Below are 57,671 nucleotides of genomic sequence, written 5' to 3' on the forward strand. Positions count from 1 at the left end.
GTCCATATTCACTCGGTGAACCTTTACCGCTTCCAGTGGCGATTAATCCAGTGAAAATAATTCAATAGCTGCTGGCGTCTCTTAACAAACTAAATTAAATCATAATAAAAAGCGTACACCACTTCGGTGTACGCTTTTTATTATGACAGATCAAAGGGTGTCTGTTGCACTGTGATAGCTTCTGTGGGACAAGCCTCCCTAGCATCAATTAAATCATCTTCAAATAGCGTTGGAATATTAGCTTGACCTGAATTATTATCTAACGCATTATAAGCAAGTCCTTCATCATCATAATCGTAAATATCAGGTGCCAAAGCTCCACATGAGCCGCACGCGATACATAAACTTTTATCTACTTTCGTGTAATAACACATGTTGTTCCCTCCAAGTTAGCCATCCGTATTCATTCTTATTCTAAAGATTAATGTTAAAAGAGACAACCCTAAGATGGAACTAACGCTCGAATTTTTTTCATATAGCTGATATGATGATAGAAAGGAAGTGACACGATGTTTCGCTATCTCATGATTTATTTACTAAAAACCATTAACAGTAATCGGTCTCCTGCGGCGATTTATCATATCTTAACGGGTAAAAAATCATCTCAAACCATTCAGGATCTTCACTTGTTTCAATTACATACGTATTATCGGTTATTACCAAATTTATCACGCCAAGCTTTTGACTATGATGTTGATCAGATGGTTAATGAAGGTTTGATGGAGTGGCTTAACGCTAAAGATTACCGTCTCACAGACAAAGCGTGGGATTATTTATCGACTTACAAAGATACTTGTGATGAAGCTCATAACTTCGAACGGCCAATTGATCATCAGTCAAAAGAAATCTTTACTAAGCGGTTTTATTTAACGATACAAACGTTTACCCAGCGCGTTATGGATGACACTGGTTTTATTCCCTTGATAGACGATATAACGATTCAAGCATTTGTGAAACAATATTACCATCTGCATAAGCACGCTTTACGTGATTGGCTGGAGCAATGTTACGAACAACTTTACGATGTGTTAAAAACTATCCCGATATTAGGCGCCACATTTATTTGGATCGTTTATCAACGGCTAATCATAATGGCCAGTCGCTGCAGCAACTTGTCGATCGGTACCATGTGACAGAAGCCGATATTTTACTGACACTGGCTTTAATTGAACGCACGTTATTTATTCGTAGTCAACAACACCAGACCCTTCTATCTGATTTATTGCCTGCTGACAATCAACCAAAGATATACGAACGCTTGATGACACGTTCAGCACGGAAAACGCATCAACTCGTAATCAAAGGCTACAAAATTGAGGATTTAATTCAACTACGTCAGCTAAAACGTGGCACTATTGAAGATCACCTCGTAGAAATCTGTATGTTGGATGATCATTTTAAACTCGATGATTACGTCGAAGAAGAGAAGATTGCGATCATTGAATCTTATCTATCAAAACGTCATACACAAAAACTTGCCGAACTTAAACGCACGTTACCTGAAGAAATGACTTATTTAGACTTGCGGTTAGTGTTTGCTCATTATCAAAAGAGGTTACATCAATGAATGCATTAGAAACGTTACAACATTACTTTAATTACCACGCATTTCAAACCGGTCAAAGAGCGGTCATCGATGATTTAAATGAAGGGCATGATGTACTACTAACGCTCCCAACGGGAGCGGGTAAATCAATATGTTATCAAGTACCCGCTTTAATGAATGACGGGTTAACCCTTGTCGTAACTCCGCTTTTATCATTGATGGAAGACCAAGTAAGACATTTAAAAGCGCACGGAATTAAGCGCGTTGCCGCACTTAATAGTTTTAATACAACGACCGAACGTCAACACGTTTTAAAAAATTTGAAGTTGTTAAAGATTCTCTATATTTCGCCAGACTTTTACAGCAAGACTGGATTTTAAAGCGATTAAAACAATTGTCTGTCCGATTTTTTGTTGTCGATGAAGCCCATTGTATTTCACAATGGGGACATGAATTTCGTCCGGATTATATGAAATTAGAAAGTGTGTTGCAATCGTTAAAACACCCGACACTACTACTTGTAACAGCCACACTAACAGCGGATGTTAAACGGGATATCTATCAACACTTTTCTTCCAGACAAATCAAAGAACATCTTCATATGATTGATCGAGATAATATTAGTTTTATTGTGGAAAAATGCTCCTCTAATTATGAAAAAGATCGTTATATTGTTGACTGTTTATCCACTTACCACGTCCCAACCATTATTTATTTTTCAAGTAAAAAGGAAACGGAACGTGTGAGTCATTATTTAAAAGAACACGTGCCAACCCATCGTATCGCATATTATCATGGTGATTTAGAAAATAATGAACGGATGCTTATCCAACAACAATTTTTATCAGGTGAGCTTGATGTTATTTGTGCGACAAGCGCTTTTGGTATGGGGGTCAATAAAAAAGATGTCCGATTAGTGATGCATTATCATTTGCCAACGCAAATTGAAAGTTTTGTTCAAGAAGTCGGACGTGCAGGACGCGATCACTTACATAGTGTCAGTATTTCGCTAGTGACGGAACACGACCGATTAATTACCGAACGATTAATTGAAGGCGAAATGATAGAAGAGAATGTCCTGTTACAACTCTTCCGCCTGTTAGACCAACAAACGCATCTGGATTTGGCCCTTTTTTCAGATACCCACCAATTAAATGAGATTCATCGGCGCTATTTACAAAACTACCTTGAAAACCATGACATTATCACCGATAATAAGACTATCAATCATCACAAACTTACCGATCAGTTTAAAGATACATGGGTAAGAACAGTAACAGAAAGGCAACAATTTAAACGCAAAAAATTATTTGAGTTGTTGCTGGCGCTAAGTGATGATCGTTGTATTCGGCGATCAATTTATCAACCGTTTCAGCATGACATAAACAAAGACCGATTCGGTTGTTGCTCGGTATGTGGATTTCGATTGGCCCAATTTGAGCCGATACAATTACAAACGTCAATAGAAAACTTAACGTGGGAAGATAAGTTAAACAGGCGGATTCGTCCGTATACAGAAGTGTAAGATTGGAAGGGTGAATAAGATGGATGATCAACATGAAGATCAGGCAAAAGAATTAAGACAACGCTTCGAACAAAGTAAAACCGAAATAGATGAAAAACGCTTTTATACTGAAGATGAAGAAGCTCAAGATCGCAGCGTTCAAGAGGGAATTGATGTACTTGGGTTACCACCAAGAAGTCGCCTCCATGAAGAAAAAAAGCAGAAAGTAAGACTAAAAATCAGTTATGCGATGATTCGCTTAATGGTGATTATCTTTATTCTTCTTGTCGTATTGCTGCTGACGTATCCATATTGGAAAGATACATTTTTTAACACCTCTCACGAAGAAGTCGTTGGTGCACAAACGTTCGATCAATCAACTGTAAAAGACGACGCTCGTTTTCGTTTATCAAAAGAAATTGAGCGACAGGTAGAAGGACCGGCAGGAGAATTTGTCACGTATGAAGGGCGTTTATATATGACCTTAAAAGATGAAACGTTGGTTCAGATTGTTGACCGGTTTTATCAAACACCGGTCATACTTGACACAATTAAAGACATCAATCATATAACGTCAACAACTGAGGTGTTACCAGAAGGCACCCGTCTCTTTTTACCCCATGTAAAAAAATAAGCATCTAAGGAGGCGTCTTTAAGGCGTCTTCTTTCATGTCTAAATACCTAGTTTATTCAAGCTGTTAAGAAATGATCATAACTTTTTATCGTAACTTATGATATAATATTAACGGTTCAACGGAAGGAGTTGTTTTATTTGGAAGACGTATTAGTTATACATACAGGCGGAACAATCGCCATGATGGATGATGTTACATTAGGGACTATTGTCACAAAAGAGCATCCGTTAAAACAATATCGCAATGACTTAAATCAGTTGGCGACGATTGAGGAAGATTATTTATTTGATTTACCTTCTCCTCATATAACGCCAAAAGAGATGTTGCAGTTAGGTCAACATATTGAATCGCGTTTAAAAGAACGGGCGTTTTCAGGTATTGTTGTGACACATGGTACCGATACTTTGGAAGAAACAGCTTACTTTCTTGATTTATATTTACAAACATCCACACCTGTTGTTATTACAGGCGCGATGCGTTCAAGTAATGAAGTCGGAGCGGATGGATTATATAATTTAATTGGAGCAGTAAGGGTTGCGAGTGCTAAAGAGTCAATCAATAAAGGTGTACTTGTCGTCATGAATGATGAGATCCATAGCAGTGCATATTGCATTAAAACATCATCAAGTTCAGTTGCGACGTTTCAAAGTCCGCAATTTGGTCCGATTGGGATTATTACAAAACAAGAAGTTTACTTTTATCATAAATGGATGGAAAGAGAAAAAATTGCTTTTCAGACTGTAAATACTTATGTGCCATTGATTAAAGCGTTCGCAGGCATGGATGAAAGATTTATTGCGTCTTTGACAGCTCAAGAAATGGATGGCCTAGTGATTGAGGGATTTGGTCAAGGGAATTTACCGCCACAAACCGTTCGAACATTAGAGACGTTAATTGAGCAACAGATACCTGTTGTTATTGTGTCTAGAAGCTTTAAAGGCGTCGTTCAACCGACGTACGGTTATCCAGGAGGCGGCCGTGATTTAAAAGATAAAGGCTTTATCTTTGCTAAGCGTTTATCGGGGCCAAAAGCTAGAATAAAATTAATGGCCTTGCTAGAAGCGGGGTATAAATATCAACGTATCGAGGAAATTTTAGAACGTTAATGTATATTGGGGTGAAATGGATGGTGAAGATTGGAACCAATTTAACGCTTGAATTGAATGGTTTAGATGATGAAGTTAAACGCTTTAAATGTCGAGTTGTTGAACAGAAACAACACAAGCTCTACATTGATTATCCAATCAATGTAGAAACAAATCGAACGGATATTTTTCCAGTTGGCACAACTTTTCAAGTCTTTTATGTTGATGACCAGCAAATGGCGTATCGCTTTGAGGGAGAAATTACTGGACGTGTAAAACGAAACGTGCCTATGTTAGAATTAGTATATGATCCGAAAAAGATGAAAAAAATTCAACGGCGTGAATACGTACGGATTAATTCCAGTATGGATGTGGCGTTAAAAGAAACACAGACGAATAAAAAAATAGTGACACTCACCGCTGATATTAGTGGAGGGGGCATGGCTGTCCATGTGCCTCAAGCTTTGTCTTATCAACCAGGTACGACATTTGATGGCTTACTTGTCTTTAAAGTGAACCATGGTGGTTATCAATATGTTTTCGTTCAAATGGCATTGATTCGTATGAAAGAAGAAGCCGAACGTCACAATGTGATGTCGTTAAAATTTGTGTCAATTGATGAGAAAGATAGAGAAAAAATTATTCAGTTTTGTTTTGAGGAACAACTACGTCAACGACGTGGGGATTAAGAAAAAGGGGTTTTACACATGGAGAAAATTAATATTGCTATTGATGGACCAGCTGCAGCTGGAAAAAGTACGGTCGCTAAAAAGGTGGCAGAAGCGTTACATTACACTTATATTGACACCGGGGCAATGTACCGCGCAGCAACATACCTAGCCCTTAAAAATCATGCGAATTTAGATGATGAGCGAGAAATATTAGCTTTGCTTAAACAAGCGCCAATTTCATTGTCGTATACAGATGATGCTCAACACATTTTCTTAGGTGAGGTGGATGTAACTGATGCTATTCGGACAGATGACGTCTCAAACAACGTCTCACTCGTAGCGACTCATAAAGGTGTCCGAAGAGAAATGGTAAAAATTCAGCGTGAGCTGATTAAACAAGCAGGAGTGGTAATGGACGGCCGTGATATCGGGACACACGTTATTCCAGACGCTGCAGTGAAAATCTTTATGATTGCTTCAGTAGATGAGCGGGCGGAACGTCGATACAAAGAGAATTTGGCTAAAGGTTATGAAGCAGACTTAGAAGCGATTAAAGCGGATATTAGACAACGTGATAAAATCGATCAAGAGCGCGAAGTATCACCACTCGTAAAGGCATCGGATGCGATTGAACTTGATACGACTTCACAGTCGATTGATGAAGTGAAGAATGAGATTTTAGCCATCGTCAAAGAGAAGGTGAACTAAATGTCCTTTTATTATTTTGTGAAAAGTCTTGTATGGTACGCGTTAAAACCTTTATATCGAATGGAAGTCAAAGGTGAGGAGAACATTCCAATGACAGGACCTGTCATTGTCTGTGCCAACCACATTTCAAACCTAGACCCACCGCTTGTTGGCGGTTCAATCAAGCGGGACATGTACTTTATCGCTAAAGAAGAGTTATTTGAGAAAAAGTGGCTGAGCAAACTATTGTCCAGTATACATGTCTTTCCTATTAAACGTGGCATGAGTGATCGCGGGGCATTAAGAAAAGCGTTAGGTCTGTTGAAGAACGATCAAGGTTTAGTCATTTTCCCAGAAGGTACAAGAAGTAAAACCGGTCAATTAGGGAAAGGACTCAGTGGTGTCGGATTTTTTGCCTTAAGATCACAAGCAACGGTCGTCCCTTGTGCGATCATCGGTCCTTATCAAGTAGGGAAAAAAGTAAAAATTGTTTACGGGAAACCGATTGACATGGCCACTTTCCGTCAGGAGAAACAAGATGTGAAAGCTGTGACAGAGCACATTATGCAAACGATTAAACAATTAATTGAGAATAATCAGTAAAATTAGGAGATATCACTTGACAAATCGGCTGAAATGTTAGAACTTAGTACAAGGATAGTTATATTTTTGTTGGAAATGAAGGAGGACTTTTTGATGGATGAAATGACAAATGAGTTAGAAAATTTCAAAACATTTGAAGTAGGTGAAATTGTTACGGGTAAAGTTGTAGCAATTGAAGATAAGGAAGTGCTGGTTGCTTTCGGTTCTAAGGATGATGGCCGTGTGCCACTTAAAGAACTATCGAGTCTACCTATCGAATCACCTCGTGAACTCGTAAATATGGATGATGAATTAACATTAAAAATTATTAAAATTGATGATGAAGGTAGCGCTATTTTATCTAAGCGTGCCGTTGATAGTGAAAAAGCTTGGGATGACCTAGAAGCAAAACTTGCATCTGGCGAAGTATTTGAAGCACCAGTTAAAGATGTCGTTAAAGGCGGTTTAGTAGTGGATGTAGGTGTACGTGGTTTTATTCCAGCGTCACTTGTTGAAACGCATTTTGTAGATGATTTTGAGGCTTATAAAGGTCAAACACTGACACTAAAAGTAGAAGAAATCGATCGTGAAAAAAATCGCGTTATTCTCTCACACCGTGCCGTTGTTGAAGCAGAACAACAAGAACAAAAAGATCAAGTATTAGAGGCGATCGAAGAAGGTCAAGTATTAGAAGGTAAAGTAGCCCGCCTGACTGACTTTGGTGCGTTCGTAGACCTTGGTGGTATTGATGGTCTTGTACACATTTCACAACTTGCGCACGAACATGTTGAAAAAGCAAGTGATATCGTCAGTGAAGGTGATACAATCAAAGTAAAAGTCTTGTCAATTGATAAAGACCAAGAACGCATTTCATTGTCACGTAAACAAACGTTACCAGGACCTTGGGAAAAGGTAGCAGAAGAAATTAAAGCAGGTGACGTTGTTGAAGGTACCGTAAAGCGCCTCGTAAACTTCGGTGCCTTTGTAGAAGTATTACCACAAGTCGAAGGTCTTGTGCATATTTCTCAAATTTCACGTGAACATATCGGCACACCTCAAGAAAAGCTTGAAGAAGGTCAAACAGTAACAGTCAAAGTGCTTGAGGTCAATCCAGATGACAAACGTCTTTCACTTAGCATTAAAGAGCTTGAAGATGAACAAGTAGACCAAGAAGTTAAAGCTTATGAAAGAGAAGATGATGATCAAGGGTTTTCATTCAGTGACATGATTGGTGACAAGCTCGATCAGTTTAAAAACGACTAAGCGGATCGTTAACTAGTGAAGAAGGCAGACGAGTTTCTCGTTTGTCTTCTTTTTTGTTTAGTTAAGTGCAAGATGTGGAATGATATAAGGTAAGTAGTAGTAATAAGGGTAGGAGACCTGTAAGATAAGGGAAGGTCTATTCTTATTATGTACGATAAAATCAATGAAAAAGATTGTTTAATTGTTTGATATTTGCTAAACTTAAACAGTTAGTTTTTTATTGACAACAAGCTTTTTAGTGATGATGTCGGAACAGTAGCATCACTGGAAAATGCCGTTATCATGCATCGTTTGAAGATGAGGACCGCTTATCTTCATGTGGACGTTTTGCATGGTGACACTATAAGAAACAGAACAAATCACAAAACTTCAAATATAGAAAGGATGAACCTTTCATGAGAAAATCAACCGTAGCTATTGTCGGTCGACCGAACGTTGGTAAATCGACTATATTTAATCGATTAGTTGGTGAAAGAATTTCAATTGTAGAAGATGTACCAGGTGTGACACGTGACCGAATTTACTCTCAAGCAGAGTGGCTGACAACGTCATTTAATTTAATTGACACAGGAGGGATTGAACTAGGCGACGAGCCCCTCCTTGTCCAGATGCGCGAACAAGCGGATGTCGCGATTCAGGAAGCGGACGTGATTATCTTTATTGTTAATGGACGCGAAGGTATTACAGCGGCCGATGAAGAAGTCGCGAAAATTTTGTACAAGTCTAATAAGCCGGTTGTATTAGCCGTCAATAAAGTAGATAACCCAGAAATGCGAGAAAGTGTTTATGAGTTTTACAGCTTAGGATTTGGAGAGCCCTACCCGATTTCAGGAACGCACGGGTTAGGGTTAGGGGACATGCTGGATGCGGTGATTGGTCATTTCCCTACCCTTGAGACAGAGGAAAAAGATCTCGATACGATTTATTTTAGCCTTATTGGTCGACCTAATGTCGGTAAATCATCACTTGTGAATGCGATTTTAAACGAAGAACGTGTCATCGTCAGTAATATCGCGGGCACGACTCGTGACGCAATCGATACGCCGTTTAAACGCGATGATCAAGATTATGTCATCATTGATACAGCTGGTATGAGAAAACGCGGGAAGATCTATGAATCAACCGAGCGCTACAGCATTTTACGTGCTTTAAAAGCCATCGAACGTTCAGACGTTGTCTTGACACTTATTGATGCTGAAGAAGGCATCATTGAACAAGATAAAAAAATTGCGGGTTATGCTCATCAAGCTGGTAAGGCGATTGTCATTGTCGTGAATAAATGGGATACCGTTGAGTCAGATGAAAAAGCAATGAAAGCATTTGAGGAAAAAGTTCGTGTTCACTTCCCATTCTTAGATTATGCACCTATCGTCTTTTTATCAGCACTAACGAAGAAAAGAACACACAAATTAATTCCTGAAGTGAAAAAAGTCAGTGAAAATCATGCGATTCGCGTTGAAACGAACGTCTTGAATGATGTGATTATGGATGCCGTTGCGATGAATCCAACGCCAACAATGAATGGTAAACGATTAAAAATACTTTATGCGACACAAGTAGCGGTGAAACCACCTGCTTTCGTTGTTTTTGTCAACGATCCCGAACTGATGCACTTCTCCTATGAACGTTTTTTAGAGAATCGTATTCGTGATGCCTTTGGTTTTGAAGGAACACCTATAAAAATATTTGCCCGCAGACGTAGCTGAGGAGGATAATGATGGAAAAAGTAACGGTTTTAGGTGCTGGTAGTTGGGGTACAGCGCTTGCGCTCGTACTCAACGATAATGGTCATGATGTTTGGTTATGGACGCACTTAGAGGAACATGCTAAAGAAATCAATGAAACCCACCATAACAAAGCTTATTTGAATAACGTAGAAATTCCGGAAACAATCACGGTCACAAGTCATTTGACTGAAGCTGTGAAAGATACGACTGCGCTCGTATTTGTCTTACCGACCAAAGCAATTCGTCCGGTTTGTCAACAAGTGAAACAAGTGTTAGACCATCACGTCACCATTATTCATGGAACAAAAGGGATTGAACCAGAGACGTTTAAACGCGTCTCAGAGATGATGGAAGAAGAATTGACTAAAGCATACTTCGATGAGGTTGTTGTCCTCTCAGGGCCATCTCATGCAGAGGAAGTAAGCATTAAACAACCGACCACGGTGAGTGCTTCTTCATTATCAGAAAAAAGCGCGACGCATGCGCAACACTTATTTATGAACGATCGTTTTCGTGTGTATACGAATAAAGATGTTGTCGGCGTTGAACTTGGAGGCTCACTTAAAAACATCATTGCCTTAGGGGCTGGTATTTCAGATGGTTTAGGATATGGTGATAACGCTAAGGCTGCCTTAGTCACGCGAGGACTTGCAGAAATTGCACGTCTTGGAACAGCGATGGGAGCCGATCCTCTGACCTTTATCGGTCTAACCGGTATTGGTGACTTAATTGTGACTTCAACAAGTCAACATAGCCGTAACTGGCGAGCAGGGAACCTTTTAGCCAAAGGTGGTTCACTCGATGACATTTTACAAGAGATGGGGATGGTCGTTGAAGGTGTAAGAACCGCTAAAGCGGCCTATCAGTTAGCGAAAGAAAAGGGTATTGATATGCCAATTACCTCTGGTATCTATCAGATTTTATTTGAGAATGTCGATCCTCAAGCAATGGTTGATCAATTAATGACGCGTCAAAGACGTCCAGAAACAGATGAAATTCATGAGATGTTAAAAGCGCATTATTTAAAACAAGAACAATAATCTTATGACTAAATAAATACGTTTAATTTTTTACACATATACACCTTCTCTTGCATATAGTAAGTATTATGCAAGGGAGGTGTATTTTTTGGATCAAAAACAAATTGAACAGTTTATGGGCTACATTGAACGTCATACGTCTTTATCTGCGGATGATATTTTAAAGGTCGTACAGTCAGTTGATCATGCTGATTTCAGCGATGAGACGACGGTGCACGGACTGGTAGAGACTTTAGAACGTCTCACGCATAAAGAATTATCACCTCAGAAGAAACAAGAGGTCATCCGCATTATAACTTCTAATCAGCAACAATCGGGATTGTTGTCACTATTAAAGTTCTTCCACTAACAAATTCATGATTCGATGCATAAACCTCCCCCTACTCATCATACGCTTTAATATGAGCAGCTTGTCTTGAGATAGGGGAGGATTTAAATGGATAATGAGGCAGTCTTAAAAGATATTTCACTGAGAACAGATGGCGATATTTATTTAGGTGTTGTGGGTGCAGTCAGAACGGGTAAATCAACGTTTATTAAGCGATTTATGGAACGGGTGGTTTTACCACACATTAGCGATTTCTCAGAACGCGAACGAACAAAAGACGAACTACCACAAAGTGCTAAAGGTCGAACAATTATGACAACTGAACCAAAATTTGTCCCGAATCAAGCGGTGCAATTATCGGTCGATGAGGGGTTTGATGTCAGAATTCGCTTAGTGGATTGTGTCGGTTATATTATTGATGAAGCCCAAGGTTTTGAGGATGAACATGGCCCGCGGATGATTCACACCCCGTGGTTTGATGAAGCCATACCTTTTAAAGATGCGGCTGAAATTGGTACAAGAAAGGTAATTCAAGACCATTCAACGATCGGTGTCGTTTTATCAACGGATGGTAGTTTTGGTGAAATTCCAAGAAGCCACTATGTTGAAGCAGAAGAAAAAGTGGTCAGTGAGTTAAAAGAAGTCGGTAAACCGTTCATTATGGTGTTAAATACAACCAAACCAACGAGCGAAGATACCTTATACTTACGTGATACGTTAAAAGAAAATTATGATATTCCGGTTATTCCTTTAAATGTTGAGGAAAGCACAGAAGAAGAATTATACGCGATTTTACGCGAAGCGTTATTTGAATTCCCAGTATTGGAACTAAATGTGCAATTACCAGAATGGGTGTTGACCTTACATGATACGCACTGGTTACGGCAACATTTTAACCAAGCGATTAGTGAGACATTAAAAGAAATCAAACGATTACGAGATGTTGAAGAAATGATTCAAGCCTTTCGGACGTATGATTATATTAGTGAAGCCCATATAAATACAATGGAAATGGGGCAGGGCATTGCTCGATTGATTTAGATACGACCGATGACATTTATGACCGCGTCTTAACGGAAATGATTGGCGAAGAAATTGAATCCAAAGCTCAATTTATAAAATTAATGCACCGTTTAACCTTAGCAGAAAAAGAGTATCGCGAAGTAGAAGGGGCACTACAGATGGTCAAGCAAACCGGTTATGGTGTCAGTAGTCCACAATTAGAAGATATGACGTTAGACGAACCGGAAATTATTAAACAAGGTCAGCGCTACGGTGTGAAACTTCATGCGAAAGCTCCATCGATTCATATGATTAAAGTTGATGTAACCTCGGAATTTGCGCCGATTATTGGGACGGAAAGTCAAGGTGAAGAATTGATTCGCTATTTGATGCGAGACTATGAATCCGATCCATTATCGATATGGGACCGTGAAGTTTTTGGTCGCTCACTTAGTGCGATTGTAAGAGACGGCATTCAAGCGAAACTCGCGTTAATGCCAGAGAATGCAAGAGAAAAACTCCAACTGTCACTGACAAAGATCGTCAATGAAGGGCATGGCGGTTTGATTGCGATTGTTTTATAATTGAAGCGTACGGCTTTGCCGTACGTTTTTTAAAATGCATGTTTAAAACGAAAACAGTAGGGAAAACTGAGGATGAGCTTCTGTCATTGAGTCGTAACAAGTGCCATTATTGCTAGTAAAAAGGCTGAAATTAAGTGTTTTAAGGTAAAAAATGGGTGATAATTAACGAGAATGGGTTATTTTTCATTCTTTCTTTCGATTTTTGTTGAATTTATGGTAAAAGTCGTATATTATAAGGCTTGTCACCGATTTATTTGTGACAGAAGTATAGAATTGCAGAAACTTGTGAACGAATGGATTAAACACCATTTAAATTCTCATGCTTCATGAATTTAAATGCGGGAGGAGGTGAATATCATGAACAAGACAGATCTAATTAATGCTGTAGCTGAAAAAAGCGAACTTTCTAAAAAAGACGCAACTAAAGCTGTTGATGCAGTTTTTGAATCAATCATGGATTCACTTAAAGATGGTGAAAAAGTACAATTAATTGGTTTTGGTAACTTTGAAGTGCGTGATCGTGCAGCTCGTAAAGGCCGCAACCCACAAACTGGTGCTGAGATTGAAATCCCAGCAAGCAAAGTACCTGCTTTTAAACCAGGTAAAGCCCTTAAAGATATCGTAAAATAATGTTACATAGGGCTACTTAGAGGATGCAGCTTTCTGCATCCTCTTTTTACATCTAAAATGAAAGGGTGACCAACATGCAACCAGATTACATGATCATTAAAGCATTAGAAAATGGTGTTCAAGTCATCGGTTTGACCCGAGGGCAATCAACGAAATTTCATCACTCAGAGAAGTTAGATGAAGGAGAAGTACTTGTTGTACAATTTACCGAACATACATCAGCAATTAAGGTCAAAGGACATGCCGAAATTAAGTCGGGTTATGGAGATATTACAAGTGGACGAACAGTTCAAACGTGATCTCCATCGATTAGTGGCACATAAAATGAATGGGATGTTGTCGACAGATGAAACAGGTCTGATTGATACGTGTCTTTTGTCTATAGAAGGAGCGACCGTAGACCAAGAAGTTGTGATACATTGCCTGATACCAACACTCTATCTCATGCGTAGTCTTACCTGTCATCAGGTAACAGATGGCGTGTTAAGGGAAAATGTCCTTCAAGGAGATTATTATAGTAGTCTCTTTTACCGCTATATGGTTCAGCACCATTCACTCAGGACGTTAAAACGGGTATTAAAGGTGCTTCAATCGACTTACCTAGCCAATGTGTCTAATCAACAGAATAGACCGGCACCGCTTCAATATTTTCACTTATTATGGCAAGGTGATGACACACCAGAAGGACACCGATCACATCATCCAGTTTCGTTGTCAGACGTTAAAACGCTCGATACATATAAGCAGCAAGTCAAAATAGAAATGGTGTCTCTTTTTACAATGTTTGATTCCACACACAATGATGCGCTCAGTGCTTTAATGACTTCAGGTGGGAAACAAACCCGTCTTACCTTGTTTTATCACGCTTTAACTAAAGATTCGTCACGACAGCGGGATTTATTATCTATCGGGATCGCGATTGAAGGCATACATCTGGCCAGTTTAATTCATGATGACATTATTGACCAAGCAGATATGAGACGTCATCAACAAACGTTACATGAAAAGTTCACTCCTTATACGGCTTTACATATGGGAAATGCCATTTTCACTCAAAGTTTGCTTGCACTTGCCGATATAGAGGATAGAGAAGTTCACCGCGTGTTTAGTCGACTGTTTTATCAAATGGTCCACGGAGAAATACAACAACAATCTAACCGCTACAACTGCCACGTATCAACGTATCGCTACTTGAAAGTCATCCGAGATAAAACCGCGCTCTTTGTTGAAAGCATTTTGTACTTGGCAGGTTATTTATCAGGCTATACAAATGACACATTAAGGCATTTTCGTCGAAGTGGTTATTATATCGGAATGGCTTATCAACTAAAAGATGATATATTCGACTATACATCAACAGCAGCCACACTTGGTAAACCAGTCGCGAGTGATCAGAAAAATGGTTATTATACATTGGCTAGTGCTGTAAATGGGCCAAGACAAACAACACAGTTGGCCCACCGGTTTATTGAACGCGCACTGATTGAACTGCGGCAGTTACCGACCGACATAGATCAACGTGAACTGATCTATTATACAACCATCCTTTATAAACGCACGCGGTAATGAGAGAAAAGAGGAAGAGATATGTCAGACTATAAAGCATTTGTTGAAGCAATTTATAAACAGACAGGGATCGATTTAAAGCTTTATAAAGAAGTACAAATGAAACGACGGTTAACGTCTTTACGAGACAAAAGAGGTTTTACAACGTTTATGGACTATCATGCGGTATTAAAGAAAGATGACGCTCTGTTGCATGAATTTCTCGATAAAATGACGATCAATGTATCGGAATTTTTCCGTAATAAAGCACGGTGGGATGTGTTAGATAAAAAAATATTACCCACCTGATAAAACCGAATCACACACTTAAAATCTGGAGTGCGGCTTGTTCATCGGGAGATGAACCGTATACGCTGGCGATGTTGCTTAGCCAACACATGGATTTAAAACATGTTGACATTCTTGCGACGGATTTAGATGAAAAAATTTTAGCGCGGGCAAGAGAAGGTATTTATACCGAACGCGCCCTAAAAGAAGTGCCAGAATCGTTAAAAAAACGTTATTTTAGCTTTGATCAAAATGTTTACCGGATTGATCCTGCACTGAAAAAGGCGATCACGTTCAAAAAACATAACTTACTAGAAGACCCGTATCCGAAAAATTATGATTTAATCGTCTGTCGCAATGTGATGATTTATTTCACCGAAGAAGCGAAACATGCCATCTATCATAAATTCTCTGATGCATTAAAAGATCAAGGTGTTTTCTTTGTCGGTAGTACGGAACAGATTTTTAGTCCAGAACGCTATCAATTCAAAGTGATTGATACTTTTTCTATCAAAAAGTCAATAGTATGCCGAAGTAATCGATGGAGTAGTGTGCTACTCCATTTTTGTTACATCTGTTTAAAAGTGCGAAAAAAAAGAATAATCTATCAATTTATCACACACAACAGTCTAAAGGTATGTTATATTAATTTAAAAATAACTTTTGGGGGAGACGGATTATGAGATACTTAACTGCAGGAGAATCCCACGGTAAACAATTGACGACGATTGTAGAAGGTTTACCAGCTGGGATGCCACTCACAACAGAAAATATAAATGAATCACTACTAAGACGACAAAAAGGCTATGGCCGTGGTAAACGGATGCAAATAGAAAAAGATCTTGTTGATATTTGTGGTGGGGTACGCCACGGTTATACACTTGGTTCACCGATTGCGATGGTCGTAAAAAATGACGACTTTAAACATTGGGAAGATATTATGGGGGAAGATCCGATAGATCTTGATCAAGCGATTAGACGTACCGTGACACGTCCGCGTCCAGGTCATGCCGATTTAAATGGGGCAATTAAATACGGTCACCGTGATATGCGTAATATACTAGAACGCTCATCTGCTCGTGAAACAGGCGCCCGCGTTGCGGCAGGAGCGGTCGCTAAAACCTTGCTGAATCATCTCGGAGTGAAAATTGTCGGTTATGTGCATGAAATTGCCGGTATTACAGCGAAAGATCAACCGAGCTTAACAATCGATGAAAAAATCGAAAAATCAGAAGCATCCGATGTCCGTGTATTAGACCGTGATGTCGAACAACCAATACGTGATGCGATTGACCAGGCGAAAAAAGATGGCGATTCCATTGGGGGTATTTGTGAAGTTATCGTTGAAGGATTACCAGCCGGTATTGGTTCTTATGTACATTACGACCGTAAGCTGGATGCTCGGTTAGCTTTTGCGGTACAATCGATTAATGCCTTTAAAGGTGTGGAATTCGGTATTGGCTTTGAAGCGAGTCGTCGACCTGGCTCAAAGGTGCACGATGAAATCATTTGGTCAGAAGCGACTGGATTTAGTCGACGGACGAATAATTTAGGTGGTTTTGAAGGCGGTATGACCTCAGGAATGCCAATTGTTGTCCGCGGTGTCATGAAACCTATTCCAACGTTATATAAACCACTCCAATCGGTTGATATCGAATCAAAAGAAGTTTTCAACGCCAGTATCGAACGGTCAGATTCTTGTGCGGTTCCAGCGGCAGCTGTTGTGATGGAGCATGTCGTTGCTTTTGAGATCGCTAAAGCTATTTTGGAACAGTTCCCACATGATCAATTCAAGAAATTAAAAACAGCTTTTGATGACTACCGCGAAGAAGTGCGGTGTTTCTAATGGAACAATTATCGATTAAAACGAGTACACACGATTACCCTGTCGTGATTGATCAAGGACTTCGGTTTAAACTGAAGTCCTTCATCAATAAAGACTATCCATCCGTTTATATTATGACCGATTCTAATGTTGCACCGCTTTATTTAGATGACGTATACAATACACTTAAAGATCAATTCCATGTAACCTATTCCATTATCCCGGCCGGAGAAGAATCAAAAAGCAGTCGGGTTTATTTCGATTTAATGACACAGTTGATTGAAGCAGGGGTCGATCGTGATGGTCTCATCATTGCTTTAGGTGGTGGGATGATTGGCGATTTGGCTGGATTTGTGGCCGCGACCTATTTGCGAGGCGTTGATTTCATTCAAATGCCAACGACCATCCTAGCTCATGACTCAAGTGTCGGCGGCAAAGTAGCGATTAATCATCCACTTGGTAAAAATCTCATCGGCGCTTTTTACCCGCCTGTGGCGGTTATTTATGATGTCGAAACACTGCAAACAATTCCGTTTCGAGAAATTCGCTCAGGGTATGCGGAGATCGCTAAACATAGTATGATTCACACCCCACCATTTTGGGATCAAATTAAATCAGTGACATTAGATGAATCTTTATCTGAGACGACACTTATTCGTGATTTAATCCACGGGATTAATGTGAAAGCGAACATTGTTGAAATGGATGAACGTGAGGCGAATATTCGTCAGTTTCTTAACTTTGGTCATACGCTTGGTCATGCGATTGAATCAGAACTTGGTTATGGTAAGATGACCCACGGAGAAGCTGTGGCGATCGGTATGTTATTTGCGATGGAACTGAGTGAACAACATTTTTCTGTGTCGCTACCTGTTGATGCCTTTTATGACTGGATGAAGCGTAATAATTATCCGTTGAATTTACCACGTCTTAGTGTGAATCGATTGATGGAACGAATGAAACGTGATAAAAAAACGAAGAATGCGACGATTAAAATGGTGTTATTAAAAGCGTTAGGTGAACCTATACTCGTTGATATGGAAGACGTTTCCCTACGTCAACAGTTAGAATCCTTTTTAGAGAAGATGGTGATAAGATGATGAGAGGCATTCGCGGAGCAACGACAGTGAGTCAAAATAATTCGACCGAAATTTATGAAAAAACATCGGCTTTACTTGAAGCTTTAATTGAAAAAAATGCTATTGACCGGAAGATGTGGCCCATGTGTTCGTCTCTGTAACAGATGATATTGATCAAGCTTTCCCGGCACGTCCCATTAGAGAAAAAGAAGGTTGGATGTTTGTGCCGGTGATGTGTATGAAAGAAATCAATGTGCCTAACGGCCTGCCACTTTGTATCAGGTTGATGTTATCAGTCAACACGGAGCAACCACAACAAGAAATCATCCATGTCTATCAAGAACAAGCTGTGACATTAAGACCGGACTTAGTAGAAAATGCGGAGGGGAAATAATGAAACATAAACAAATCTTTAATCACATGTCACCCTATAAACCAGGGAAACAAATAGAAGAAGTCAAAAAAGAATTAGGTTTAGATCGGATCGTTAAATTAGCATCCAATGAAAATCCATTCGGTTACTCAAAAAAAGTTGATCAAGTTGTGAAAGACTCAGCGAATCACTTTGAGATTTATCCGGATGGTTATGCGACAGTGTTGCGTGAGGTCATCAGTTCAGATTTACAAGTTGATTTAGACCAACTCGTGTTTGGTTGTGGTTCTGATGAAGTGATTGATATTATTTGTCGTGTTTATTTAGAAAAAGGCACCAATACGATTATGGCAACACCAACGTTCCCACAATATAAGCATAATGCTCTGATTCAAGGAGCTGACATAAAAGAAATCCCACTATTAAACGGTTACCACGATTTACAAGGGATGTTAGATGCGATAGATACCGATACACGCATCATCTGGCTCTGTTCGCCCAACAACCCGACGGGTTGTATCATTAATCAACCATCGCTCGAACGCTTTTTAGAAGCTGTACCAGAAGATGTGCTTGTCGTGATGGATGAAGCGTACTATGAATACATTGACCGCGATGATGCGCCTGATAGTTTAAGCTACTTAAATCAGTACCCTAACTTTATTGTGCTTCGTACGTTTTCTAAAGCCTATGGTCTAGCAGGTTTGCGGGTAGGTTTTGGTGTGTGTGACTTAAGTGTCGCCAACGTTTTAAACATTGCTCGTGGACCATTTAATACGACCAAGCTAGCACAATTTGCGGCAACGGAAGCTTATCGAGATCAAGACTTTATTCAGCATACTGTCGGTGAAACGAATAAAAACAAGCAGACGTTTATAGCCTTTTTAGATGAGATGGAGCTGGATTACTTTGATAGTGAAACGAATTTTGTCTTAGTGAAGTTACCTGTCTCAGGTGATGCGCTCTTTGATTACTTACTCAGTAAAGGGTTCATTATTCGGTCCGGTGAAGCGTTAGGTATGCCAAATAGTGTGCGAATTACGATAGGAGAAAAAGCGGATATGGATACTATGCAAGCACATATTCGTACTTTCTTAGCTGAACATGAAAAGGAAGATATGTAATGGCGCGGGTATTAGTAGCGGGTCTTGGTTTAATTGGTGGGTCGTTGGCGCTAAATTTAACGTCACATACCAATCATACGTTATTAGGTTATGACCATGATCAGAAAACCTTGCAGTATGCGAAAGAAAAGGGTCTCGTGCACGAAACTACACCCTGTTTAAAGAGGCCGTTCAAGCGGCCGATGTGGTCATTTTATCGTGTCCTGTATCCGTCACGTGTCAATTAATTGATGACTTAAATCAGATTCCTTTAACAAAGCCTGTACTAGTGACAGATGTTAGTTCAGTTAAACAGTCCGTGTTAAAACAAGCGGAACAATTAACGAACCCACAGATTCATTTCGTTGGCGGACACCCGATGGCCGGCTCGCATAAACGGGGGGTCGAGGCAGCGAAGGAACATTTATTTGAAAATGCGATTTACGTGCTAACAAAAACAACGAGTGCAACAGCTGACGATATAACGTATCTTGAAGAGCTACTCAGCTCAACAAAAGCAAAGTTTATCGAATTAGACGGGGAAGAACACGATGAAATGACATCGGTTATTTCTCACTTCCCGCATTTGATTGCTTCAAGTTTGGTTCACCAAGCGGAGAAGTGGCAAGAGAAGCATCCGAGTATTCCGACACTCGCAGCAGGCGGGTTTCGAGATATTACCCGTATTGCTTCAAGTAATCCGAAAATGTGGCAAGATATTTTGTTTCAAAATAAAAACGTCATGAAACGGTTATTAAAAGATTGGATTGAAGAAATGAAACAGCTGCATCGCATGTTAGCATCAGATGAATCAGAAGCGATGTATCATTACCTTGATCAAGCTAAAAGATACCGCGATGGACTTGATCGTAAAGGACGCGGAGCTTTAATGTCTTTCTACGATGTCTATGTCGATATTTTTGACCAGCCAGGTGCGTTAAAGACCGTGGTTACTTTATTAGCTGAAGCTGATATCAGTATTAAAAATATTGAAATCCTAGAAGTAAGAGAAGGCATCACCGGTGTCCTAAGGTTAAGTTTTGTTTCAAAAGAGGATCAGTTAACGAGTCATCGCCTACTCATTAAGCATGGCTATGAAACGATGTTAGAAGACTAAAGGAGGGGTAATTTTGAGTGAGATCACATTACAACCAACGACAACACCACTGAAGGGTAAATGTTTTGTGCCTGGAGATAAATCGATTTCCCACCGCGCCGTTTTTTTCGGGGCACTTGCACAAGGTAAGACGGAGATTACGAATTTTTTAACGGGTGATGATTGTTTAACGACGATTAAAGCTTTTGAATCGATGGGTGTACAGATTACCCAACATGATGAGCATGTAGAAATTGATAGTGAAGGTTACAAACACTTTAAGGAACCAACGCAGCCAATTGATTTAGGTAATTCCGGTACAACCGCTCGGTTGTTGTTAGGGGTTTTAAGTGGGTTACCTTTTCATACAACCTTATTTGGTGATCAATCGTTAACGAAGCGACCGATGGACCGAGTGACGATTCCATTGCGTGAAATGGGCGCAAACATTGATGGCCGGGAAGAAGGTAAGTATTTACCACTTGCGGTGCGTGGACAGGCGTTATCGGCGATTACTTTTAAGCCTGAAGTAAAAAGTGCTCAAGTCAAGTCGGGTGTCCTTCTTGCGGGACTGTTAGCAAATGGGACAACGACGGTCGTTGAGTCAACAAAAACGCGCGATCATACAGAGAATATGTTACAAGCATTTGGGGCCGAGGTGACAGTGGATGGCTTAGCTATTCATATTGAAGGTAAACAAACGCTAAAAGGGACAACGATTCAAGTGCCACGCGACATTTCTTCCGCGGCCTTTTTTATTGTGGCTGCTTTAATTGTCAAAGGGAGCAAAATTACAGTAAAAGATGTTGGATTAAATCCGACACGGACAGGCATTCTTGATGCAATTAAGTTAATGGGGGCCACGCTTGATATTAAAGAAACGACAAACATCGGCGGTGAGATTATTGGAGATGTGACGGTGTCCTACCAGACGCCTAAGGGAGCGGTTATCGAAGGGGATATTATCCCGCGAATGATTGATGAAATTCCTATTCTCGCTCTCTTAGCCTCACAGGCCGAAGGTCAAACGGTGATCAAAGATGCAGAAGAACTTCGGTTTAAAGAAACAGACCGGATTGATAGTGTCGTCCATACGTTGCGTCTATTTGGCTGTCACGTTCAGCCGACACCAGACGGCATGATCATTGAAGGTAGCCAAACACTGACGGGTGCGACGGCTGATTCTCATGGTGACCACCGGATTGGCATGATGATTGCGATTGCTTCACTTATTGCGACTGGTGAGACAACTCTGACAGATAAGGAAGCCATTAACGTGTCTTATCCTTCTTTCTTTGACCATTTAACTGCGCTAACAAACGACAAGTAAAATAGAGTCACGCCAAGCTAGTCATCTAACTAGCTTGGCGTTTTTATTGAACTTCGCTCCGATTTTTTGTATGATAGTACTATTCGATTTTTTATCCTATTTAAACAGGAGAAAATAAAGGGGCGTTGACAAGTGGAAGAGATCTATCAAGCGATTCAACTTATTGAACAAAATCAAAACGAAGAAGCCTTACACATTCTTTCAGATTTTTTACCGGAAGCAAATGACGATGAGCAATTCGTCATTAGTGATTTATATATTCAACTCGGATTATTACCAGAAGCGAAGGATATTTTAGAGCGACTTTACACAAAATATCCAGAAGAGACGGAAATTAAACTGGTCTTGAGTGAAATTTATATTGATTTAGAAGATGATGAAGCAGCGTTAACATTGCTTAATCAAATTGATGCGAACGATCCGCATTACTTAGAGAGTTTACTCACACAAGCAGATCTCTATCAAACACAAGGGTTATTTGAAGTGGCTGAACATAAACTCTTAACGGCCAAACAATTGGCACCCAATGAAATTTTGATTGATTTTGCTCGGGCAGAGCTTGCCTTTTCTAATGGGGAGTATCAAAAAGCCATTCCGCCTTATCAAAAAGTTAAACAAGAGAAAGACACAATCGCAGAAGTCGCGATCGATAGCCGATTAGCTGAGTGTTATGCGCAAGTTGGAGAGTTCGAATCAGCTTTAGAACATTATAACCAATTCGATCATGAAGATGAGGAAACGTTATTCAGATACGGTTTTGTCGCTAGTCAAGCGCATCGAAATGATATTGCAATCAAAGCCTGGGAAACGTTGATAGATTTAGAACCAGAATATCCATCGGTCTATCCACAATTAGCTGACATTTATGAAGAAGAAGGATTGATAAAAGAAGCGTATGCCATTGCTAAGCGTGGTCTGGACTTTTTACCGCTGAATAAAGAGTTATTGCTTACAACAGCTGGGTTAGCTCGTCGAAATGGCGAAAAAGAAAACAGTTATCAATATGCTAGAGAATCGGTAGCCGTTGATGTTGGTTATAAAGAAGCGGTGTTATTTTTAATTGAAAATTACCGAGAAGATGGCGATGATGAAGCGATTATTGAACTGATCACGCATATATTAGACCAAGGTGAAGAAGATGGTTATTATCTTTGGGAGCTTGCGAAAGCATATGAAGAAACAGAAAACTTTGACCATGCGCTTGAAGCGTATCAAAAAGCCTATCCGGATTTCAAAGATGATCTTGATTTCTTAAAAGCGTACGGGTTCTTCCTCGTTGAGGAAGGCAAACATGCTGAGGCAAAAATCCTATTTGAACGATATTTATCATTTGATGTGACAGATTATGAAATTGAAAATTATTTGGAACGACTAAGTGATTCATCGTTGTAAGACGATGGAAAAAAACCTTTAATAAAGAAGGTGATAAAGTGACTGTTTCAATGCAGGAGAAAAAAGCGTGTCTTCACTGGTTTTTAAATAGACATCAAGTGAAACAACGCGATTGTATTTATTTGTTGCATTATTTAATGCGTGAAGAACATCTGTTAAACCACGTGCATTTTGTTTATGATGTCCAGTATGCACCGCGTGGTATATTAATATCAGCCGAAGGGGCAAAAAAACCGGCGTTTAAATTTTATAAAAATCATCTTGTCACAACCGAGGTCGATAAAGCGTTTCATGATATGCGGTTAAATAAGGATGAACCACTCTACATTGAACTAAGCTTTCTTGGCGTGAAAAGAAGTTTGGATTATCACCGAGTGTTGGAAGAAAATCCGTATATACCGGATGACTATTATTTGAATGAATCAGATAAACAAACCATCGATGCATTACTTAATCAGACGTTATCTGTCGGTTATGAAGTATGGCTAAGAAAAGAAATTGATCGCTGCTTGGATGAAGGAGATTTGGAACAGTTTCACGTGTTGTCTGAGCAATTAACCCATTATTTAACGGAAGAACAACATACTCTAATGGATTCCCATCCGTTAAATAAAAAGTGAGGAATAAACTGTGGTAACCTATTTTTACACTTTGTTAAAGCAACGTTTGTTTTTAATTGTACTACTGATCATCAACTTTTTCGGGACGATTTATGGCTATATTTGGTACGGTCCGCAACTCGCACAAACACCGGCGCGCTTTTTATTGTTTGTGCCTGACTCCCCGACGGCAAGTTTGTTTTTTACCATTTTTCTGTGGGCGCTGCTACTAAAAAAATCATGGCCACTTGTTGAAGCATTAGCGGTTGTGACCTTGTTTAAATACGGTGTTTGGGCGGTTGTGATGAATGTATTGATGCTTTTGACAACCGGTGATTTATCACCTGCGGGCTACATGTTAATCTTTTCTCATGGTGCTATGGCCGTTCAAGGTCTCTTATACTTACCGTTTTATCAGTTTAAGACAAAACATTTAATCATCGTCTTAATTTGGACATTGCATAATGACTTTATTGATTATGTTTACGGCATGATGCCCTCTTACCGCTCGCTATCAGACTTTACGCCAGCGATTGCTTATTTTACGTTTTGGCTCAGTTTAGTGAGTGTCTTTCTCGTTTATTATTTGATGAAGCACAAAAAAATAAACCACTTGCGTCGAGTCGTTAGGCGCTAAACAAAAGACAACGGTTTTCTTCATTGAAAATGGTTGTCTTTTTTTGTACAATGATGATAGCTTTGTCATTAAATTTGCTGTTTTCTGAAAAATTAGCTAGACTAGAGAGGAGAACGAGATATGTCAGACCGTGATCAACATGTTACATACGATGTCCAAAAGATGCAGACACGAGTGGACCGTTTTATTCGACAATTTGAAGAAGGTTATTTTAGTCCAGAAGTGATGATGTTGCGCTTTACTGAAGAACTTGGCGAATTAGCGAGAGAAGTCAATCATATGTATGGACCTAAGAAGAAAAAAGCATCTGAGGCGGCCAATACAGTGGAAGATGAACTCGGTGATATCTTTTTCGTCCTGTTATCCTTTGCCAATAGTCTTGATATTGATGCAGCAAAAGCGTTTGATCAAGCCATGACTAAAATTGAAACACGCGATAAAAACCGATTTACAAAAAAGAAGGAGTGATTCATGTGGCAAAAATTAACGTTGTCGTCGCTGGAGCGAGCGGTAAAATGGGCAGTGAAGCCTTAAGAATGATAAAAAAACATCAAGATCTTTGCCTTGTTGGGTGTGTAGATTTACACCATAAAGGTATGAAAGTAAAAGAAATTGAAGGGTTACCAGACTTTGATGCGATCTTTTATGATGATATCAATCAATGTTTAGATGAAGTTGAAGCAGATGTACTGATTGATTTAACGTCGCCAAAGGTAGGGTTTAAACACGCAAAAGCTGCGCTATTACATGACGTGAGACCGGTTGTTGGTACGACAGGGTTTACAGCAGAAGAACTTGAGGAACTGACCCAACTAAGTAAAGAACGAGAAGTCGGTGCTGTCATTGCGCCTAACTTTGCGATGGGTGCGGTGTTAATGATGCAGTTTGCTAAACAAGCAGCAAAGTACTTTCCAGATGTTGAAATCATTGAAAAGCACCATGATCAAAAACTTGATGCCCCGTCTGGGACGGCCGTAAAAACAGCCGAGCTTATTCAGGATACGCGGAAACAAAAGTCACAAGGCCACCCAGATGAACATGAGACCATTGATGGTGCGCGTGGGGCGGATTTTGATGGCATGCGGATTCATAGTGTGAGACTACCAGGACTAGTCGCTCATCAAGAAGTTATTTTCGGTGGACCAGGTGAGAACTTCACGCTTAAACACGACTCATTCCACCGCGAATCATTTATGTCTGGGATTAAATTTGCGATTGATCGCGTTGTTAAGTTAGATTATTTAGTATACGGGCTTGAACATTTAATGATGGACTAATGTTAGGGGGATAAGACAGATGAAAATTGCATTGATTGCACACGATGAAAAGAAAGATGACATGATTAATTTTGCGATCTCTTATAAACATATCCTTAAGGAGCATGCTTTATTTGCGACAGGAACAACAGGACAGCGAATTGCTGAAGCTACTGGCTTAGATGTGCACCGGTTTAATTCAGGGCCACTTGGTGGTGACCAACAAATCGGAGCGAAAATTTCAGAGAATGAAATGGATTTAGTAATATTCTTTAAAGATCCATTAACGGCTCAACCACATGAGCCAGATATTAGCGCCTTAATGCGATTATGTGATGTTTATCAAATTCCTCTCGTCACTAATCTTGCGGGTGCTGAAGTGATGATTCGTGCGCTAGAAGCAGGGTTTTTTCATTGGCGCGATGTCATTGATGCGTAAGGCAGGTAACTAAAACGATCATCATGTAAGTCATTATTAATATATTTAAAACACTCATCTTAACAGATGGGTGTTTTTAATGTTAACAAGGATATTTATGCTGTTAACATTCAAAAATTCGAAAGGTTATGTTAAAATCATGGTAACGACTGAAAGAGAAGGGGTTAACAAATGGATGTTTTCAAACCAGCCGAGCCGATTTTAACACGCTTAATTGAAGCAGGTTATGAGGCTTATATCGTTGGAGGTTCTGTGCGCGATTACTTATTAGGACGACCGATTAATGATATTGATATTGCGACAAGTGCACGACCTGAAGATGTCTCAGCGCTCTTTAGTCAGGTTATACCAGTAGGTATTGAACATGGTACCGTGATCGTTCGTCATGATCACACATCATTTGAAGTCACAACGCTACGTGAAGAAACGACGTATAGTGATCGACGTCATCCTGATAAGGTTAACTTTGTCACGGATGTCACAAAAGATCTAGCTCGTCGTGACTTTACTATGAATGCGATTGCTCTTACGCAAATGGATGCGCTTATTGATCCCTTTGGTGGGCAAGTGGATATTAATCATAAACGGATTCGGGCAGTTGGTAATCCTGCTGCACGCTTTAATGAAGATCCCTTAAGAATGTTGCGAGCGATTCGCTTTAGTAGCCAACTTGGCTTTGCGATTGAACAGAAAACTAAAACAGCGCTCACAGAGTCGCTTGCCTTGATTGATCATGTCTCTATTGAACGGATTCACGTCGAATTGGATAAGTTTTTTCAAGGAGTATATTTACATGAGGCGCTGATGCTTGAGGAAACAGAACAGTTACTCTTGCGTTTACCCTTTTTCAAAGAGTTTACAACAGTGATGGATGATTTAAAGCGTGTGAAAAGAGCCTTTCACAGTCTCATAGATGCGCTGGTCTATATCGGTTTTCGTCATCAAAATACCGCGTTAAAGTCTGTTTATGAGGCTTACCGGTTATCCAATGTTCAAAAGCGGGAGGCTAACATGCTTTATACATCGCTTACGTGTTATCAAAGTCAGCAACCCTTACCGTTGATCGCCTATCATTTAACTCCTCAGCTGTATCATCGCTTTACCGATTTAGCTGATCGTCTCTTCGATGAGACGCTATCATTAGAGGACTTAACAAAAATACATCAACAGTTACCCATTCATTCAAAACAAGACATAGCCCTCTCAGGCAATGATGTGATGCAATTATTTCCTGAGCGTAAACGCGGCAGATGGATTGGTCATATACTTGACCAACTTGAAGAGAAGATTATTACCGGTGAACTACCAAATCAACGAGAACAACTAAAGGAGTGGGTCATATGGTCCTATCCAATCGAGAAAAAATCATTCAATTATTAGCACAAAATATGCATACGTATGTGTCAGGACAATGGTTATCTGACCAACTCGGTATTTCAAGGACAGCGGTCTGGAAGCAGATGAAACATTTAGAGGAAGATGGTTATCATTTTAAAGCTGTTCCAAATAAAGCTACCGATTAATTGATATGCCGGATAAGGTAAGTGAAAACACGTTATTTTGGGGGCTAGATACCGATGTGCTCGGTCAGATGTTAGAATACCACGACCAATTAACATCGACACAAGATTTAGCGCACACCCGGCTAGAGAAAATAAGCCGGATGGCTATCTAGTTGTCGCTGATTCACAAACGAAGGGACGAGGAAGGCTACACCGGCGTTCAGTTCGGAAAATAAAAACGGGGCATGGTTTAGTTTTATTTTAAGGCCAGAGCTATCGCCCGTTGAAGCCCAAAAAATCACCTTACTAACAGCGGTGAGCTTGGTGCGCACGATTAAACAAAAAACAACACTTGAACCCAAAATTAAATGGCCGAATGATATCTTAATAAATGGTAAAAAACTTGCCGGTATTTTAACGGAGATGCAAGCAGAACAAGACCAAATTCATTATATGGTGATTGGTGTAGGTGTAAATATTAATCAACGGCTGGATGAGTTTCCAGAAGACCTCCGTGATACGGTGACATCACTCATGATTGAAACGGATGAACGCTTTAAGCGGCGTTATTTTATTCAAGACTTCTTAAAACATTTTGAAACCTTATACCGCACCCTATTAACGGACGGGTTTGATTCGATTAAAGATGAATGGGAACAGCACGCTTTCAGGCGAGGTGAGACATTAACTTACCGATTGGGTGACAAAGAAAAAAGTGGCGTCTTTGTTGGCATTCATGAGACCGGGGCGTTGCTTATTAAAAATGGAGATCAAACCGATCGATTGTATTCAGCAGACATTCACTGGTTTGAAGGAGGTCACACATGAAAACGATTCTTGATTTTTATCAGATGAAACAAAACCGAGAGAAGGCTGTGATGATTACCGCTTATGATTATCCGTCAGCAAAAATGGTTGAACAATCAGGCGCAGACTTAATTTTAGTGGGGGATTCATTAGGCATGGTGATGCTAGGGTATGACTCAACAACCGATGTTACGCTTAGTGATATGGTTCATCATGCGAAAGCGGTTAGACGCGGGGCAAAAGAGACCTTTATTGTCGTGGATATGCCCTTTATGAGTTACCATATTTCAGTTGAAGACGGATTAATGAATGCCAAAAAACTGTTTCAAGCATCACAAGCACAAGCGTTAAAATTAGAAGGTGCAAGTGAGATGGTGTTAACGTTAACGAAACGTTTAACTGAAGCAGGGATTCCGGTCGTGAGTCATCTCGGACTGACCCCGCAATCAGTCCATGTGATGGGCGGCTTTAAAGTTCAAGGAAAAGACAAGCAATCAGCCGAAAAGTTGATAGAAGACGCAAAAAAGGTCGAACAACACGGCGCTGTCATGTGTGTATTAGAAGGTATTCCAGCCCCGCTAGCTGATAAAATTACGTCAGCGTTAACAATTCCGACGATCGGTATTGGCGCAAGTTTAAGCTGTGATGGTCAAGTTCTTGTTTATCATGACTTGTTGCAGTATGGGACGAGTCGCTTAGCGAGATTTGTGAAACCTTACGCAGATTTAAATCTGACCATTAATCAAGCGCTTAGTACCTTTGTGAGAGAGGTTAAACAGACACAGTTTCCTGAGGAAAAACATACCTATCAGTTAAATGAAGGTGTGTCGTTAGAGGAGGAATGAGTCCGATGGAAATGATCTACACGATTGATGACTTGAAGCGCTATGTGAAAGGAAAACAAGACGCTAATCAGACGATTGGCTTTGTGCCAACGATGGGGTATTTACATGAGGGGCATACGACATTAATTGACTATGCGAGAGAAGAAAATGACGTGGTTGTGGTTAGCGTGTTTGTTAATCCCCTCCAGTTTAATGACCCACATGATTTAGAGGCGTACCCTCGGAGTGAGGCCCATGACACAAACATCTGCGCCGCACAGGATGTCGATGTTTTATTTATGCCACATGCACGTGAGATGTACCATTGGAAATAGGGGTGACGATGACTTTAACGAAACGCATGGGGGTCCTCTGTGACCGCACGAGACCCGGACACTTCGGTGGTGTACTGACGGTGTTAACTAAATTATTTCATCTCGTTGAGCCAACCCGTGTCTATTTCGGTTTAAAAGATGCCCAACAAGTGGCTGTCGTTGATTTATTAATTCAAGACTTTAATTTTAATATCATCTTACGACAGATCCCAACCGTCAGGGAACCTGATGGATTAGCGAAAAGTAGCCGTAATGTTCATCTCAGTGCTGACGAACGTCTTGAAGCCCCGCTGATTTATCAAGCGCTTAGTGAGGCAAGGACAATGATCACTAACGGTGAACGGAATCAACAGATCATTCTGTCACATGTTCAGGCTGTTATCAATCAAAGTCGTCACGCTGAGATTGATTATATTGAACTGTTGAGTTATCCTCAATTAGAAGCCTTAACATCATTAAAAGGACAGGTGATTCTCGCCTGTGCGGTTAAGTTTGAAAAAGCGAGATTAATTGATAACGTCATTATTGACATGAAGCTTGATGCTTAAAAACAATCAAGCTAACAATCAATGAATGCATGACACAAAAAAAACATGACATCCACATCAAAGAAGGGATCGATCATTATGTTTCGTACGCTAATGAAAGGTAAGTTACACCGCGCCCGTGTCACGGAAGCTAACTTAAATTATGTGGGTAGCATCACGATTGATCAAGCGCTTATGGAAGCGATTGATTTGCTACCCCATGAGAAAGTCCAAATAGTCAACAATAATAATGGTGCACGCCTTGAAACGTATGTCATTCCTGGTAAGAGACACAGTGGTGTCATTTGTTTAAACGGGGCTGCAAGTCGATTGGTTCAACCAGGGGATATTGTGATTATCGTTAGTTATGCGCTCGTATCAGAAGAAGACTTAACGACATTTACACCTAAAGTTGCCATTTTAAATGAAGACAATACGATTAAAGAGATGATTGACCAAGAAGCCCCACGCACCATTATTGAGTAAACATGAGTGTCACGTGAAAACTATGATTGAAGGTGAGCGAGATGACGACATTTGCGGTTGTCGATTTAGAAACAACAGGAAACCAAAAACAAGATCGAATCATTGAAATCGGGATTGTCATCTATCGCGATCAACAGATTGTCAAAACGTATCAAACCCTTATTAATCCGCATAGACATATTTCTCGGTTTATCGAACATTTAACGGGTATTAATAATGCGATGGTGATGGATCAACCGACATTCGAAGAAGTAGCGAATGATATTCATCATTTATTTGATGAAGCTTATTTTGTTGCGCATAATGTGCCGTTTGACTTAGGTTTTTTAAATCAAGAATTTGCCCGTGTTGGTCTTGAAAAACTTAACGTCAAAACATTGGATACGGTCGAACTAAGTCGCATGATGTTGCCAAAAGCTCCAGGATTTAAGTTGAATCAACTGGCTCAATTTTTAGCACTGACCCATGATGATCCCCATCGAGCCCTATCAGATGCCTATGTGACAACCGAATTATTAAAGGTGTTATTAAGTGAGTTAACGCAATTACCAAAGACGACCTTAAAGAAATTGTTGCCGTTAGCTGAGAAGTTGAAAAGTGATGTGATTCCAATCATTCATGACAGCCTTAATAAACCGCAAGCGGATCTAATTAAAGAGACAGAGGATCCATATGATTATCATTATGGTTTAGCGATTAAACGTGTCACTGACATCAAACCGAATCGATCTGAACCGATAACGCAATCGTTTGGTGACTGGCTAGATACATTTGAGACGGCGTTTAATGTACCACTTCGTCTCGGTCAACGCGAAATGAGTGAAGCGATTTATCATGCCTTTGTGACGCAATCATCGGCGTTGATAGAAGCGGGAACAGGAATAGGTAAAACGATGAGTTATCTCCTTGCGGCTATCTACTTTGCTAAAACATCAAAGGAGAAAGTGTTTATAAGTACCTATTTAAAGCAGCTTCAAAAACAGGTGCTACATGAAGAAGTACCCAAAATATTGGCTCATCTCTCTGAAACGTGTCAGATTGAAGTGTTAAAAGGGAAAAATCAATATGTAAGTTTAAAACGTTTTAGTGAGTGGATTGTGAAAACGGATAATGACCACTATGACTTTACTTTAACAAAAGCGATTGTCCTTATTTGGTTAACGAAAACAGAAACGGGTGATGTTGATGAAATTCAATTACCTCGGAGTGGGTATCAATTGTTTCATCAATTTTCTCACCGCTTTGATACAGATGAAATACAAGCCTTTAGTTATTATGAACATAAACTAGCCCAAATCGAAGTAGCAGATATCGTTATCGTTAACCATGCGCTTATGCATCAATTGATTCTGCAAGATAACATGCCTCTCAATCGACTGATTATTGATGAGGCGCATCACTTACCAGAAGTGATTGAGCAAGAAGAAGGTTAATGTTTCACTCTCAAGCGATTCATGCCTTTTTAAATCAAGTGGTGCATCGTTTAAAGACATTTGATGTGTTAGATAGCAAGATGAAAGCCGCTATTGAAGATATAAAATATGATTATCAATGTTTCATTGATTACGCCCGTCAGTTTATGACCCATCACATGACAGCGGAACGATCAAAGAAGATGGTTACGATTGACCCGTCAGCTGCTGCGTTTGCAACGATGAAGGTAATGTATGAACGGTTTAAATTGTTGCTTGACGACCTACTTAAAGACGTTTATCGTACCCCACATCCGTTGATTCGGGAAGAGCTCACACCGATTGTTTCAGCCTTTTTGGCACCGTACAACCAATTTTTTATCGAGGATTCCACAGATGCTGTGTATTGGTTAGAAATGGATTTGACTCATCAGCAACAGCCGATCAGGTTTTATAAAAAACCAGTCGATATTAGTGAGACTGTGAATCGCTATTACTTTACTAAAGAGCGATCAGTCATTTTAACGAGTGCGACATTAACGGTGAATCATCGCTTTGATTATTTACAAGACCAATTAGGGATTGAAAAACCAATCAATACGTATCGCTTTCCAGCACTATATCCGACTGAGGACAACGTTCAAGTCCTTGTCCCAAATGATTTTCCGCGTCTTGATAATCGTGAAACGACCGCTTATATTGAGGCGTTAAGTGAACTTGTTTTTTCTTTAGCCGATCTAACTAAAGGACGTATGTTGATTTTATTTAATTCTTATCACATGTTAAAAGAGACGTATGCGTTATTAGAAGAACTGTTTCAAGATGATTACGTCTTAATTGCTCAAGGAATCTCAAGCGGGAGTCATGAAAAATTAAAGAAACATTTCCAACAAACAGACCAAGCTATATTGCTCGGAACCCATGCCTTTTGGGAAGGGTTAGATATCCCGGGTGATGATTTGAAATGCGTTGTCATTGCTCGATTACCGTTTCAATCACCGAGCCAGCCAGTCATTGAAGCAAAATTGAAGCGAATAGAAAGCAACGGTCAATCAGGTTTTTATTGCTATTCATTACCTGATGCGGTTATTCGCTTTAAACAAGGTTTTGGAAGATTAATTCGTCATGAAACAGATATAGGTATCGTTGTCGTGACAGATGATCGCCTGGTAACGAAAAGTTATGGTCGAACATTTATTGAATCGCTACCGTCAGTACCTGTCTTTCATCGACGTACGACAGAATTGTTAGACATGGCTCAAACATTCTTGAGTGACAAGTAAAGAGGTAAAAAACATGGAGAAATCTTAAAAAAGCCTCGATAAGCATTATGTTTCCTTAGAAAACCTGCTATAATATAACAAGGTTTATCATTACTTGTCATAAACACAAAATAACTAAAGGTTGGGATACAATGCGTAATGAAAAAATAGAAACATTATCAACGGTTAAGTTACAGAACAACCCAGAACTCTATAAAATAGTTGATAGTTTGAACCGGACATTAAAGGATGATGATTTGATGTTTGGTTTAGCACTAGATGAGGATGACGATGAGACAGCAATCTTCACAATTTATCGAACTTAATTACTTTAAAATTGTTGTCAGTATTTTATTACTTATAGGTTTATTCAGCGTTGGTTATAGCATTCATCTGTACGGTGTCATTCGCGATCATGAAGACCAAGGGTTTGAACAATCGATCGCACGTGTAAAAGAAGCTTATGACCCATCAACGATTGAAGAGGTGACTCGTTATCACGGGGAAGTCTTTTATCATGTGATTCACACACGTGATGAAGAAAGTGTCACCTATTACTTTGTGAATCAAACAGATGAAACGGCCGCGATTACCACTTACACAGTGGCATCTAATGACCCACTTCAGCCAATGATAGCAACATTTAAGTCTGAAAGACCGACCAACAAAGTGATTCGTGTGAACGTAGGTTTAAGACAGCAAGTACCGATTGTTGAAATCGTTTCAACCACAACATCTGGTACAGTTCGTTATGATTATTACCGATTAACCGATGGTACATATGAAAGTGGCTTAACCTTAAATAATGTGAACTAAGGAAAGGTGATTATATGCAATTAGCAAAACGTGTACAAACACTGACGCCCTCCACAACTTTAGCAATTACCGCAAAAGCGAAGGCACTAAAAGACAGTGGACATGATGTGATTGGTTTAGGCGCAGGTGAACCTGACTTTAATACGCCCGAATATATTATCGAAGCCGCAGAGCGTGCCATGCGCAGTGGTTTAACGCGTTACACGCCATCGGGTGGTATTTTGCCACTTAGAGAAGCGATTGCACGTAAAATGTTAAAAGATCAAGCATTGATTATGACGCCGATCAAGTCGTTGTGACAACTGGTGCCAAACATGCGTTGTATACCTTATTTCAAGTGTTGTTAAATCCTGGTGACGAAGTCATCGTACCTGCTCCTTATTGGGTCAGTTATCCGGAACAAATTAAGCTTGCTGAAGGTGAACCTGTGTTTGTTTTAGGTAAAGAGGCGAATCAGTTTAAATTAACGCCCGAACAATTAGAACAAGCCATCACCGAAAAAACACGAGCGGTTATTATTAATTCCCCGAGTAACCCAACAGGAATGATGTATACAAGAGACGAATTAATGGCCCTAGGCAAAGTCTGTATCAAACATAATATTATCATTGTATCAGATGAAATATATGAGAAGTTGATCTATACAGACCAGCCACATGTTTCCATTGCCTCATTATCAGAACAACTAAAAAAACAAACCGTGATCATCAATGGTGTGTCAAAATCACATGCGATGACGGGGTGGCGAATTGGTTATGCGGTCGGGCGGAAAACAATCATTAAGGCGATGACAAATCTGTGTAGTCATTCAACATCTAATCCGACAACAATTAGTCAATATGCTGCGTTAGCTGCCTATACTCATGAAGAAGAAGAGATTACTCAAATGGTTGCCTCATTTAACGAAAGATTAGCGTACACATACGATTTATTAACACGTGTGCCTGGTATGACTTGTGTTAAACCGCACGGAGCGTTTTATTTGTTCCCGAATGTAGAAAAAGCGATTGACATGTGTGGTTTTAGTGATGTCGAAGAATTTTCAACAGCTCTGCTAGAAGAAGAACAAGTGGCTGTGATTCCGGGTACTGGTTTTGGCGCACCGAAAAATATCCGAATATCGTACGTGATTAAGAAAAGTCAATTAGAAGATGCGATGATCCGCATGACCCGCTTTATTGAGCGGCATGCAAAAATATAAGAGAGAGATTTTGGAGGGAAGTTTGTTGAAAACAACCATTAGTAAAGTAAATGAACATTTAAATGAAGAAGTAAAAATGGGCGCTTGGCTTAGTAACAAGCGTTCAAGTGGTAAGATTGCTTTCTTACAATTACGCGATGGCACAGGGTTTATTCAGGGTGTTGTCGTTAAAGCAGCGGTATCAGAAGAAGTCTTTAACTTAGCGAAATCTTTGACACAAGAATCATCGGTTTATGTGACAGGAACAATTGTAGAAGATACGCGCTCGCCTTTTGGTTATGAAATGCAAGTCACTGACCTTGAACTCATTCATGAATCCGTTGATTTCCCTATCACGCCAAAAGAACACGGGACCGAGTTTTTAATGGACCACCGTCACCTTTGGTTACGTTCAAAACGACAACATGCGGTGATGAAGATTCGCAATGAAATTATTCGCGCGACTTACGAATTCTATAATAAAGAAGGTTTCATTAAGATTGATCCACCTATCTTAACAGGTTCTGCAGCGGAAGGGACAACGGAACTCTTCCATACCCAATACTTTGATGAAGAAGCCTACCTATCTCAAAGTGGTCAACTTTATATGGAAGCAGCCGCAATGGCCTTTGGGAAAGTTTTTTCATTCGGACCAACGTTCCGTGCAGAAAAATCAAAAACACGTCGTCACTTGATTGAATTCTGGATGATTGAACCTGAAATGGCCTTTATGGAACATGAAGAAAGTTTACAAGTACAAGAACAATACGTGAGTTACTTAGCGCAATCTGTTGTTGAAAACTGTGCGCTGGAGCTTGATATTTTAGAGCGCGATGTTGACAAATTAAAACAAATACAAGCGCCATTCCCACGTATTACGTATGATGAAGCCGTTGAATTATTAAAAGATAAAGGCTTTGATGATATTGAGTGGGGAGAAGACTTTGGCTCACCTCATGAAACAGCGATTGCCGAAAGTTTTGATAAACCTGTCTTTATTACGCATTATCCAAAAGATATTAAAGCTTTCTATATGAAGCCAGACCCAACCAACGAAGCGGTTGTGCTTTGTGCCGATTTAATCGCACCGGAAGGCTATGGTGAAATTATCGGAGGCTCACAACGGATTGATGATTTAGACTTAATGAAACAACGTTATGAGGAACATAACTTATCAGGTGATGCTTACCAGTGGTATTTAGAATTGCGTCAATACGGTTCAGTGCCACACGCTGGTTTTGGTTTAGGATTAGAGCGAACCGTTGCTTGGTTTAGTGGGGTTGAGCACGTACGTGAGACGATTCCATTCCCACGTTTATTAAACCGTCTGTATCCATAAGCTTATATGTGACCATAAATAAAAACCCTCGGATCTTGTCCGGGGGTTTTCACCATCATGTGAATGGGGGAAGAATGTTGAAACAACACTATGAACGATTTATGCGCGATCAACTCACGTTCTCGAAAAAACTCTTAACCGATTACCGTCAGATTGGTATGGATGAAACGGAAGTGATGGTTGTGCTGCAGCTGATCCGTTTCCAGGCTGAGAATACGATGTTTCCGACACCGTCTGAAATGGCTGAGGTGACAAATTACGATGATCAAGTCGTCAGTCGCAGTTTGCGCCAGCTCATGCAAAAGCATCTTATGACAATTGAAGAAACTGAAAATGGTGCTGGTATTGTTGATGAATACTACTCATTAGAGCCACTGTGGCAGACACTATACACAAAAGATGATAAGAAAAGTACGCAGCCAACGGATCAAAGTGTCGAAGTGTTTAAGCAGTTTGAGCGTGAGTTCGGTCGTGTGTTATCGCCAATTGAAATTGAAACCATTAATATTTGGTTAGATGAAGACCAGTATGATGTCCGTCTCATTCAACAAGCGTTAAGAGAGGCTGTCTTGTTAAGTAAACTTAACTTTAAGTATGTTGATCGTATTTTACAAGAGTGGCAGAAAAAAGGGATTAAAACGGTAGAGGCTGCTAAAAAAGCCGGCAAGAAATTTCACCAACAGTCGAATCAGCGCACAGAAAAGGCAAGAAAACGCACCGATCCATCTGTTTACTATAATTGGCTAGATGAATCAGACGATTAATGGAGGTGGCAAGTCGTGTTAACGAATAAACAAATACGGTTCGTCCTTGATACGATGGCTGAGATGTATCCTGATGCTTGGTGTGAATTAAAGCATGAGAATCCGTTTGAACTCGTCATTGCGGTCGCCCTATCAGCCAGTGTACGGACCAACTCGTCAATAAAGTGACGGATGCTCTCTTTAAAAAATATAAAACGCCTGAAGATTATTTAGCCGTGCCATTAGAAGAATTAGAACAAGACATAAAATCGATTGGCTTGTACCGGAACAAAGCAAAAAATATTCAAAAATTATCACAAAGAATTAAAGAAAATTTTAACGGTGAGGTGCCACGGACGCATGAAGAACTAGAATCTCTTGCAGGTGTTGGACGAAAAACAGCGAATGTCGTTATGTCAGTGGCTTTTGGCGAACCAGCGATTGCAGTTGATACACACGTGGAACGTGTGTCTAAACGCTTAGGGATTGCCCGTTGGAAAGACTCGCCGTTAGAAGTAGAAAAAACACTGATGAAGAAAGTACCTAAAGACGAGTGGAGTGACACGCACCACCGGATGATTTTTTTCGGGCGTTACCACTGTAAGGCGAGACATCCTCAATGTGACACGTGTCCGTTACTCGACCTTTGCCGGGAAGGACAGAAACGTTTACGTAAAAAGGAGAGAGAACATGCCAACAAATCGTCATGAGTTATTCAGTCGTTTTGATCAACAAAAACCTCATATCCAACAGTTATTTGATGCGCGTCAATTTAAAGAGGCGATTCAACCGATGAGAGAGGCGATTCAATCATTTAAAGTGTTATTGTATGAGTTGAATCAAACGGATGATTTAACGAAAGATATGGATAGCCTTTCAATCAAGCCGATCAACATTAAAGAACGGTTTGAGTATGTTGAAGGAAATCTAAAACAATACCATGCGTATTTACAACTCATCACGCTCTATGAAGAAGTAGAAAAGTTGTATGCTAAAGAAGCAATCAAACAAGCGATGAGACATCAACAGATACACCACTAATATAAAAACATCCCCAGTTATCTCTTAGTATAAAAAGATATCTGGGGATGTTTTATGTTAGTAATAAAGAGGATTAAGCCGCATCATCTTGTTGTTCAGCGTTTGTTTCCTCATCCGATTGATCGGTGTCATCGTCTGTTGGTTGGTCCTCATCTGGCTGGTCTGGTGTGTCTTCATCATCATCATTGCCACCATTCCCGTCGCCATTCCCGTTACCATTGTTATCATTACCATCAGGGGCTTCACCATCTGGTAAGTCGATCTCTGGTAGGTCGGGTTCTTCTTCTTTTTCTTTTGGCGTCATGATTTCAACGGTTTTTGTTTCACTCGTTAAGGTGACTTTTTCTGGATTAAAGGCCGTCACATTAATGGTGTACATGGTTTCAGGTTCCACCTCTTCAATCGTGAAGGTTGTCGCATCGGTATTGACAGGTTCACCTGATTGATAGTTGACCTCGAAGGCAACATCTACATCCGCCTCCATATTATGTTCCCACGTTACGGTGATGCTGTTTGTTTCCTCATCATAAGTGGCTTTTAAGTTCTCAACTGGATTTAATTGCTCATAAGCATCAGATACAGCCGAAGGCTCTGTCCCACGTTTGAATAGCTCAGTAATGACTTGGTCATTTGGTGTGAATTCACTCGGTAATTGAGCAGGATTTGTGCCCGCTTCAACTTTGACAGGTATGACACTGTCAGGACGAGTGAAATCGGTCACCTCTACGTTTTTAGATAACTCTGTCATCGCATACTTAAACAGCAGTTGTGAGTTGTATACATCCGGGACAGGTTTTGTTGAACTGTCAGCATAGCCTGTCCATACACCAATCGCATACTGGGTACTCAAACCAACAAACCATTTATCAACATTATTATCGGTTGTCCCGGTTTTACCGGCTACTGGAACACCTGAAACATTGGCTCTTGTTCCTGTACCTGAGCGTACAACATTTTTCATCATGTCTGTGACCATATAAGCCGTTGCTTCTGACATGGCCACAGTCGTTTCAGGTTCCACTTCAATGCGTCGGCCATCGGGATATTCAATCGCAACAACGCTATATGGTTCGGTATATAATCCACCGTTTCCAAAAGCCGCATAAGCTGCCGCCATATCAAGCGTAGAAGCTTCAAATGTTGACCCGCCAATCGCATCACGGACGTTTAATCCGCCATCAGGAATGGTTAAGCCAAGCTTTTGTCCGAATTCGCTGACTTGACTTCTTCCGATTTCATCAAAAAGATGGGCTGCGACGACGTTGGAAGATTGTTCTAAAGCGGTTCGTAATGTGACTTGACCACGGTAACGTCCCACATTATTAATCGGCTTTGAGCCGGTTACTTCATAAGGACCGTTATCCGGCATTTGTTCATACGTTGAGTAGTTTAAATACTCAATCGCTGGGCCATAAGAGAAAATCGGTTTAATTGATGAACCCGGTTGTCGTTTCGCTTGGATGGCCATGTTGAAGCCACCTGCTTCACGATTTCTGCCACCACCGATCGCTCGAATCGCACCTGAGGTTGTTTCAACGACAGAAAGACCGGACTGTAGTTCACTATCTGAATAACTGACGGGACTTTCATCAGACAGCAAGTATTCCACATAACTTTGTGCCTCTTGGTCCATTGTCGTATATACTTTCACACCATCATTGTATAAATCAATGTCATATTTCTCTTCTAATTCACGCTGGACTTGATCTAAAAAGTCGGTGTGACTGGTACGAGAGGCTGTTGAGACATTTAACATGTCTTCAATGGCCACTTGTTTCGCTTCTTCTGCTTCACTTTCCGAAATTTTTTCGTGTCGGACCATTAAATTCAGGACCGTTTCCATCCGTTCTTTAGCTAGGTCTGGGTTGACCGTCGGGTCATACGCTGACGGGCGTTGTGGTAACCCAGCTAAAAGAGCGGCTTGAGCTAAACTTAGTTCATTTAGATCCGTTATACCGAAATAGTTTTGAGCAGCGGTTGCGACCCCGTAGCCGGCAGAACCGTAATAGATCCGATTTAAATACATTTCTAAAATCGTTTCTTTAGAGTAAGATAAATCAAGTTGAATGGCTAACCACTGTTCTTGAACTTTACGTTCTAGCGTTTTATCAGGGTATAAAAAGGCGCCTTTAATGACTTGTTGGGTAATCGTTGACCCACCCTCTGAACCGAAACCGTCGGTCAAGTTGGCAATGACCGCTCCACCAATCCGGCGGATATCAATGCCGAAGTGGTCGAAGAACCGGACATCTTCTGTTGCTAATACGGCATCGATTAACACGGGTGGAAGCTCATCATAACTGACTTTGACCCGCTGTTCTTCACCAATATCAGCAAAAAGTTCCTGGTCTTTATCATAGACCTTACTTGAGGCAGGAATACTTAATTTTTCTGGGTCAAGTTCTGGTGACTTAGAGATGTAATAAGCAAATAAACCTCCCACGCCAACCACAGCAATAAGTCCTAAAATAAGCAAGGTTAACATCACTTTCTTAAAAGATACTTTCTTAGTTTTTTGTTTCTTATTTTGTTTCTTTTTCGTTTGTTTCATCTGTTCTTGTCGGCGTTTTTCACTACGCGACTTGTATTGATCAGACATCATTATTTCCTCCATTCATTCTTAAAAAAAGATCTCGTCAACGACAGTTAAATAATCAACGAGGGCAGGGAAACTTGCTGGGATGAGTGTCCCTTCATCTTTAACGGCTGTATAAGGTATCGACTTTCTACCGTCTTTAAATTGACGATGCCAATACGGAAAAAGTTTCACAGCCGGAAAGACATATGATTCATTATAAGCCTGGAAGCGAATAATCACAAAACATATCCCTTCGTGTTTCACGATATCTTCCATATGGTCGATTTGATGTTGATGGAAATTACTGAGTGGAAACGATGTTTTATTCTTCGTTTCTTTCGCTTCAAAATCAATGTACCTACCTTTATAGAGGCCGTTATAATCCGTTGTTGATGCTTGTTTAAAATAGGCTTCTTTAATCACTGCTGCACTACGTTTAGGGTAATCGACTTTTACAATTTGTACCGGGGTTGGTTTTTTGTGAATCACACATAGTCCCCGACTTAAGTAGTAATTGTTTGTGTCATTAATATCTTTTTCGAGCGTCATACCACGATTACTGAAGCGGTCATGCGGTGTATTGTTCTTCGTTGCATGTTGAGTTTTTACTTTTTTACCATTTGGGTAATTCAAACAGCATCCCTCCTGTTTCAAATATCATATCAAAAATTTATAAAATGGCGAGTGAAAAACACGATTTTAAGGCTTTGGGCTGATAACCGTCTCGTCATGGTCCAGTTGAGTTAGTCTAATTAAATGGTTGAATCTTCCTATAATAGTATAGCATATAAAACGTATGTTTGTATAATGAGAAAACAATGAAAAAAAGGTGAGAAAATGGTGGGTGAATCTTATTGTTTTTGTGTTTGTCAACGGACTCTATCCGTGCTAAAGTATGTATCAAGAGGTGAAAAGTCATGTCAGTCCTATCACAAACAGAAACAATCGATCAGATAAAACAAGCGTGTTTCATCCGCTATCAGACAGATAAGCTCCCGGCTAAACTTAATGACCGGGAGGCGTTTAACGTTATTAAAGAAGAAGTCACCCCACAGTTTCAGTTAATGGAACAATGGGAAGACCAACTTTTATCAGATATTAAAACACATGCCTTATCTATCCATCCGTCACTCGTTCAGTCTACCCGAGAAAACATGGAATTAATCATTATGCATAGCTTTTATCATGATACGGATGAGAAAAGGTTTCATGAACTCGTCAAATCTGTTGATGTGGTTCTTGATATGGTAAGAAGGGTATATCAACATGACTAAAGTGTTAGCGGTCACCGGCTATAAATCATTTGAATTAGGCATCCACAAAGACCAAGATCCACGGGTGATGATTATTAAAAAAGCGTTAGAAAAAAAGCTTATTGGATTACTTGAAGACGGCTTAGAGTGGGTGATTGTCTCAGGACAGCTAGGGGTTGAGCTATGGTGCGTTGAAGTCTGTCTCGACCTACAAGAACATTATGATTTTCAAATTGGGATCATTGCGCCATTTGAAGACCAACATAGTCGTTGGAAAGAACCCGATCAAGAGAAATATCAATTATTGACGATGACGGTTGATTATTTCAATACGCTCTATCAAGGTGGGTATAAAAATCCGGGGCAGTTTAAGATGAAAAATCAATTTTTTTTAGCTAAAGCTGATGCCAGCCTGGTGTTAATTGATGAAGACCATCCAGGAAGTGTGAAATTTTACTATGAGACGATCATAAAAGATACGGATCATTTGACATATACAATCACACCACTGGATTTAGAAGATATTGGGCGAGAACTACAAGAGATGGCGACATTTGAACAATCATAAGGACCGATGGTATGTTCGTTACTATAATTCTTATGAAAGTTTGATATAATAGAACAGATAAGAGAAGACAGGTTAACCTTATATTTATAACGGGGTGAAAAAATGGAGAATAAATTAACACAGTTATCAACAAAAGATATTTTAGACAAAGACTTTAAAACATCGATGCGTGGTTACAATCAAGAAGAAGTGGATGCCTATCTTGATGTGATTATTCAAGATTATGAAGCACTTGAAAGTAGAATTAAACAACTCGAAGAAGAACAAGCCCGCGCGTCACAAAGAAAGCCGGAGGAACCGGTAAGACCTCGCATGCAGGCAACGAATCATCAAGCTAACTATGATATTCTTAAACGTGTATCCAATCTAGAAAAAGCTGTTTTTGGCAAAAAGTATGCCGATGATTAAGTATTTCTAGACATTTCCACGTGTCAAATGACGTGAGATGTGTTATACTATTGAAGGAAAAATAAAGGGAAATGAATGTTTTGGTAATCGCTACAAGCGCTTCGCGTTTGTAGAGGAAAGTCCATGCTCACACAAGCTGAGATGCTTGTAGTGTTCGTGCTTGATGAATAAATAAATCAAGGCAGTCACAGTTGTGATTGACGGCAGGGAATGGCGCTAAGTCCTTGGATATGTGCCTAGTACCTTGAAAGTGCCACAGTGACGAAGTCAAGCGGGAAACCGACTTGAGTGGAACGAGGTAAACCCCACGAGTGAGCAACCCAAATTTTGGTAGGGGCATCTTGGAGTAGGGAACTTAACCGAAACAAGGACATAGTCAACTATGTAGATAGATGGTTACCGCTAGAGTACGAGGCTGACCACCGTTTGTAGTGCTTTAGAACAGAACATGGCTTATAAAACATTCATTGGTCATTTATTTTGAATCGATGAACCTTCCTCTGACTTTTCGGTCGTTGGGAGGTTTTTTTAATAATAATGAGGTGGATAAAATGAAAAAAGTACGGTTATTGGCAACAGCTGCAATGGGGCTGGAAGCACTTGTCGCAAGGGAAGTAAAAGAATTAGGGTATACAGATGTGATAGTTGAGAACGGGAAAGTGATGTTTGATGCTGACGTGAGCGCGATTCCGCGCTTAAACTTATGGCTAAGAACAGCCGATCGTGTTAAAGTCATTGTCGGTGAATTTGAAGCAAAAACGTTTGATGATCTCTTTGAACAAACAAAGGCGTTAAACTGGGAAGATTATATTCCTGAAGACGGCGCCTTTCCTGTTATTGGTAAGTCGGTAAAATCAAAACTTTACAGCGTGCCCGATTGTCAGCGATTAGTGAAAAAAGCGGTCGCGGAGAAATTAAAACAAAAGCACGGCGTCGCTATCAACATGCCAGAAACAGGAGCGATGTACAAAATTGAAGTCGCGTTATTAAAAGATAAAGTGACACTCACCCTCGACTCCTCAGGTACCGGCCTACATAAACGTGGCTACCGTCTGCGTCAAGGGGAAGCCCCGCTCAAAGAAACGCTCGCAGCGGCGCTTGTCATGTTGACAAACTGGAAAGCCGATTACCCATTAGTTGATTTATTCTGTGGGTCAGGGACGATTTTAATTGAAGCAGCTTTAATTGGACAAAATATTGCGCCTGGCTTTAACCGGGAGTTTGCGAGCGAGTCATGGGATTTCGTACCCCAGACGCTATGGGATCAAGCCTTTGACGAAGCAGAAAAACTGGCTAATTATGACCAACCACTTGACATTACTGGTACTGACTTAGATCCAAAAATGATTGAAATCGCTAGAGACAATGCCATCGAAGCGGGACTAAGTGATTTAATTACGTTTAAACAGATGCAAGCACGTGATTTTCACCCGAAAAAAGACAATGGTTATTTAATCACCAACCCACCTTACGGTGAGCGTTTAAATGAAGAAGAAGAAGTGAAACAAATGTATCGTGATCTAGGAAAATCGATGGCGCTTAATTCAACGTGGAGTAGTTACGTCTTAACGTCACACGAACAGTTTGAGAAATTATTTGGTATGAAAGCTACGAAAAAACGGAAGCTATTTAACGGATTTATTAAAGTTGATTACTACCAATACTTTGGTAAGCACAATAAGTAGGAGGGATGAGGATGACCGTTACTGTTCAATCATTCAAAGACTATTTAAAAAAAAATTAAAAGTTATGAAGAAGCACTGAATTTAATGGCGTGGGACCTAAGGACGATGATTCCTAAAAAGGGGATGGACCAGCGTTCAGAGGTTATCGGGCAATTGTCTGAAACGATTCACACACTGAAAACTTCCGAGGAAATGAAGCGGTTTTTAGATGAGCTACCGGCAGAGGTTGAGAGTGATCCGGTCATGAAACAAATGTTGAACGTTTGTCAGAAAGATTATGACCGCGATTCAAAAATTCCAACCGCAGAATACACCGCTTTTGTGACCCTTCGTTCTAAAGCAGAAACGGTTTGGCAAGACGCGCGCGAAAAGAATGACTTTTCCATGCTTGCCCCGTATTTAGAACAACTCGTTGAGTATAACCAACGGTTTAGTGAGTATTGGGGTTATAAAGATAATCGGTATAACGGTTTATTAGACCAATATGAGCCGGGATTAACGACGGATGTTTTAGACCCTGTGTTTGATGAGTTAAAACAAGCGTTATCAACCTCGTTAAAAAAATTCAACAATCGGATGTTGAGGTTGATTCCAGTCAGTTGCTTCATTATTTCCCGAAAGACAAGCAACAAGCCTTTAGTTTGAGCGTGCTTGATAAGATGGGGTATGATTTTGATGCGGGTCGTTTAGATGAGACGATTCATCCCTTTGCGATTGGTATTAATCAAGGAGATGTGCGCGTGACGACACGTTACGATGAACATGATTTCAGAACGGCGATTTTTGGGACCATTCATGAAGGGGGCCATGCCCTGTATGAACAAAATATTGACTCTGAATTTGCTCTAACACCACTCGCTGAAGGTACATCAATGGGGATTCATGAGTCACAGTCACTGTTTTGGGAGAATTTCATCGGACGAAGTGAAGCGTTCTGGAAAAGTCAGTATAGGTCTTTCTTATCGTTTGCGCCTGAAGCGTTCCAAACGATTGAACTATCAGACTTTTACCGGGCGATTAATGAAGTGAAGCCAAGTTATATTCGGATTGAAGCAGATGAATTAACTTATAGCTTGCACATTATTATTCGCTATGAATTAGAAAAGGCATTAATCGAAGGGTCATTGAAAGTAAAAGATTTACCTGAAGCATGGAATGATAAGATGGAAAGTTACTTAGGTATTCGCCCAACAACAGACCGTGAAGGTGTGTTACAAGATATTCACTGGGCAGGCGGGGACTTTGGTTACTTCCCAACGTATGCCTTAGGTTATATGTATGCTGCGCAGTTACATGAGGCAATGAGTAAACAAATCAATATTCCAATGATGATTCAAACGAATGACTTTGAACCGATGAAAGAATGGTTAACAGAACACGTTCATCGCCATGGACGGATGAAAGAACCGTTAGAGATTATTAACGATGTCACCGGTGAAGGGTTAAATCCTAATTATTTGATTAATTATTTAACCGAAAAATATCAAGTCATTTATCAATGGAATTAAATAATGAAGCAGCTCACCTCAACACTCGTCAGTTGAGGTGAGCTGCTTCATAATAAAAGAACATTCGTTCTTGTAACGTGGCGCGGGCTACTTTATAATGAAAGCAAGACGAATCCGCGAGATAAAGGTGGTAGAGTAAATGGTAGGGCAATTAGAATCGTATTTGGATCATTTATATGCCAAAGGCTTTAAGTTGTCAGCGTCAGATATCAAATTTATTTATTTCGGTAAACAAATCACAGCGGCGAGTGATTATACCGTTCGTCTCGCCATTGAATACACGTTAAAACTAACGTATGGGTTTGACGGGTCTTTTTTTGTGAATCTACTAGAACATCTCGATGAACAAAAGATTACCAAAAGACATGAGGTCGAAGCTTACTTAAAAGTTAAGAACATGATTGAATAACGGTTGACTCTGTTTGTAAGCCGGTGCGCGCTAACAGATCGGCTCGCTTATTGTCTTTGTCAGGAATCCACTTGATGAACACATACGGAAAATGGGTGATAAGTTCGGCTATTTTTTCATAATAACTTAGAAAGGCTGGATTTTTCGTGTAGGCTTTTTCAATCGTATCAACGACAATTTTTGAATCCGATCGAATTGAGAGAATCTCATCTGGATAGTTATTCTTTAGAGTAACAAGCGCAAAGAAAAGGGCGTGAAACTCCGCTTCGTGATTTGTTTTCTCACCAATAAAGGTATAACCCTCTAGACAAACCTGCTTATTTTTCGCGACGAAACTTGCCGCACTCTTACCATTCTCGCCAAGGGTGGCCCCGTCAATATATACTTCTAACATGCTTATACCTCTTTATCTGTTCAAATTTTTAATCTATGTTTTTAGGTAGGCGGATCGTCTAACATATAAAAAAGCGATGAATCAACGTCACCGCTTTAAGGATGAGATTTAGTTTTTTGTGACGTTAGCGGCTTGAGGTCCACGGTCACCTTCAATGATATCAAAAGCAACAGATTGACCTTCCTCTAACGTTTTAAAACCATCTTCTTGGATGGCAGAATAGTGAACGAAAATATCATCACCTTCTTCAAGTTGGATAAATCCGTATCCTTTTTCTGCGTTAAACCATTTGACAATACCGTTTTGCATTGCGTGTGCGCCTCCTCAATCTCACGAATTTAAGCTATATAAAGAATCATCAAACATAGAAAAAGCCAATACCTGTGTCAGATATACGACACGTGCATTGACATTCATAAACCTGACTTTTCCCTTAAGCTTTGGTCAAAATGATAACGCATTTATTGGAAAAAGTCAAGCATTACACAATCAAGAAAAGGAGAGAAAGTCATGAACGAACATACCGTATTATCTACACTTAAAAAACACATCTATGACCGCTTCTGTAACGATACATCTGGCCATAATTACGACCATATGATCCGGGTAAGCAATATGAGTATCTACATCGCCAAACAAGAAGGACTTGACCCGTTTTTGCCAGAAGTGATAGCCCTGACCCATGACTATTATGATGACAAATTAGTCCAAGACCCAGCGAAAAGTAAACAGGCACTCATGGTACTATTAAAGCAGGTCTGCTTTAATAACGATACGATTGACGTGATCATAAACGCCATTGATGTCATTTCCTTCAGGCACAACAAAGAAGCAACCACCTTACTTCAACAAGTTGTTAAAGACAGCGACCGACTCGATGCCATTGGGGCGATGGGGATTATTCGTACGATTCAATACGGCACGACGCACAACCGTCCGTTGGATGAAACGATACAGCACTTTGATGATAAGCTATTTCACTTAAAGGACTTGCTTCATACGAAAACAGCACAAACGATCGCCGAAGAGCGCCATCAGTTGATGCGTGCTTTTTATGATGGCTATTACAATGAACGTGATTTTCTCAAACATAATAATTAAAGACGCTCGACACGTGTAAAAAAAATTCCGAGTGGGATTAAAGCAGCTTTTCATGTATAATAGTGTCTAGTATATTTTTCAAATGAGGAGTTTTAACATGTCTGTAAATGAACAACAATACTTAGATTTATGTCGCCATGTGTTAGCTAATGGTGAGAAAAAGTCCGACCGAACAAATACCGGTACATATTCTGTCTTTGGTGCGCAAATGCGCTTTGATTTAGCAGAAGGCTTTCCGCTACTAACGACCAAGAAAGTGAATGTTAGATTGATTGTCTCAGAATTATTGTGGTTCATTCATGGCGATACGAACATTCGTTATTTACTGGAGCACAACAATAACATCTGGAATGAATGGGCCTTTAAGCGCTGGGTCGAGAGCGAGAATTATACCGGACCTGATATGACGGATTTCGGTAATCGTTCCCTTGTAGACGCAACATTTAACGCCGAGTATAAGGAACAAATGGCCATTTTCAAACAACGTATTTTAGAAGATGATGCGTTTATGACACAATACGGTGACTTAGGTCCGGTGTACGGCAAGCAGTGGCGTCACTGGCAAACGTCTCGTGGGGAGACGATTGATCAATTAAAAGACGTGATCGAGAGCTTAAAAACGAATCCAGACTCTCGTCGCCATATCGTCACGGCTTGGAACCCAGAAGATATCCCAAGCAATATGGCTTTGCCCCCGTGCCATGCGATGTTTCAGTTCTACGTGGCGAATGGCAAGCTAAGCTGCCAACTCTACCAACGCAGCGCCGATATCTTTTTAGGTGTCCCGTTTAATATTGCGAGCTACAGTCTCCTTGTCCACCTCATTGCTAATGAAGTGGGGTTAGACGTCGGGGAATTTATTCATACCTTAGGGGATGCCCATATTTATCAGAATCACCTGACTCAAGTAGAAGAACAACTCTCACGTGAGATGTATCCTCTACCTGAGATAAACATCACAGAAGGTAAAAGTTTATTTGAGTTAACGGTCGATGATATTACACTTGTCGGCTATGACTCACATCCACCGATTAAAGCACCGATTGCTGTATAGGAGGGCTATGATGATTAGTTTAATTGCCGCACACGGAAAAGACTTTGTGATTGGAAAAGATAACTGGATGCCGTGGGACTTACCACGGGACTTACAGTTTTTTAAAAACCAAACACTCGGTAAAACGATTGTAATGGGACGAAAAACATTTGAAAGCTTTAAAAAACCTTTAAAAGACCGTCATCATATGGTGCTTACGAGGCAGACAGACTTCACTTATCCGGGAGTAGAGGTCTATCACGATATTGAAGACTTAAAACAGGCGTTACAAGCGCGTGATGATGAAGTGATGATTATTGGTGGTGGAGAGATTTACAAACAATTTTTACCGGTCGCTGACCGGTTATATATCACCTATATCGATGCCTCTTTCGAAGGGGATACGTATTTTCCGGATTACCGTGACGCAGGATTTGTTGAAACGTCAAAAGAACAAGGTGTAAAAGATAGTGAGAACCCTTATGATTACTACTTTATTCAATATGATCGCGAGTATCTGGATAAAACTGTGAAGGAGTGAAGCAGATGGGCAAAAGTTTTTATGAATATATGATGCGTTACCGAGGCATGAAGCAGTTAACAGATGAAAAAAAATTGGCGGATTGGATGTTTGAAGATCATGACTTTCCGCGTCAATCGGAAAAATATGATGAAGTGAGTCGTTATTTAGAATGGAATTTACCGTTTACGACTGTTATGAGTGTGTTTGATGCGCTCTGGTATGATTATTTAGAAACGCGCCGTTAATACTAAAAAGAGCTGGATGATGACTTTCAGCTCTTTTTTCAAATCAAAATTTAGAGAGGTGAGAATATGAAAATCCTTCATACTGCCGATTGGCACTTAGGTAAGATTGTCAATGCCGTCCATATGACCGAAGACCAGGCCTATGTGCTTGATCAATTATTTGACATTATTGACGCGGAACAACCGGATTGTGTCGTTATTTCGGGTGACATTTATGACCGCTCAATCCCTCCGAAAGAAGCGGTTGATTTATTTGACCGAACGATCACTAAACTAAGCCAGCAATATGACTTTCCGGTCCTTGTGACATCAGGTAACCACGACAGTCCTGATCGCTTACAATTTGGTCGGGCCTTATTTAGAGACAATCAGTTATATTTTGAGACGAAACTGACCCATCCGATTGAACACGTGACCTTGACGGACGATAAAGGCCCAGTGACTTTTCATTTGATCCCTTTTTTTGAACCTAATGAAGTGCGGTTTCACTTTCAGATTGATGAGATGCTCACGCATCATGAAGCGATGGAAATTGTCGTCCAATCGATTCGTGACCGCATGGATTTATCCGAGCGCCACGTTATTTTAGCGCATGCTTTTATCGCAGGTGGAATGGAAACAGACTCAGAGGAGCGCCTATCGATGATTGGTGGGAGCCTTATGTTGATCAGTCCGTGTTTGATGGGTTTGACTATATTGCTTTAGGACACCTCCATCAGCCCCAACAAGTGAAACGCCTAAATGTGCAGTATAGCGGGTCGTTATTAAAGTATTCCTTCTCAGAAGCCAGGCATAAAAAGTCCGTTACCATTGTTAACTTAGCCGAAAAAGATAACGTCACGATTGAGCGGCATTTACTTGAGCCTAGACGCGATTTACGCATCATCGAAGGGACGTTTCATGACATCATGACCACAACCGAAGCCAGTGATGATTATTTACTCGTTCGTTTAGATGATACCGAAGAAGTGATCGATCCGATGGCAGATTTACGTAAAAAGTTTCCGAATATTTTACGACTAGAATATAAGCGGACCCACCGGGATGTGGCCTTAGATGAGCTTGACCAAACACCGGTGACCGAGCGGATGAGTGATGATGCGTTATTTGAACACTTTTATCAAGAGATGACGGGTGAGGCGATGACTGATGATGAACGCGCCTTGTTACTGGAAGGGCTCGACTCAATTAAAGACAAAGAAAGGGGGCGCTAACCTTGCGGACACTTTTTTTAGAATTTCAAGCCTTTGGGCCATACAAACATAAACAAACACTAGATTTTACTGAGCTCGGGGAAGAGTCACTCTTTCTTATTACCGGACCGACTGGCGCGGGGAAAACGACAATTTTTGATGCGATTTGTTTTAGTTTATACGGAAAAGCCAGTGGCACTGACCGTGACCATGATACGCTAAGAAGTGACTTTAGTAGTCATGACACCGACACGTTTGTCCGCTTTACCTTTTCTGTAGGAGACGAGACATACCGTGTGTTAAGAAAACCAAAACAATGGATTCCAAAACTTCGCGGCGAAGGCCTAAAAGAAGAGCCTGCCACCGCCGTATTAGAAACATGCATTGACGGGGCATTTGTTGTGACGGAATCAAAGATCAATGAGGTCAATGATAAAATTAAACGGGTCCTTGGTCTTGACTATGATCAATTTTTGAAGATGATTATGATTCCGCAAGGTGAATTCCGCCGTTTGATTAGTGAGAATTCACAAGAGCGGGAACAAATCTTACAAAAGTTATTTCAAACAGCGAAATACGCCGAGCTACAAGACTATTTTAAAGACAAAGCGAAAGAACAAGCTCAGCAGTTAGCCGATTTACAACAAAGACTTCAATTTGAGTGGCAGCGCATTCCTTGGGATAGTGAGGTTGAGGTTGATCAGTTAACAACAACTCAACTGATTGAGCGACTTGAAACAAAAATGCGTGAGACGAAACAGCACATCCAGCACAATGAGACCAAACAAACCGAGCTCAAACAATCTATGGATCAAAAAAATAGAGCGCTTCAGCATCAAACGCACTTGCTCGAAGCTTTCAGTGATTACGAAACAAAACAACAAGAACTCGCGGTCTTGTTAGAAAAAGAACCTGAGATCACCAAAAAGAGACAGACACTAGAAGCGGCGGAAAAAGCGGCGACACTCGATTACTATTATCAAGACTATCAGAGTCGAAAACAAGAAGTGCAAAACAAATCAACAGAACGGGATACCGTCCTAAAAAAAGTAGCGAACGTGACCCAAGCCTTTCATGAACAACAAGCTGAGTTTGATCGCTTACACAAACAGGTGGACACGTTTGATTCCGTAAAGGATGACTTAAAAGCAGCCAAACAACAACGCGAAGATTGGCTGACCTATGAAAAAAAGACAGACAGCTTAATAGAACAAGGCAATCACTTACGTACACTGACAGAAACCTACGAAGAGAAACAGGCAACCCTGTCTACCTTAGCTACAGCCATAAAAGAGAAGGAAGTGATTCTAAACGCGCGCCATGAAATGGAAGCAAGCTACTTGAAAGTTTTGAATGAACAAGAAAAACAAGAAACGGTGCTTAAAAAATTAAGCGAGGCAAAAACCGCGACCCAAACACTCGCGCAGTTAAGAAAAACATATAAGGACGAACAAACGCAGCTCCAGTCTTTTGAAACGGCTGTTGAGAAAGCAAAGCAAAAAGAAACGGAGACCGACAAGCGCTGGCGCGACGGTTACGCTAACCGGCTTAAGGAAGCGCTATCCAGCGGGGAACCTTGCCCTGTCTGTGGTTCTAAGGAACATCCCGGTGCTCGGCATACGCAAGTAGCGCTCGTGTCTGATGCGGTATTACAAGCGGCTAAGACTGATCGTGAACAAAAAGAACAAGCGCTAAGACAAAAACAAGCGGAGTTAGCCGAACTGAAATTGAAAGGGACTTACCAAAGAGAAAAAGTGGACGGTTTACTGAAAGATGTCTCAAAAGACAATGCCTCTACTTCTGATGTTTCGGCATTACAAGAATGGATTGACGAACGTGAAGCGCAGTTAACGGACGTTAAAAAAGAAGTTAAGCATTACGAAGAACAAAAGCGTCGATTAAGTGAGCTTGGGACGACACTTGAAAAAGAAACAAAACAATACAGTAACTTAGAAGCGGAACTAAATGCGCTGATGGATACAATCGTAAAAGAAAAGGAAACCGTTCAGAAGCTTGAAACCGAATGTGAGCTGTTAAAACAACGCTTACCAATAGCTGAGATGACGTTTAGACAATTTGAAGCCCAGTTTAAAGACAAACAAACAAAGCTTAAAACATTCGAAATCGAGTATGAACAAGCCGATAAAAAAAGACGCCAACTCGAGACTGATAAACAGACACTCGAAACAGAACTAAATAGTCTCACCCGTTATTTAACCGAACTGCGTGAAAAAGAAACAGATCGACAAGCAGCGTTTCAACAACAGTTAATCGATTCAGCTTTTCATAGTGAAGCAGACTTTTTAACCGCGCGGCAACCAGCTGATGTGAGAGAAACATTGAAACGTGAGATTCAAACCTTTGATGAGGCGCGACAAACGTTAGCGGTTCACATTAACACCTTGACCGACCGGATCAATGATCAAGAAAAACCAGATATCGCCCCACTTAAAGCGGAACTTTCAGTACTTGATGAGCGCTATAACACGCTCGTAAAAGAAACGACGCGACTGGAAGAATTATTCGAGTTAATGGCGCAGGTAAGAAAGAAAGTAAACCAACAGTTAGACACTATCAAACAAGCCGAACAACAGTATCAGACAATCAAAAAATTAGCGGACTTAAGCCGCGGCGAGAATCACTTGAAGTTATCGTTTGAGCGGTTTGTGTTATCAAGCTTTTTAGATGACATTTTGGTTAAAGCGAACCAACGGTTAGTCGAATTAACCGATTACCGTTATCAACTTAGACGCAGTCATGAAATCGCCAAACGTGGGGCCCAAAGTGGTTTAGACTTAGAAGTGATTGATCACCATACCTCGAAGGTGCGGTCAGTGAAAACTTTATCAGGCGGGGAAGGGTTTAAAGCCTCGCTCAGTTTAGCACTTGGTATGGCTGACGTTGTTCAAGCTTATAGTGGTGGGATTCAACTGGATACGTTATTTATCGATGAAGGGTTTGGCACGCTTGATGATATTTCACTGGAACAAGCAATTAATACGTTAAAAGGGTTGAGTCAGAAAAACCGTATTTTAGGCATTATTTCGCACGTCCCCCAACTAAAAGAAGAAATTTATGCTAAACTAGACATAACCACATCACCCAATGGGTCTGATGCGGCCTTTAGCTTTTAATTATTGATAGAACAGAAATGAGGGATTTATATGAGTATGCCATTATCATTAGAATGGACATTAGTAACGGAAGGAAAAGAGCGTCGACTTGAGGAAGAAGACAATCACTTTACGTTAACACTTGAAGGGTATCGTTTATATCCCCTTCATGAAAGAATTGAAATTAGACGGCATCAAACATCTGACCAAATTGGGTTTGGGGAAATTAAATCACTAACCTTTACGGAAAATAAAACCGAGATCCTTTATCAATTGGTGTCGCTTTATAGTGTAAATTAAGCGTGTATCACCGCTTTATGTCAAAAAAGATTATTTCTTGCGCTTGCCCAGGAAATAATCTTTTTTATTTGTCCATTAATTTCCCCGCACTTATTATCTCAGAATTTAGCTCTATCCTTGAAAGGGTTCATCAATCTATACCAGAAGCAAATGGGACGTTTCTCTTGGCGCGCGCATATAGTAAGGTAAAAGGAAATAATGAGGTGAAACTATGTGTGCTTATTACCCAAACGGACCGTATATGCCCTACCCGCCGTACTACTATCCTTATCAACCACCGACGCAAAAGTTAACCAAGCCTAAAACCTTAACCAATATGACCGCAACCTCTCAAGTAACAAAACAATTAAAAGATTTACCCCAATATTTAGATCAGCTTCAACATGTGTTGAAAACGACTCAATCGTTTGTCCCTTATATTAAACAATATGGGCCTTTGCTTAAGAGTTTACCGGAATTAATTCAAGTGTTTAAGTCTGATGATAAACCGGCGGAAAAAGCGTCCAAGTTACCCGCTAAAACTAAAGAGACAGATCGGCCTAAACAGATGAACTTTTTATCTGAGCCACTCCCTGACACGAACCATAGTGATGAAAGTGAGCAACTTGAACCACTCATCTCTACCGATTATAAACGTCCGAGCTGTTTAACGATAGAAGCATTTGAAGAAATCGTCGACTCAAATGGCCCGGCGCTGTATATATAAGGCGTCCGTAACAAAAGATAATTAGCCAAGCGTCGGTGGTTGAATTAACGTAGAAAGTCGTCAAGTATAATCAAGTTAAAAACCTCCCGCCTCAAGTAAACATCATACACGAGCGAAATAGTTGATTGAAGGCATCTTTCGCCGTACACTGTAATTAAAAGGTGGGATGAAGATGACAAAACAAATCGCAACATTCGCGGGTGGTTGTTTCTGGTGTATGGTTGAACCATTTGATGAACAACCGGGCATTGAAAAAATCGTCTCTGGCTATACGGGTGGACATACAAAAAATCCAACGTATGAAGAAGTATGCTCCGACACAACCGGTCACGTTGAAGCCGTTCAAATCACGTATGACCCGGATGTGTTTCCGTACGAGAAATTGTTAGAGTTGTTCTGGCGTCAAATTGACCCAACGGATGATGGGGGACAATTTCATGACCGCGGGGAATCGTATCGAACAGCCATTTTTTATCACAACGATGAACAAAAAAGACTGGCTGAACAGTCCAAACAACAATTAGAGGCTTCTGGTGTCTTTAAGCAACCTGTTGTCACAGACGTTCGTCCAGCGGATACATTCTATCCAGCGGAAGACAAACACCAAGATTACTATAAAAAGCACCGCTTCCATTATCGTCTTTATAAAAAAGGCTCGGGTCGAGCGGATTTTATCAATAAAACATGGCATAAACAACCGGACCAATCGGAACTTAAACAACGTTTGACCGAGATGCAGTATCATGTCACACAAGAAAACGGGACAGAACCACCGTTTCAGAATGCTTACTACGCTAACGAAGAAGACGGCATTTATGTCGATATCGTCAGTGGTGAGCCGCTCTTTTCAACAACGGACCAATATGATGCCGGTTGTGGGTGGCCAAGCTTTACCCGACCACTTAGTCGTGAACGGCTAGAAGAGAAAATGGACACAAGCCATGGTATGCGCCGGATTGAAATCCGTTCAAAACAAGCTGACTCACACTTAGGTCACGTATTTGATGATGGACCTAAAGACCAAGGTGGTAGCCGCTATTGTATTAATTCAGCTGCGTTACGCTTTGTCAAGAAAGAAGATTTAGAAACAGAAGGTTACGGCGAATACTTGAGTCTTTTTGAGTAAGGAGACGTGAGATAATGGATTGACCGACATACCGCCGAATCAAGCTGATTCGGCGGTGTTTTCTTACATAGGATGAAGACGTAAAGACTAAAGCATTTTATAAGGACTTATTTTAAAGACGGAGGTAATCAGTATGACACAAATTAGACAAGCAAATGAAGTGGATATTCCAGTCATTCAGAAGATTGCAACGGAGAGTTGGCATCACACGTATGAAACGTTAATCCCGCTTGACATCATCAACCAATGTATCGACGTTTTCTATCATCACGATCGATTAATAAAGCGAATAAAGCACCACACAGTCCTCGTCGCCATCAAGGATCAACAACTGATTGGATTTATAGATGCCTCAAACGATAAGCCGGATGCTTTTCTTTATGCTTTGTACCTGAAACCTGACGTCACGCATAAAGGCATAGGTTCAGAGCTTTTTAAGGAATACTTGAGATGCACGCACCCTAAGACAGTGACCGTCGATGTTGAAAGAGGCAATGATCCTGCTGTTTGCTTTTATGAAAAGCACGGCTTTAAATATGAAAGGGCGTTTGTTGATGTGGTGTTTGATTACTCGCTACAAACAGAATGTTACGTTTGGAGAGAAATAGAAGCAACAGCGACACAGGGGTTAAAGTGAAAATCGCAGTGAAATAGCCTTATCTTTTTTGACAAAACATGATAAACTAGAACAGAAGTTTATTGAGCTAAAGGAGAGAATGACTGTGATTCATAAAGATTGGGAACAACGTGACACGATAAAAACGATTCGTTGTGTCCATGCGGACGCAAAGAAGTTTGTCGTTGATACCATGTTAACGCCAGGGAAAGATTATGAAGTGAAAAATGAAACTGATGAATTTTATTTCATCTTGGATAACTCCAATCGTATCGGTGGTTTTAGAAAAGAATATTTTTCTGAAAAAAATGAATAAATGTGGTTTTCTAGGGTCAATTTAAGGTAATAGTTTAGGTAAGAACATTTTTAATGATACTAGCCTCAGGGGGAGA

At 40.3% G+C, this 57,671-nt stretch carries 64 protein-coding genes, 1 other RNA gene and 8 pseudogenes (1 of these 73 cut by a window edge); 68 read left to right on the top strand and 5 right to left on the bottom strand.

The genetic code is table 11. The features are described 5' to 3' along the window. A protein-coding gene (locus JCM19043_RS01265) for a hypothetical protein (protein ID WP_156321307.1) crosses the window boundary here: on the top strand, positions 1-68 show its final stretch. 202 nt of this gene lie to the left of the window's left edge; the window shows 68 of its 270 coding nt (coding positions 203-270); its start codon lies off the left edge, out of view; it ends in the stop codon at positions 66-68. A 72-nt stretch (positions 69-140) separates the two neighbouring features. Here the strand turns inward: JCM19043_RS01265 and JCM19043_RS01270 are convergent, their stop codons facing one another. After that, positions 141-374, bottom strand: coding sequence for a ferredoxin (locus JCM19043_RS01270; RefSeq protein ID WP_062319277.1), 234 nt, complete (start codon positions 372-374; stop codon positions 141-143). Between the two features lie 135 nt (positions 375-509). Between JCM19043_RS01270 and JCM19043_RS16690 the strand changes: the two genes are divergently transcribed. The 48 genes and pseudogenes from JCM19043_RS16690 (at position 510) to JCM19043_RS01490 (ending at position 38,520) form a co-directional block, all read left to right on the top strand. After that, on the top strand, positions 510-1,133 hold the full coding sequence (locus JCM19043_RS16690; protein ID WP_062319279.1) for a hypothetical protein: 624 nt from the start codon (positions 510-512) through the stop codon (positions 1,131-1,133). Continuing rightward, positions 1,064-1,567 carry a helix-turn-helix domain-containing protein gene (locus JCM19043_RS01280; protein WP_231631338.1) on the top strand — a complete coding sequence of 168 codons (504 nt, stop codon included), beginning with the start codon at positions 1,064-1,066 and terminating at the stop codon, positions 1,565-1,567. The genes JCM19043_RS16690 and JCM19043_RS01280 overlap by 70 nt, the downstream gene beginning before the upstream one ends. Beyond that, positions 1,564-1,926, top strand: a complete 363-nt coding sequence (locus JCM19043_RS01285; RefSeq protein WP_062319283.1) for a DEAD/DEAH box helicase — start codon at positions 1,564-1,566, stop codon at positions 1,924-1,926. Before JCM19043_RS01280 ends, JCM19043_RS01285 begins: the two co-directional genes overlap by 4 nt. A gap of 14 nt (positions 1,927-1,940) precedes the next feature. Continuing rightward, entirely contained in the window at positions 1,941-3,071 is a 1,131-nt protein-coding gene (locus JCM19043_RS01290; protein WP_197274719.1) for an ATP-dependent DNA helicase RecQ, read from the top strand. A 19-nt stretch (positions 3,072-3,090) separates the two neighbouring features. Beyond that, entirely contained in the window at positions 3,091-3,684 is a 594-nt protein-coding gene (locus tag JCM19043_RS01295) for a hypothetical protein (RefSeq protein WP_062319288.1), read from the top strand. A 138-nt stretch (positions 3,685-3,822) separates the two neighbouring features. Next, the gene (locus tag JCM19043_RS01300; protein ID WP_062319290.1) at positions 3,823-4,791 is read left to right on the top strand and encodes an asparaginase; all 969 of its coding nucleotides are present in this window, start codon (positions 3,823-3,825) and stop codon (positions 4,789-4,791) included. A gap of 20 nt (positions 4,792-4,811) precedes the next feature. Continuing rightward, positions 4,812-5,459 (top strand): flagellar brake protein, encoded by a 648-nt coding sequence (locus tag JCM19043_RS01305; protein ID WP_062319439.1) that lies wholly within the window; start codon positions 4,812-4,814, stop codon positions 5,457-5,459. Between the two features lie 18 nt (positions 5,460-5,477). After that, entirely contained in the window at positions 5,478-6,149 is a 672-nt protein-coding gene (cmk, locus tag JCM19043_RS01310) for a (d)CMP kinase (RefSeq protein ID WP_062319292.1), read from the top strand. Further along, positions 6,150-6,731, top strand: a complete 582-nt coding sequence (locus tag JCM19043_RS01315) for a 1-acyl-sn-glycerol-3-phosphate acyltransferase (protein ID WP_062319294.1) — start codon at positions 6,150-6,152, stop codon at positions 6,729-6,731. Between the two features lie 93 nt (positions 6,732-6,824). Beyond that, on the top strand, positions 6,825-7,973 hold the full coding sequence (gene rpsA / locus JCM19043_RS01320; RefSeq protein WP_062319297.1) for a 30S ribosomal protein S1: 1,149 nt from the start codon (positions 6,825-6,827) through the stop codon (positions 7,971-7,973). A gap of 395 nt (positions 7,974-8,368) precedes the next feature. Then, positions 8,369-9,679 (top strand): ribosome biogenesis GTPase Der, encoded by a 1,311-nt coding sequence (gene der / locus JCM19043_RS01325; RefSeq protein WP_062319299.1) that lies wholly within the window; start codon positions 8,369-8,371, stop codon positions 9,677-9,679. 11 nt (positions 9,680-9,690) lie between these two features. Beyond that, a complete protein-coding gene (locus JCM19043_RS01330) occupies positions 9,691-10,740 on the top strand; it encodes an NAD(P)H-dependent glycerol-3-phosphate dehydrogenase (protein ID WP_062319301.1) in 1,050 nt (349 codons plus the stop codon). A gap of 88 nt (positions 10,741-10,828) precedes the next feature. Continuing rightward, positions 10,829-11,089: a stage VI sporulation protein F gene (locus JCM19043_RS01335; protein ID WP_062319303.1), complete on the top strand. Its 261-nt coding sequence runs from the start codon at positions 10,829-10,831 to the stop codon at positions 11,087-11,089. A gap of 87 nt (positions 11,090-11,176) precedes the next feature. Further along, positions 11,177-12,363: pseudogene (gene spoIVA, locus JCM19043_RS01340) on the top strand (stage IV sporulation protein A); the annotation flags it as partial. Between the two features lie 96 nt (positions 12,364-12,459). Next, positions 12,460-12,654, top strand: a complete 195-nt coding sequence (locus tag JCM19043_RS18470) for a sporulation stage IV protein A (protein ID WP_369813714.1) — start codon at positions 12,460-12,462, stop codon at positions 12,652-12,654. Between the two features lie 357 nt (positions 12,655-13,011). Next, positions 13,012-13,284, top strand: a complete 273-nt coding sequence (locus JCM19043_RS01345; RefSeq protein ID WP_062319305.1) for an HU family DNA-binding protein — start codon at positions 13,012-13,014, stop codon at positions 13,282-13,284. 74 nt (positions 13,285-13,358) lie between these two features. After that, the gene (gene mtrB, locus JCM19043_RS01350; RefSeq protein WP_062319307.1) at positions 13,359-13,583 is read left to right on the top strand and encodes a trp RNA-binding attenuation protein MtrB; all 225 of its coding nucleotides are present in this window, start codon (positions 13,359-13,361) and stop codon (positions 13,581-13,583) included. Next, complete coding sequence (locus tag JCM19043_RS01355) at positions 13,561-14,850, top strand: polyprenyl synthetase family protein (RefSeq protein ID WP_062319309.1); 1,290 nt, start codon at positions 13,561-13,563, stop codon at positions 14,848-14,850. The genes mtrB and JCM19043_RS01355 overlap by 23 nt, the downstream gene beginning before the upstream one ends. A gap of 21 nt (positions 14,851-14,871) precedes the next feature. After that, positions 14,872-15,638: pseudogene (locus JCM19043_RS01360) on the top strand (protein-glutamate O-methyltransferase CheR); the annotation flags it as partial. A gap of 158 nt (positions 15,639-15,796) precedes the next feature. Continuing rightward, positions 15,797-16,963 (top strand): chorismate synthase, encoded by a 1,167-nt coding sequence (gene aroC, locus JCM19043_RS01365; protein ID WP_062319311.1) that lies wholly within the window; start codon positions 15,797-15,799, stop codon positions 16,961-16,963. Next, positions 16,963-18,042, top strand: coding sequence for a 3-dehydroquinate synthase (gene aroB / locus JCM19043_RS01370; protein ID WP_062319313.1), 1,080 nt, complete (start codon positions 16,963-16,965; stop codon positions 18,040-18,042). The genes aroC and aroB overlap by 1 nt, the downstream gene beginning before the upstream one ends. After that, a pseudogene (gene aroH, locus JCM19043_RS01375) lies at positions 18,042-18,415 on the top strand (chorismate mutase). The gene aroB and the pseudogene aroH overlap by 1 nt, the downstream one beginning before the upstream one ends. After that, entirely contained in the window at positions 18,415-19,518 is a 1,104-nt protein-coding gene (gene hisC, locus JCM19043_RS01380; RefSeq protein WP_062319315.1) for a histidinol-phosphate transaminase, read from the top strand. Before aroH ends, hisC begins: the two are co-directional and overlap by 1 nt. Next, the gene (locus tag JCM19043_RS18475; RefSeq protein ID WP_369813707.1) at positions 19,518-19,745 is read left to right on the top strand and encodes a hypothetical protein; all 228 of its coding nucleotides are present in this window, start codon (positions 19,518-19,520) and stop codon (positions 19,743-19,745) included. The genes hisC and JCM19043_RS18475 overlap by 1 nt, the downstream gene beginning before the upstream one ends. After that, positions 19,703-20,614 carry a prephenate dehydrogenase gene (locus tag JCM19043_RS01385; protein ID WP_369813708.1) on the top strand — a complete coding sequence of 304 codons (912 nt, stop codon included), beginning with the start codon at positions 19,703-19,705 and terminating at the stop codon, positions 20,612-20,614. The genes JCM19043_RS18475 and JCM19043_RS01385 overlap by 43 nt, the downstream gene beginning before the upstream one ends. A 13-nt stretch (positions 20,615-20,627) precedes the next feature. Continuing rightward, a complete protein-coding gene (gene aroA / locus JCM19043_RS01390) occupies positions 20,628-21,923 on the top strand; it encodes a 3-phosphoshikimate 1-carboxyvinyltransferase (protein WP_062319316.1) in 1,296 nt (431 codons plus the stop codon). Positions 21,924-22,055: 132 nt separating this feature from the next. After that, complete coding sequence (locus tag JCM19043_RS01395) at positions 22,056-23,315, top strand: lipopolysaccharide assembly protein LapB (protein WP_062319318.1); 1,260 nt, start codon at positions 22,056-22,058, stop codon at positions 23,313-23,315. A gap of 50 nt (positions 23,316-23,365) precedes the next feature. Continuing rightward, positions 23,366-23,935 carry a ReoY family proteolytic degradation factor gene (locus JCM19043_RS01400; RefSeq protein ID WP_143103157.1) on the top strand — a complete coding sequence of 190 codons (570 nt, stop codon included), beginning with the start codon at positions 23,366-23,368 and terminating at the stop codon, positions 23,933-23,935. Positions 23,936-23,945: 10 nt separating this feature from the next. After that, complete coding sequence (locus tag JCM19043_RS01405) at positions 23,946-24,551, top strand: DUF1405 domain-containing protein (RefSeq protein ID WP_062319322.1); 606 nt, start codon at positions 23,946-23,948, stop codon at positions 24,549-24,551. Between the two features lie 120 nt (positions 24,552-24,671). Continuing rightward, on the top strand, positions 24,672-25,019 hold the full coding sequence (locus tag JCM19043_RS01410; RefSeq protein ID WP_062319326.1) for a nucleotide pyrophosphohydrolase: 348 nt from the start codon (positions 24,672-24,674) through the stop codon (positions 25,017-25,019). 5 nt (positions 25,020-25,024) lie between these two features. Beyond that, positions 25,025-25,828, top strand: a complete 804-nt coding sequence (gene dapB / locus JCM19043_RS01415) for a 4-hydroxy-tetrahydrodipicolinate reductase (RefSeq protein WP_062319328.1) — start codon at positions 25,025-25,027, stop codon at positions 25,826-25,828. Between the two features lie 19 nt (positions 25,829-25,847). Next, positions 25,848-26,246 carry a methylglyoxal synthase gene (mgsA, locus tag JCM19043_RS01420; protein WP_062319330.1) on the top strand — a complete coding sequence of 133 codons (399 nt, stop codon included), beginning with the start codon at positions 25,848-25,850 and terminating at the stop codon, positions 26,244-26,246. A gap of 171 nt (positions 26,247-26,417) precedes the next feature. Further along, entirely contained in the window at positions 26,418-27,626 is a 1,209-nt protein-coding gene (locus JCM19043_RS01425) for a CCA tRNA nucleotidyltransferase (RefSeq protein ID WP_062319332.1), read from the top strand. After that, positions 27,587-27,769 (top strand): HTH domain-containing protein, encoded by a 183-nt coding sequence (locus JCM19043_RS17100; RefSeq protein ID WP_062319335.1) that lies wholly within the window; start codon positions 27,587-27,589, stop codon positions 27,767-27,769. The genes JCM19043_RS01425 and JCM19043_RS17100 overlap by 40 nt, the downstream gene beginning before the upstream one ends. 5 nt (positions 27,770-27,774) lie before the next feature. After that, a complete protein-coding gene (locus tag JCM19043_RS17105) occupies positions 27,775-27,921 on the top strand; it encodes a hypothetical protein (RefSeq protein ID WP_231631339.1) in 147 nt (48 codons plus the stop codon). A gap of 55 nt (positions 27,922-27,976) precedes the next feature. Continuing rightward, a pseudogene (locus JCM19043_RS17110) lies at positions 27,977-28,576 on the top strand (biotin--[acetyl-CoA-carboxylase] ligase); the annotation flags it as partial. Continuing rightward, entirely contained in the window at positions 28,573-29,400 is an 828-nt protein-coding gene (gene panB / locus JCM19043_RS01440) for a 3-methyl-2-oxobutanoate hydroxymethyltransferase (RefSeq protein ID WP_062319339.1), read from the top strand. The pseudogene JCM19043_RS17110 and the gene panB, both read left to right, overlap by 4 nt. Before the next feature lie 5 nt (positions 29,401-29,405). Next, a pseudogene (panC, locus tag JCM19043_RS01445) lies at positions 29,406-30,262 on the top strand (pantoate--beta-alanine ligase). Between the two features lie 78 nt (positions 30,263-30,340). Further along, positions 30,341-30,727 carry an aspartate 1-decarboxylase gene (gene panD / locus JCM19043_RS01450; RefSeq protein ID WP_062319341.1) on the top strand — a complete coding sequence of 129 codons (387 nt, stop codon included), beginning with the start codon at positions 30,341-30,343 and terminating at the stop codon, positions 30,725-30,727. 41 nt (positions 30,728-30,768) lie between these two features. Continuing rightward, positions 30,769-32,160 (top strand): exonuclease domain-containing protein, encoded by a 1,392-nt coding sequence (locus tag JCM19043_RS01455; RefSeq protein WP_062319343.1) that lies wholly within the window; start codon positions 30,769-30,771, stop codon positions 32,158-32,160. Beyond that, positions 32,160-33,422 (top strand): helicase C-terminal domain-containing protein, encoded by a 1,263-nt coding sequence (locus JCM19043_RS01460; RefSeq protein WP_062319345.1) that lies wholly within the window; start codon positions 32,160-32,162, stop codon positions 33,420-33,422. Before JCM19043_RS01455 ends, JCM19043_RS01460 begins: the two co-directional genes overlap by 1 nt. A gap of 131 nt (positions 33,423-33,553) precedes the next feature. Then, complete coding sequence (locus JCM19043_RS15885; RefSeq protein ID WP_082394364.1) at positions 33,554-33,727, top strand: YpmA family protein; 174 nt, start codon at positions 33,554-33,556, stop codon at positions 33,725-33,727. Next, entirely contained in the window at positions 33,693-34,217 is a 525-nt protein-coding gene (locus JCM19043_RS01465; protein WP_062319347.1) for a hypothetical protein, read from the top strand. Before JCM19043_RS15885 ends, JCM19043_RS01465 begins: the two co-directional genes overlap by 35 nt. A 14-nt stretch (positions 34,218-34,231) precedes the next feature. Beyond that, positions 34,232-35,418, top strand: a pseudogene (locus JCM19043_RS01470) (pyridoxal phosphate-dependent aminotransferase). Between the two features lie 25 nt (positions 35,419-35,443). Next, complete coding sequence (gene asnS, locus JCM19043_RS01475) at positions 35,444-36,736, top strand: asparagine--tRNA ligase (RefSeq protein WP_062319350.1); 1,293 nt, start codon at positions 35,444-35,446, stop codon at positions 36,734-36,736. A 77-nt stretch (positions 36,737-36,813) separates the two neighbouring features. Further along, positions 36,814-37,500 carry a DnaD domain-containing protein gene (locus tag JCM19043_RS01480; RefSeq protein ID WP_062319352.1) on the top strand — a complete coding sequence of 229 codons (687 nt, stop codon included), beginning with the start codon at positions 36,814-36,816 and terminating at the stop codon, positions 37,498-37,500. Between the two features lie 15 nt (positions 37,501-37,515). Continuing rightward, positions 37,516-38,189, top strand: a pseudogene (gene nth / locus JCM19043_RS01485) (endonuclease III). Next, positions 38,170-38,520 (top strand): YpoC family protein, encoded by a 351-nt coding sequence (locus JCM19043_RS01490; RefSeq protein WP_062319354.1) that lies wholly within the window; start codon positions 38,170-38,172, stop codon positions 38,518-38,520. The pseudogene nth and the gene JCM19043_RS01490 overlap by 20 nt, the downstream one beginning before the upstream one ends. A 73-nt stretch (positions 38,521-38,593) precedes the next feature. Here JCM19043_RS01490 and JCM19043_RS01495 read toward each other — a convergent pair whose 3' ends face one another. Beyond that, a complete protein-coding gene (locus JCM19043_RS01495; RefSeq protein ID WP_062319356.1) occupies positions 38,594-41,119 on the bottom strand; it encodes a PBP1A family penicillin-binding protein in 2,526 nt (841 codons plus the stop codon). 21 nt (positions 41,120-41,140) lie between these two features. Continuing rightward, positions 41,141-41,731, bottom strand: coding sequence for a Holliday junction resolvase RecU (recU, locus tag JCM19043_RS01500; protein ID WP_062319358.1), 591 nt, complete (start codon positions 41,729-41,731; stop codon positions 41,141-41,143). Positions 41,732-42,015: 284 nt separating this feature from the next. Between recU and JCM19043_RS01505 the strand changes: the two genes are divergently transcribed. From JCM19043_RS01505 to JCM19043_RS01535, 7 genes and pseudogenes are all read left to right on the top strand, one after another. Continuing rightward, the gene (locus tag JCM19043_RS01505; RefSeq protein WP_062319360.1) at positions 42,016-42,372 is read left to right on the top strand and encodes a DUF1798 family protein; all 357 of its coding nucleotides are present in this window, start codon (positions 42,016-42,018) and stop codon (positions 42,370-42,372) included. After that, the gene (locus tag JCM19043_RS01510) at positions 42,365-42,919 is read left to right on the top strand and encodes an SLOG family protein (RefSeq protein ID WP_062319362.1); all 555 of its coding nucleotides are present in this window, start codon (positions 42,365-42,367) and stop codon (positions 42,917-42,919) included. Before JCM19043_RS01505 ends, JCM19043_RS01510 begins: the two co-directional genes overlap by 8 nt. Before the next feature lie 102 nt (positions 42,920-43,021). Next, positions 43,022-43,327: a cell division regulator GpsB gene (gene gpsB / locus JCM19043_RS01515; RefSeq protein ID WP_062319364.1), complete on the top strand. Its 306-nt coding sequence runs from the start codon at positions 43,022-43,024 to the stop codon at positions 43,325-43,327. A gap of 75 nt (positions 43,328-43,402) precedes the next feature. After that, positions 43,403-43,788: RNase P RNA component class B (gene rnpB / locus JCM19043_RS01520), an RNA gene on the top strand. Between the two features lie 90 nt (positions 43,789-43,878). Next, positions 43,879-45,012: a class I SAM-dependent RNA methyltransferase gene (locus JCM19043_RS01525; protein ID WP_062319366.1), complete on the top strand. Its 1,134-nt coding sequence runs from the start codon at positions 43,879-43,881 to the stop codon at positions 45,010-45,012. An 11-nt stretch (positions 45,013-45,023) separates the two neighbouring features. Beyond that, a pseudogene (locus JCM19043_RS01530) lies at positions 45,024-46,520 on the top strand (carboxypeptidase M32). 139 nt (positions 46,521-46,659) lie between these two features. After that, a complete protein-coding gene (locus JCM19043_RS01535) occupies positions 46,660-46,929 on the top strand; it encodes a DUF6123 family protein (RefSeq protein WP_062319368.1) in 270 nt (89 codons plus the stop codon). Here JCM19043_RS01535 and JCM19043_RS01540 read toward each other — a convergent pair. Beyond that, entirely contained in the window at positions 46,910-47,323 is a 414-nt protein-coding gene (locus tag JCM19043_RS01540; protein WP_062319370.1) for a ribonuclease HI family protein, read from the bottom strand. The genes JCM19043_RS01535 and JCM19043_RS01540 overlap by 20 nt on opposite strands. 108 nt (positions 47,324-47,431) lie before the next feature. After that, complete coding sequence (locus tag JCM19043_RS01545) at positions 47,432-47,632, bottom strand: cold-shock protein (protein ID WP_062319372.1); 201 nt, start codon at positions 47,630-47,632, stop codon at positions 47,432-47,434. A gap of 201 nt (positions 47,633-47,833) precedes the next feature. On the opposite strand from JCM19043_RS01545, the gene JCM19043_RS01550 reads away from it, so the two are divergent. The 12 genes from JCM19043_RS01550 to JCM19043_RS01600 all read left to right on the top strand — a co-directional run bounded on the left by JCM19043_RS01550 (position 47,834) and on the right by JCM19043_RS01600 (position 57,595). Next, the gene (locus tag JCM19043_RS01550) at positions 47,834-48,424 is read left to right on the top strand and encodes an HD domain-containing protein (protein WP_062319374.1); all 591 of its coding nucleotides are present in this window, start codon (positions 47,834-47,836) and stop codon (positions 48,422-48,424) included. Between the two features lie 97 nt (positions 48,425-48,521). Beyond that, a complete protein-coding gene (locus JCM19043_RS01555; RefSeq protein ID WP_062319376.1) occupies positions 48,522-49,478 on the top strand; it encodes a thymidylate synthase in 957 nt (318 codons plus the stop codon). 10 nt (positions 49,479-49,488) lie between these two features. Continuing rightward, on the top strand, positions 49,489-49,998 hold the full coding sequence (locus JCM19043_RS01560; protein ID WP_062319378.1) for a dihydrofolate reductase: 510 nt from the start codon (positions 49,489-49,491) through the stop codon (positions 49,996-49,998). Between the two features lie 5 nt (positions 49,999-50,003). Next, complete coding sequence (locus JCM19043_RS01565) at positions 50,004-50,225, top strand: YozE family protein (protein ID WP_062319380.1); 222 nt, start codon at positions 50,004-50,006, stop codon at positions 50,223-50,225. A 66-nt stretch (positions 50,226-50,291) separates the two neighbouring features. Continuing rightward, the gene (locus JCM19043_RS17115; RefSeq protein WP_231631340.1) at positions 50,292-50,930 is read left to right on the top strand and encodes an exonuclease subunit SbcD; all 639 of its coding nucleotides are present in this window, start codon (positions 50,292-50,294) and stop codon (positions 50,928-50,930) included. After that, positions 50,900-51,439: an exonuclease SbcCD subunit D C-terminal domain-containing protein gene (locus tag JCM19043_RS17120; protein WP_231631341.1), complete on the top strand. Its 540-nt coding sequence runs from the start codon at positions 50,900-50,902 to the stop codon at positions 51,437-51,439. Before JCM19043_RS17115 ends, JCM19043_RS17120 begins: the two co-directional genes overlap by 31 nt. Before the next feature lie 2 nt (positions 51,440-51,441). Next, positions 51,442-54,552, top strand: coding sequence for an AAA family ATPase (locus tag JCM19043_RS01575; protein WP_062319382.1), 3,111 nt, complete (start codon positions 51,442-51,444; stop codon positions 54,550-54,552). Positions 54,553-54,582: 30 nt separating this feature from the next. Beyond that, a complete protein-coding gene (locus tag JCM19043_RS01580) occupies positions 54,583-54,831 on the top strand; it encodes a DUF2584 family protein (RefSeq protein WP_062319384.1) in 249 nt (82 codons plus the stop codon). Between the two features lie 211 nt (positions 54,832-55,042). Further along, positions 55,043-55,537, top strand: a complete 495-nt coding sequence (gene vrrA, locus JCM19043_RS01585; protein WP_062319386.1) for a VrrA/YqfQ family protein — start codon at positions 55,043-55,045, stop codon at positions 55,535-55,537. Positions 55,538-55,709: 172 nt separating this feature from the next. Then, positions 55,710-56,663: a peptide-methionine (S)-S-oxide reductase MsrA gene (gene msrA / locus JCM19043_RS01590; RefSeq protein WP_089854311.1), complete on the top strand. Its 954-nt coding sequence runs from the start codon at positions 55,710-55,712 to the stop codon at positions 56,661-56,663. A 133-nt stretch (positions 56,664-56,796) separates the two neighbouring features. Next, positions 56,797-57,300: a GNAT family N-acetyltransferase gene (locus JCM19043_RS01595; RefSeq protein ID WP_062319389.1), complete on the top strand. Its 504-nt coding sequence runs from the start codon at positions 56,797-56,799 to the stop codon at positions 57,298-57,300. A gap of 85 nt (positions 57,301-57,385) precedes the next feature. Continuing rightward, a complete protein-coding gene (locus JCM19043_RS01600) occupies positions 57,386-57,595 on the top strand; it encodes a DUF6501 family protein (RefSeq protein ID WP_062319391.1) in 210 nt (69 codons plus the stop codon). Positions 57,596-57,671 lie beyond the last annotated feature (76 nt).

Origin of the sequence: Halolactibacillus sp. JCM 19043 (assembly GCF_001310395.1) — a bacterium.
GTDB lineage: Bacteria > Bacillota > Bacilli > Bacillales > Amphibacillaceae > Halolactibacillus > Halolactibacillus miurensis.

Coding starts and splice junctions, on each gene's coding strand:
- JCM19043_RS01270 (WP_062319277.1), bottom strand. CDS start 374: ATGTGTTATTACACGAAAGTAGATAAAAGTTTATGTATCGCGTGCGGC.
- JCM19043_RS16690 (WP_062319279.1), top strand. CDS start 510: ATGTTTCGCTATCTCATGATTTATTTACTAAAAACCATTAACAGTAAT.
- JCM19043_RS01285 (WP_062319283.1), top strand. CDS start 1,564: ATGAATGCATTAGAAACGTTACAACATTACTTTAATTACCACGCATTT.
- JCM19043_RS01295 (WP_062319288.1), top strand. CDS start 3,091: ATGGATGATCAACATGAAGATCAGGCAAAAGAATTAAGACAACGCTTC.
- JCM19043_RS01305 (WP_062319439.1), top strand. CDS start 4,812: ATGGTGAAGATTGGAACCAATTTAACGCTTGAATTGAATGGTTTAGAT.
- cmk (WP_062319292.1), top strand. CDS start 5,478: ATGGAGAAAATTAATATTGCTATTGATGGACCAGCTGCAGCTGGAAAA.
- JCM19043_RS01315 (WP_062319294.1), top strand. CDS start 6,150: ATGTCCTTTTATTATTTTGTGAAAAGTCTTGTATGGTACGCGTTAAAA.
- rpsA (WP_062319297.1), top strand. CDS start 6,825: ATGGATGAAATGACAAATGAGTTAGAAAATTTCAAAACATTTGAAGTA.
- der (WP_062319299.1), top strand. CDS start 8,369: ATGAGAAAATCAACCGTAGCTATTGTCGGTCGACCGAACGTTGGTAAA.
- JCM19043_RS01330 (WP_062319301.1), top strand. CDS start 9,691: ATGGAAAAAGTAACGGTTTTAGGTGCTGGTAGTTGGGGTACAGCGCTT.
- JCM19043_RS18470 (WP_369813714.1), top strand. CDS start 12,460: ATGCGAGACTATGAATCCGATCCATTATCGATATGGGACCGTGAAGTT.
- JCM19043_RS01345 (WP_062319305.1), top strand. CDS start 13,012: ATGAACAAGACAGATCTAATTAATGCTGTAGCTGAAAAAAGCGAACTT.
- mtrB (WP_062319307.1), top strand. CDS start 13,359: ATGCAACCAGATTACATGATCATTAAAGCATTAGAAAATGGTGTTCAA.
- aroC (WP_062319311.1), top strand. CDS start 15,797: ATGAGATACTTAACTGCAGGAGAATCCCACGGTAAACAATTGACGACG.
- aroB (WP_062319313.1), top strand. CDS start 16,963: ATGGAACAATTATCGATTAAAACGAGTACACACGATTACCCTGTCGTG.
- hisC (WP_062319315.1), top strand. CDS start 18,415: ATGAAACATAAACAAATCTTTAATCACATGTCACCCTATAAACCAGGG.
- JCM19043_RS18475 (WP_369813707.1), top strand. CDS start 19,518: ATGGCGCGGGTATTAGTAGCGGGTCTTGGTTTAATTGGTGGGTCGTTG.
- JCM19043_RS01400 (WP_143103157.1), top strand. CDS start 23,366: ATGCAGGAGAAAAAAGCGTGTCTTCACTGGTTTTTAAATAGACATCAA.
- JCM19043_RS01410 (WP_062319326.1), top strand. CDS start 24,672: ATGTCAGACCGTGATCAACATGTTACATACGATGTCCAAAAGATGCAG.
- mgsA (WP_062319330.1), top strand. CDS start 25,848: ATGAAAATTGCATTGATTGCACACGATGAAAAGAAAGATGACATGATT.
- JCM19043_RS01425 (WP_062319332.1), top strand. CDS start 26,418: ATGGATGTTTTCAAACCAGCCGAGCCGATTTTAACACGCTTAATTGAA.
- JCM19043_RS17100 (WP_062319335.1), top strand. CDS start 27,587: ATGGTCCTATCCAATCGAGAAAAAATCATTCAATTATTAGCACAAAAT.
- JCM19043_RS17105 (WP_231631339.1), top strand. CDS start 27,775: ATGCCGGATAAGGTAAGTGAAAACACGTTATTTTGGGGGCTAGATACC.
- panB (WP_062319339.1), top strand. CDS start 28,573: ATGAAAACGATTCTTGATTTTTATCAGATGAAACAAAACCGAGAGAAG.
- panD (WP_062319341.1), top strand. CDS start 30,341: ATGTTTCGTACGCTAATGAAAGGTAAGTTACACCGCGCCCGTGTCACG.
- JCM19043_RS01455 (WP_062319343.1), top strand. CDS start 30,769: ATGACGACATTTGCGGTTGTCGATTTAGAAACAACAGGAAACCAAAAA.
- JCM19043_RS01460 (WP_062319345.1), top strand. CDS start 32,160: ATGTTTCACTCTCAAGCGATTCATGCCTTTTTAAATCAAGTGGTGCAT.
- JCM19043_RS15885 (WP_082394364.1), top strand. CDS start 33,554: ATGCGTAATGAAAAAATAGAAACATTATCAACGGTTAAGTTACAGAAC.
- JCM19043_RS01465 (WP_062319347.1), top strand. CDS start 33,693: ATGAGACAGCAATCTTCACAATTTATCGAACTTAATTACTTTAAAATT.
- JCM19043_RS01490 (WP_062319354.1), top strand. CDS start 38,170: ATGCCAACAAATCGTCATGAGTTATTCAGTCGTTTTGATCAACAAAAA.
- JCM19043_RS01495 (WP_062319356.1), bottom strand. CDS start 41,119: ATGTCTGATCAATACAAGTCGCGTAGTGAAAAACGCCGACAAGAACAG.
- JCM19043_RS01505 (WP_062319360.1), top strand. CDS start 42,016: ATGTCAGTCCTATCACAAACAGAAACAATCGATCAGATAAAACAAGCG.
- JCM19043_RS01510 (WP_062319362.1), top strand. CDS start 42,365: ATGACTAAAGTGTTAGCGGTCACCGGCTATAAATCATTTGAATTAGGC.
- gpsB (WP_062319364.1), top strand. CDS start 43,022: ATGGAGAATAAATTAACACAGTTATCAACAAAAGATATTTTAGACAAA.
- JCM19043_RS01525 (WP_062319366.1), top strand. CDS start 43,879: ATGAAAAAAGTACGGTTATTGGCAACAGCTGCAATGGGGCTGGAAGCA.
- JCM19043_RS01535 (WP_062319368.1), top strand. CDS start 46,660: ATGGTAGGGCAATTAGAATCGTATTTGGATCATTTATATGCCAAAGGC.
- JCM19043_RS01540 (WP_062319370.1), bottom strand. CDS start 47,323: ATGTTAGAAGTATATATTGACGGGGCCACCCTTGGCGAGAATGGTAAG.
- JCM19043_RS01545 (WP_062319372.1), bottom strand. CDS start 47,632: ATGCAAAACGGTATTGTCAAATGGTTTAACGCAGAAAAAGGATACGGA.
- JCM19043_RS01550 (WP_062319374.1), top strand. CDS start 47,834: ATGAACGAACATACCGTATTATCTACACTTAAAAAACACATCTATGAC.
- JCM19043_RS01555 (WP_062319376.1), top strand. CDS start 48,522: ATGTCTGTAAATGAACAACAATACTTAGATTTATGTCGCCATGTGTTA.
- JCM19043_RS01560 (WP_062319378.1), top strand. CDS start 49,489: ATGATTAGTTTAATTGCCGCACACGGAAAAGACTTTGTGATTGGAAAA.
- JCM19043_RS01565 (WP_062319380.1), top strand. CDS start 50,004: ATGGGCAAAAGTTTTTATGAATATATGATGCGTTACCGAGGCATGAAG.
- JCM19043_RS17115 (WP_231631340.1), top strand. CDS start 50,292: ATGAAAATCCTTCATACTGCCGATTGGCACTTAGGTAAGATTGTCAAT.
- JCM19043_RS01580 (WP_062319384.1), top strand. CDS start 54,583: ATGAGTATGCCATTATCATTAGAATGGACATTAGTAACGGAAGGAAAA.
- vrrA (WP_062319386.1), top strand. CDS start 55,043: ATGTGTGCTTATTACCCAAACGGACCGTATATGCCCTACCCGCCGTAC.
- msrA (WP_089854311.1), top strand. CDS start 55,710: ATGACAAAACAAATCGCAACATTCGCGGGTGGTTGTTTCTGGTGTATG.
- JCM19043_RS01595 (WP_062319389.1), top strand. CDS start 56,797: ATGACACAAATTAGACAAGCAAATGAAGTGGATATTCCAGTCATTCAG.